The 57,250-nt window shown below is 40.9% G+C and carries 45 protein-coding genes; 40 read left to right on the top strand and 5 right to left on the bottom strand.

Annotation, left to right across the window (positions count from 1 at the left end; all coding sequences use genetic code 11):
* Positions 1–129: 129 nt before the first annotated feature.
* Entirely contained in the window at positions 130–1,077 is a 948-nt protein-coding gene (rluB, locus tag JMX48_RS11535) for a 23S rRNA pseudouridine(2605) synthase RluB (RefSeq protein WP_201537913.1), read from the bottom strand.
* A gap of 547 nt (positions 1,078–1,624) precedes the next feature.
* Between rluB and JMX48_RS11530 the strand changes: the two genes are divergently transcribed.
* From JMX48_RS11530 to JMX48_RS11425, 22 genes are all read left to right on the top strand, one after another.
* Positions 1,625–2,677: a polysaccharide biosynthesis/export family protein gene (locus JMX48_RS11530; RefSeq protein ID WP_227688001.1), complete on the top strand. Its 1,053-nt coding sequence runs from the start codon at positions 1,625–1,627 to the stop codon at positions 2,675–2,677.
* A 12-nt stretch (positions 2,678–2,689) separates the two neighbouring features.
* Positions 2,690–3,121 carry a low molecular weight protein-tyrosine-phosphatase gene (locus tag JMX48_RS11525; protein ID WP_201537909.1) on the top strand — a complete coding sequence of 144 codons (432 nt, stop codon included), beginning with the start codon at positions 2,690–2,692 and terminating at the stop codon, positions 3,119–3,121.
* Between the two features lie 45 nt (positions 3,122–3,166).
* Positions 3,167–5,422: a polysaccharide biosynthesis tyrosine autokinase gene (locus JMX48_RS11520; RefSeq protein WP_201537907.1), complete on the top strand. Its 2,256-nt coding sequence runs from the start codon at positions 3,167–3,169 to the stop codon at positions 5,420–5,422.
* Positions 5,423–5,484: 62 nt separating this feature from the next.
* Positions 5,485–7,494 (top strand): polysaccharide biosynthesis protein, encoded by a 2,010-nt coding sequence (locus JMX48_RS11515; RefSeq protein ID WP_201537905.1) that lies wholly within the window; start codon positions 5,485–5,487, stop codon positions 7,492–7,494.
* The gene (tviB, locus tag JMX48_RS11510; protein ID WP_201537903.1) at positions 7,494–8,771 is read left to right on the top strand and encodes a Vi polysaccharide biosynthesis UDP-N-acetylglucosamine C-6 dehydrogenase TviB; all 1,278 of its coding nucleotides are present in this window, start codon (positions 7,494–7,496) and stop codon (positions 8,769–8,771) included. The genes JMX48_RS11515 and tviB overlap by 1 nt, the downstream gene beginning before the upstream one ends.
* Positions 8,772–8,797: 26 nt before the next feature.
* Complete coding sequence (locus JMX48_RS11505) at positions 8,798–9,838, top strand: NAD-dependent epimerase/dehydratase family protein (protein ID WP_201537901.1); 1,041 nt, start codon at positions 8,798–8,800, stop codon at positions 9,836–9,838.
* A 7-nt stretch (positions 9,839–9,845) separates the two neighbouring features.
* Positions 9,846–10,904, top strand: a complete 1,059-nt coding sequence (gene rfbB / locus JMX48_RS11500) for a dTDP-glucose 4,6-dehydratase (RefSeq protein ID WP_201537899.1) — start codon at positions 9,846–9,848, stop codon at positions 10,902–10,904.
* On the top strand, positions 10,905–11,783 hold the full coding sequence (gene rfbA, locus JMX48_RS11495) for a glucose-1-phosphate thymidylyltransferase RfbA (RefSeq protein ID WP_201537897.1): 879 nt from the start codon (positions 10,905–10,907) through the stop codon (positions 11,781–11,783).
* On the top strand, positions 11,780–12,886 hold the full coding sequence (locus JMX48_RS11490) for a DegT/DnrJ/EryC1/StrS family aminotransferase (RefSeq protein WP_201537895.1): 1,107 nt from the start codon (positions 11,780–11,782) through the stop codon (positions 12,884–12,886). The genes rfbA and JMX48_RS11490 overlap by 4 nt, the downstream gene beginning before the upstream one ends.
* On the top strand, positions 12,883–13,587 hold the full coding sequence (locus tag JMX48_RS11485) for a WbqC family protein (RefSeq protein ID WP_201537893.1): 705 nt from the start codon (positions 12,883–12,885) through the stop codon (positions 13,585–13,587). Before JMX48_RS11490 ends, JMX48_RS11485 begins: the two co-directional genes overlap by 4 nt.
* A gap of 27 nt (positions 13,588–13,614) precedes the next feature.
* Complete coding sequence (locus JMX48_RS11480) at positions 13,615–14,607, top strand: hypothetical protein (RefSeq protein WP_201537891.1); 993 nt, start codon at positions 13,615–13,617, stop codon at positions 14,605–14,607.
* Positions 14,591–15,154, top strand: coding sequence for a GNAT family N-acetyltransferase (locus JMX48_RS11475; RefSeq protein WP_201537889.1), 564 nt, complete (start codon positions 14,591–14,593; stop codon positions 15,152–15,154). Before JMX48_RS11480 ends, JMX48_RS11475 begins: the two co-directional genes overlap by 17 nt.
* Before the next feature lie 4 nt (positions 15,155–15,158).
* The gene (locus JMX48_RS11470) at positions 15,159–16,670 is read left to right on the top strand and encodes an oligosaccharide flippase family protein (protein ID WP_201537887.1); all 1,512 of its coding nucleotides are present in this window, start codon (positions 15,159–15,161) and stop codon (positions 16,668–16,670) included.
* Positions 16,667–17,614, top strand: coding sequence for a glycosyltransferase family 2 protein (locus JMX48_RS11465; protein WP_227688000.1), 948 nt, complete (start codon positions 16,667–16,669; stop codon positions 17,612–17,614). Before JMX48_RS11470 ends, JMX48_RS11465 begins: the two co-directional genes overlap by 4 nt.
* Before the next feature lie 26 nt (positions 17,615–17,640).
* Positions 17,641–19,602 carry an asparagine synthase (glutamine-hydrolyzing) gene (asnB, locus tag JMX48_RS11460; RefSeq protein WP_201537885.1) on the top strand — a complete coding sequence of 654 codons (1,962 nt, stop codon included), beginning with the start codon at positions 17,641–17,643 and terminating at the stop codon, positions 19,600–19,602.
* Positions 19,592–20,731: a glycosyltransferase family 4 protein gene (locus tag JMX48_RS11455; RefSeq protein WP_201537883.1), complete on the top strand. Its 1,140-nt coding sequence runs from the start codon at positions 19,592–19,594 to the stop codon at positions 20,729–20,731. The genes asnB and JMX48_RS11455 overlap by 11 nt, the downstream gene beginning before the upstream one ends.
* Positions 20,732–21,429: 698 nt before the next feature.
* Positions 21,430–22,395 (top strand): hypothetical protein, encoded by a 966-nt coding sequence (locus tag JMX48_RS11450; RefSeq protein ID WP_227687999.1) that lies wholly within the window; start codon positions 21,430–21,432, stop codon positions 22,393–22,395.
* 28 nt (positions 22,396–22,423) lie between these two features.
* Complete coding sequence (locus JMX48_RS11445) at positions 22,424–23,542, top strand: glycosyltransferase family 4 protein (RefSeq protein WP_201537879.1); 1,119 nt, start codon at positions 22,424–22,426, stop codon at positions 23,540–23,542.
* 24 nt (positions 23,543–23,566) lie between these two features.
* Complete coding sequence (locus tag JMX48_RS11440) at positions 23,567–25,102, top strand: hybrid nucleoside-diphosphate sugar epimerase/sugar transferase (protein WP_201537877.1); 1,536 nt, start codon at positions 23,567–23,569, stop codon at positions 25,100–25,102.
* A gap of 26 nt (positions 25,103–25,128) precedes the next feature.
* Positions 25,129–26,580, top strand: coding sequence for a capsule assembly Wzi family protein (locus JMX48_RS11435; protein WP_201537874.1), 1,452 nt, complete (start codon positions 25,129–25,131; stop codon positions 26,578–26,580).
* Positions 26,581–26,810: 230 nt separating this feature from the next.
* The gene (gene folD, locus JMX48_RS11430; protein WP_201537872.1) at positions 26,811–27,698 is read left to right on the top strand and encodes a bifunctional methylenetetrahydrofolate dehydrogenase/methenyltetrahydrofolate cyclohydrolase FolD; all 888 of its coding nucleotides are present in this window, start codon (positions 26,811–26,813) and stop codon (positions 27,696–27,698) included.
* A gap of 271 nt (positions 27,699–27,969) precedes the next feature.
* Entirely contained in the window at positions 27,970–28,488 is a 519-nt protein-coding gene (locus tag JMX48_RS11425) for a phosphate-starvation-inducible protein PsiE (protein ID WP_201537870.1), read from the top strand.
* Positions 28,489–28,569: 81 nt separating this feature from the next.
* Here the strand turns inward: JMX48_RS11425 and corA are convergent, their stop codons facing one another.
* Positions 28,570–29,703 (bottom strand): magnesium/cobalt transporter CorA, encoded by a 1,134-nt coding sequence (gene corA, locus JMX48_RS11420; protein WP_413786367.1) that lies wholly within the window; start codon positions 29,701–29,703, stop codon positions 28,570–28,572.
* A gap of 138 nt (positions 29,704–29,841) precedes the next feature.
* Positions 29,842–30,231, bottom strand: a complete 390-nt coding sequence (locus JMX48_RS11415) for a DUF2237 family protein (RefSeq protein WP_201537866.1) — start codon at positions 30,229–30,231, stop codon at positions 29,842–29,844.
* A gap of 550 nt (positions 30,232–30,781) precedes the next feature.
* On the opposite strand from JMX48_RS11415, the gene JMX48_RS11410 reads away from it, so the two are divergent.
* From JMX48_RS11410 to JMX48_RS11350, 13 genes are all read left to right on the top strand, one after another.
* Entirely contained in the window at positions 30,782–32,089 is a 1,308-nt protein-coding gene (locus tag JMX48_RS11410) for an ATP phosphoribosyltransferase regulatory subunit (protein WP_201537864.1), read from the top strand.
* Positions 32,090–32,222: 133 nt separating this feature from the next.
* Positions 32,223–33,512 carry an adenylosuccinate synthase gene (locus JMX48_RS11405; protein WP_201537862.1) on the top strand — a complete coding sequence of 430 codons (1,290 nt, stop codon included), beginning with the start codon at positions 32,223–32,225 and terminating at the stop codon, positions 33,510–33,512.
* A 532-nt stretch (positions 33,513–34,044) separates the two neighbouring features.
* Positions 34,045–34,461: a lysozyme inhibitor LprI family protein gene (locus JMX48_RS11400; RefSeq protein ID WP_201537860.1), complete on the top strand. Its 417-nt coding sequence runs from the start codon at positions 34,045–34,047 to the stop codon at positions 34,459–34,461.
* Between the two features lie 270 nt (positions 34,462–34,731).
* Positions 34,732–35,163 (top strand): nucleoside-diphosphate kinase, encoded by a 432-nt coding sequence (gene ndk / locus JMX48_RS11395; protein ID WP_201537858.1) that lies wholly within the window; start codon positions 34,732–34,734, stop codon positions 35,161–35,163.
* Positions 35,164–35,514: 351 nt separating this feature from the next.
* Entirely contained in the window at positions 35,515–36,747 is a 1,233-nt protein-coding gene (rlmN, locus tag JMX48_RS11390) for a 23S rRNA (adenine(2503)-C(2))-methyltransferase RlmN (RefSeq protein ID WP_413786366.1), read from the top strand.
* A 212-nt stretch (positions 36,748–36,959) separates the two neighbouring features.
* A complete protein-coding gene (gene pilW / locus JMX48_RS11385) occupies positions 36,960–37,880 on the top strand; it encodes a type IV pilus biogenesis/stability protein PilW (protein ID WP_227687998.1) in 921 nt (306 codons plus the stop codon).
* Positions 37,877–38,686 carry a helix-turn-helix domain-containing protein gene (locus JMX48_RS11380; protein ID WP_201537856.1) on the top strand — a complete coding sequence of 270 codons (810 nt, stop codon included), beginning with the start codon at positions 37,877–37,879 and terminating at the stop codon, positions 38,684–38,686. Before pilW ends, JMX48_RS11380 begins: the two co-directional genes overlap by 4 nt.
* 199 nt (positions 38,687–38,885) lie before the next feature.
* Positions 38,886–40,001, top strand: coding sequence for a flavodoxin-dependent (E)-4-hydroxy-3-methylbut-2-enyl-diphosphate synthase (ispG, locus tag JMX48_RS11375; protein ID WP_201537854.1), 1,116 nt, complete (start codon positions 38,886–38,888; stop codon positions 39,999–40,001).
* Between the two features lie 136 nt (positions 40,002–40,137).
* Positions 40,138–41,439 (top strand): histidine--tRNA ligase, encoded by a 1,302-nt coding sequence (gene hisS, locus JMX48_RS11370; RefSeq protein ID WP_201537852.1) that lies wholly within the window; start codon positions 40,138–40,140, stop codon positions 41,437–41,439.
* Between the two features lie 100 nt (positions 41,440–41,539).
* Entirely contained in the window at positions 41,540–42,337 is a 798-nt protein-coding gene (locus JMX48_RS11365) for a YfgM family protein (RefSeq protein ID WP_201537849.1), read from the top strand.
* Between the two features lie 85 nt (positions 42,338–42,422).
* Complete coding sequence (gene bamB / locus JMX48_RS11360; RefSeq protein WP_201537847.1) at positions 42,423–43,631, top strand: outer membrane protein assembly factor BamB; 1,209 nt, start codon at positions 42,423–42,425, stop codon at positions 43,629–43,631.
* A gap of 441 nt (positions 43,632–44,072) precedes the next feature.
* A complete protein-coding gene (der, locus tag JMX48_RS11355; RefSeq protein WP_201537845.1) occupies positions 44,073–45,506 on the top strand; it encodes a ribosome biogenesis GTPase Der in 1,434 nt (477 codons plus the stop codon).
* A gap of 186 nt (positions 45,507–45,692) precedes the next feature.
* On the top strand, positions 45,693–47,630 hold the full coding sequence (locus JMX48_RS11350) for a sensor histidine kinase (RefSeq protein WP_201537843.1): 1,938 nt from the start codon (positions 45,693–45,695) through the stop codon (positions 47,628–47,630).
* A gap of 133 nt (positions 47,631–47,763) precedes the next feature.
* On the opposite strand, the gene JMX48_RS11345 is transcribed toward JMX48_RS11350, so the two are convergent.
* The gene (locus tag JMX48_RS11345) at positions 47,764–48,930 is read right to left on the bottom strand and encodes a D-alanyl-D-alanine carboxypeptidase family protein (protein ID WP_201537841.1); all 1,167 of its coding nucleotides are present in this window, start codon (positions 48,928–48,930) and stop codon (positions 47,764–47,766) included.
* A 580-nt stretch (positions 48,931–49,510) separates the two neighbouring features.
* Positions 49,511–49,945, bottom strand: a complete 435-nt coding sequence (locus tag JMX48_RS11340) for an MCR_0457 family protein (RefSeq protein WP_201537839.1) — start codon at positions 49,943–49,945, stop codon at positions 49,511–49,513.
* A gap of 548 nt (positions 49,946–50,493) precedes the next feature.
* Here JMX48_RS11340 and surE point away from each other — a divergent pair.
* The 5 genes from surE (at position 50,494) to moaA (ending at position 57,177) form a co-directional block, all read left to right on the top strand.
* Complete coding sequence (surE, locus tag JMX48_RS11335; protein ID WP_227687997.1) at positions 50,494–51,420, top strand: 5'/3'-nucleotidase SurE; 927 nt, start codon at positions 50,494–50,496, stop codon at positions 51,418–51,420.
* A 235-nt stretch (positions 51,421–51,655) separates the two neighbouring features.
* Positions 51,656–52,462, top strand: a complete 807-nt coding sequence (locus tag JMX48_RS11325; protein WP_201537837.1) for a peptidoglycan DD-metalloendopeptidase family protein — start codon at positions 51,656–51,658, stop codon at positions 52,460–52,462.
* A gap of 105 nt (positions 52,463–52,567) precedes the next feature.
* A complete protein-coding gene (locus JMX48_RS11320; protein ID WP_413786365.1) occupies positions 52,568–53,869 on the top strand; it encodes a lytic murein transglycosylase in 1,302 nt (433 codons plus the stop codon).
* A 656-nt stretch (positions 53,870–54,525) separates the two neighbouring features.
* Positions 54,526–55,821 carry a gephyrin-like molybdotransferase Glp gene (gene glp, locus JMX48_RS11315; protein WP_201537835.1) on the top strand — a complete coding sequence of 432 codons (1,296 nt, stop codon included), beginning with the start codon at positions 54,526–54,528 and terminating at the stop codon, positions 55,819–55,821.
* 255 nt (positions 55,822–56,076) lie between these two features.
* The gene (gene moaA, locus JMX48_RS11310) at positions 56,077–57,177 is read left to right on the top strand and encodes a GTP 3',8-cyclase MoaA (RefSeq protein WP_201537833.1); all 1,101 of its coding nucleotides are present in this window, start codon (positions 56,077–56,079) and stop codon (positions 57,175–57,177) included.
* The last annotated feature ends 73 nt before the right edge of the window (positions 57,178–57,250 follow it).

Here is a 57,250-nt window from a genome sequence, read left to right as displayed (position 1 = left end):
AGTGAAGCAGAAAGAAAACGTTAAACCTAACCAATAGTTAATATTGATTAGGTTTGAGTAAGATTTTTGGAACGGCAGCTTTTTTATGTTTTACCTTAAATCTATAAAGGGGCTTAAGGTAAATATAGGTTAACGTTTGTCATTACGGTCACGAGTATTACGTGTGCCACGACTGGCAGGGCTACCGCTACTTTTAGGTTTTGCGCTGTTGCTGCGACTATCGCTACTACGGCTTTCGCTACTACGGTTATCAGTCGTGCGACGCGCTTTTAGCGGTTTGTTTTTGATACGTTCTTGCTTTTCTTTGGCAGCACCGTGCAGACCAGTACCATAACGTGGACGTAAGCTCACCAAATCTGTCAACGTGTTGATGTCTTTTTTATCCAGCTCTAAGAAGCGACCAGTACGCAACTCTTTCGGTAGTGCAATCGTACCGTAGCGCGTACGAAGTAGACGGCTTACTTTCAGACCTTGTGACTCAAATAAACGACGCACTTCACGATTACGGCCTTCTTTTAGCTGGACGTGATACCACTTATTGACGCCTTCACCGCCGCCATCTTTGATGTCTTCAAACTGTGCCATGCCATCTTCTAGCATAACACCAGAAGTCAACGCACGGGCGATATCAGGTGTTACTTCACCCAATACGCGCACTGCATATTCACGCGTGACTTCACCAGATGGGTGCATCAAGCGATGGGCCATCTCACCATCATTAGTAAATAACAGCAGACCAGTTGAATTAATATCCAGACGTCCGACCATTACCCAGCGATCATGAGTCAGTTTTGGTAAGCGCTCAAAGACCGTTGGACGACCTTCTGGATCTTTCGCAGAGCAAACTTCACCTTCAGGCTTGTAGTAAGCCAATACGCGGCGACGCTTTTCATTTTCAGCCGTATATTTGATTTGACGACCATCAACTCGAATCTCATCACCTTGGCTCACGCGATCACCAATCGTTGCTGGGCCATTATTGACAGAAACGCGACCTGATTTAATCACTTCTTCCATCTGACGACGTGAACCAAGCCCCATGCGGGCGAGGGCTTTCTGTAATTTTTCATCTTTCATAGTCATATCCTTGAGTCGGTGGGTTTACATTTCTCAATGTATAAAATGTTAGCAACGTAATTTGCAGCCGCTATTCTACGCTATTTGTGAGCGCTATAGTTAATTCAGGATAAAAAAAGTCGCTTACAATTAGGGTAATGTTAAAAATTCTATTCGCTTATTGGTTATAGGATACAGGTAGTATTTTTGAAAAGTTTATCGGTATAGATTATTTTTTTTATAATGTGAATGAACGATAGGCTGTTCTTAATCGTCAAATCGTCTATCATTTGAATGATGACTAAAGATATTAGTGTATTAAGTTTAAGTATTTGTTTATAAAAACAAAAAATTTTATTTTCCATGACTTTTAATTATTATCAAGTAATAATTATTTAATAAAGTATTGTTTATGTTATTATGAAGTACTAACTTTTGTGTAAAATTTAACGACTTGATATTTTTCTTGTTTGTTAAAAATGAAGTAATACGTTCTATGGTCAGTTATAAAGGGTTTTGTATGCGATATCAGTCATCTGCATGGCTAGGAACAATATGTCTATTGTTCATGAGTGTATTATCAGGCTGCGCGAGTATTAATTCTGGACTTCAAGCGGGTGATTTGCCACCTAGTGGTGCTTTTGTGGCCGAAAATGGCATCACCTTTAATGTTCAGCCATTAAACATCGCTACATTACCAGTCAAAAAAGCCACAGTGCTCGACAGTGACTTATATAATTTAGTTAAAGCATCAGGACGGGTAGATTATCGTATTTCTGAAGGCGATATTTTAAGTATCGTACTGACGGGCTATCCAAATATCACACCCTCTGCAGGTGCTAGTGATACCAATCCATATACATCGGGCTTTCCAGTTGATCAACAAGGTTTTATTCAGTTCCCTTTGATAGGTCGTATCAAAGCCAGTGGTATGAGTGTGCCGCAGTTCACAGCTACTTTGCAAAGTAAGTTACAGAGATATCTAAAATACTCAGACCCGCAGGTTAAAATTGTCAACTATCGGGGTAGTAAATTCTTTGTAGATGGTGAAGTCAAAAAGTCTGGTGAATTCAGCATTGCTGATGTGCCAGTATCTGTGTATAGCGCAATCTCTATGGCAGGCGGTGCTACTGAAGATGGCGACTCTAATAGCATCGTATTAAATCGTCAAGGTAAAAACTATAACCTAGGATTGCAGTCATTACGCCAAATGGGACTGTCTGCCAACCAAATCTATCTACAAGACGGCGACTCTGTCCATGTTAATAGTCAAAGCCGTAATAAAGTGTACGTATTGGGTGAGTTTGGTCGGATTGCGCCAATTGCTATTCCTGAACAAGGTCTTAGCTTAGCGCACGTGCTGGGTGAGTCAAGTGGGTTAGACTCCAATACAGCCAATGCGGCTAAGGTATATATTGTGCGTGATAACCCACAGTATCAATACACCAATATTTACTACGTCGACATGCAAACCATTACCAGTCTAGCATTGGCTAATCGCTTTGAGATGCAAGCGAATGATATTTTATATGTTGATCCAACAGGCTTGACGCGTTGGAACCGTGTAATCAGTTCGTTGTTACCATCAACATCTGCAATCACCACAATTTCAGGGTTATAGGTACGAGTGATTATGGCGTTTGATAATATTTTGGTCGTTTGTGTGGGCAATATCTGCCGTAGTCCAATGGCTGAAACGCTATTAAAGCATCGTTTTCCGAATAAGACGATTGATTCTGCAGGTGTTGGCGCTTTAGTTGGTCATCCTGCAGACCCAGCGGTGCTAGAGATTATGTCAAAGCAGCAGATGGATATTCATAACCATGTTGCCAAACAAGTTGATGAAGATTTGACAAAAAAAGCAGATCTCATTTTCACCATGTCAGATGGGCAGACCAAATGGATTGAAGAGCGCTGGCCATTTTGTCGCGGCAAAACTTTCAAGCTTGGTCATTGGATTGATAAGGATATTGCTGATCCTTATAAGCAAGATATAAGTGCGTTTGAAACGGCCTATCAAGATATCGTTGATAGCATTGAGCAGTGGGCTAATAAGCTTAGCTAAGCAGCGATTATTAAATGATTAACCTTAAGTGATGAACTTACCATTATGAATACAGATTCAAAGAATGTATCAAGCTCTGCCTCCAAAGATGATAACGACGAAATTGATCTAATGGCGTTGCTATTTACTATTTTTCGTGGCTGGAAAATCATTGTCTTCTTTGCTGTATTGGGCTTGTTGATAGGAATACTATATAGCCGTTATATCAACCCCACCTATAAGTCAGATGCGCTGATACAGATTGAGGAAAACTCTCAAGGCATCGCTGCACTTGGTGAGAGTATCTCAGAGCTTGTCGGCTCAGAAGTTAGTAAGGCTGAGACAGAAGCAGAGCTAATTCGTTCGCGTATGATATTAGAACCAGTTGTTAATTTATTACATCTGCGCATTCGTCTTTCTGATCCCAATGTGGGATACATCGATAAAATAGAAAATGACAGCACTAATACCCAGCTTAATAATCCTGAAGGGGTATCATTAAATACTAAAGATGGCCAAGTACGAATCAGTCAATTTAACGTGTCGCAGGCCTATCTAAACCAGACTTTTACATTGACGAAATCTGCTACGGGGTTTGTATTAACTAACGGTTTTGATGAATTTAAAGGTCAGATTGGTCAACCGCATAAGTTCAAAGGCGTAGATGGTCAAATCCATATTACTGTGACTGAGCTACCAACTGAAAACTATCCGATCAATATTAGCAAGCAGTCAATAAAGGCCGCCACAGACGCTATTAATACTGCTCTATCAGTTGCAGAGAGAGGTCAAAAGACAGGTATTATCGAGATGTCCATGACTGGTAACAATCAACAGCAAGTGACGTCAATATTAAATCAGATTGTCTTATCTTATGTGGATCAAAACCAATCTCGTGGTTCTGAAGAAACCACTAGAACTCTTAATTTTATGGAAACACAGATTCCAGCATTAAAGAAAAGGCTAGAAGACTCTGAAGCCGTATTTAATGAGTTCCGTAAAAAGTACGGCACCATCGATGTAAGTAAAGAAGCAGAGTTATTACTGGGTGAAAACTCTCAAATCGATGCACAGCTTAATGAGCTTAAACTCAAAAAAGCAGATCTGACGACTTTTTATACTGAAGAGCATCCGCTGGTCATTCAAATCAATGAGCAACTTGCCGTACTTAATAGTAGAAAACAAGAGATAGACGATACCATTGCTGGCTTACCTGAAATCCAACGAGAGTTTTTGAAGTTATCGGAAGATACGGCGATCAACAGAGAGATCTATTTAACACTGCTTAAAAACTACGAACAATTAAAAATCGTCAAAGCAGGACAAATAGGCTTTGCACGTATTATCGATTTGCCTATTAGTACTTTCAATGCGATAGCGCCAAAGAAGCTACTGATTATGACGCTAGCATTGTTTCTAGGGACGATGTTAGGCACCATGCTGGTTCTACTGAAAAGCCTACTTAGAAATGTGGTGAAGGATCCTGAGCGCTTGGAGGTCAAAACAGGCGTTCCTGTCATTGCGACCATTCCACGTTCGCCCTTACTATCAAGATTAAGTAAAAATAAAAAAGCGACCGATCGAATGCTGGCACATGTTGATCACAGTAGTTTGAGTTATGAAGCGATCAAAAGCCTCAGAACAAACCTGATATTCGGAATGCCGCAAGAAGGTTTAGTAGTCCACTCTGCCAAGGTGATATTAATCACTGGAGAAAGTCCAGGCGTTGGCAAGTCTTTTATTTCTGCTAATCTGTCAGAGGTATTCGCCCAGTTAAATAAAAAGATACTAGTCATCGATGCAGATATGAGACTGGGTGAGATGCATAAGATGTTCAATATGAGTCAAGATAATGGCCTAGCTGATTATTTGTCACAGGATAACAATCGATTGCTCCCAGTTGATGGTATCCAAGAAGGTGCGGTATCTAATTTAGATATTGCCAACTTTATTCATCCTACGGCTATGGATCATATTGATTTTATACCGCGAGGCAAACATCCGCACAATCCTGCATCGTTACTACTAAATGATAATTTTGGTCAGCTAATGGTGGAGCTAAAGTCTCAGTACGACTATATTATTATCGACTCACCGCCAGTACTGGCAGCTTCAGACGCCATAGTATTAGGTCAGTATGCAGACAAAGTGCTGATGGTGACGAGATATGATGATTCAATAGAAGGACAGTTGGTTTATGCTATCAAGCAGATGAATAAAGCGAATATACAAGTAGATGGCATCATTCTTAATGATGTACAGCAAGGTTTGATGAGCAAATACAGTTATCACTATAGTTATGCCTATGGTAATAAAAATTGATGAATCTGTTAGCCATAAGATATATCCCTAATTATTAATATCCAAAAAAATAGTTGCTTGCTATGTCTAAAAAATCATCAGTAGTCATTGAACAAGATAAAATTGGGTTTTTAAAGTTCAGTCGCTTTACTGAGGGTAGTGCTAAAGTGTTACTTAGCCTACCACGAAGTATTAAGCGCAGTATATTAGTCTTGGCTGATTTTACTATGTCAGCGGTTTGTCTGTTTTTTGCCATAGCAGCTCGATATGGTTATATAGACAATCATGTTGGTTGGCTGGTACTCACTATCAGTTCGTTGATTCCAGTACTGTGTTTATATGCTATTGGATTTTACGATGGGGTTGCGCGAGGGTTTTTTGATGCAATGATGAGTAGCGTATTACAGCTGTTTTTTGTACTCATTCTCATTGCCCAAACTGTACTGTATTTCAAGCTACTACCAGATGTACCACGTGCGGTACCTATTATATATTTATTTCTATTTTTTATATGGCTATGGAACAGTCGATTAACTATCAGAGAGCTATTAGCAAGATGGCAGGGTCAACGCCTTCCTCATAACAATATTGACTATGATAATATTGTCATATATGGCGCAGGCGAAGCGGGTAAAGAGCTTTTAGAAGGTCTGCGAAACTCTCATAAGTATAATGTAGTAGCCTACGTCGATGACGATATACAGCTTACTGGTGCTTATCTATTGGGCAAAAAAATCTATCCCGCGCATAGATTGATAGACTTGGTAGATGAGCTTGATATCGCGCAGGTTTTTATAGCTATTCCATCCATTAGTCGTGCTCGTAAGAGACAAATTATTAATGAGTTATCTGATATTTCTATAAAAATAAAAGAGCTACCGAGCTTAGAAGAGATTGCTCATGAAAAAGTCACGGTTAGCAGTATGCGTAAGGTCGATATCTTAGATGTACTAGATCGTCAAACCGTTGAACCCGACGCAGCGCTACTACAAAAGAATATCGCTGGCAAGGCGGTGTTAGTCACTGGCGCAGGTGGTTCTATCGGTAGTGAGCTATGTCGACAAATCGTAAAAAATAGACCTAAACATCTAGTATTGTATGAGCTATCTGAGTATGCGCTGTATAGTATTCATCAGGAGCTCATCGCCAAAGTCGCCAGCAAAGATATTTACAAAGGTATCGAGATCATTGCGGTGATCGGCAATGTCACCAATCAAGCCAATTTAATGCGGATACTTAAGCGTTATCAGATTCAGACGGTATATCACGCCGCAGCTTATAAGCATGTCCCTATCGTTGAGCACAACCCGTTTGAAGGGGTTATCAATAATAGCAAAGGCACTTACCACTGTGCGCGTGCAGCTATCGAGGCCAAGGTTGAGACCTTCGTACTGATCTCAACCGATAAGGCAGTGAGACCTACCAATGTGATGGGCGCCTCCAAGCGTTTAGCAGAGCTGGTCTGTCAAGGTTTAAGCCAAGATAGCAATAACCAGCATACTTGTATCAGTATGGTGCGTTTCGGTAATGTGCTGGGGTCATCAGGCTCAGTTGTGCCGCTATTCACTAAGCAGATCGAACAAGGTCATACCATTACCGTTACTCATCCAGATGTGACGCGTTACTTTATGACCATCCCAGAGGCAGCCAACTTGGTCATTCAAGCGGGGGCGATGGCAACTGGTGGCGAAGTGTTTGTATTAGATATGGGTGCTCCGGTCAAGATTGTTGATTTGGCCAAACGTATGGTACATCTAAGCGGATTTGAGGTAAAAGACAACGCTCATCCGCATGGCGATATCGAGATTGTCTTTACTGGACTGCGGCCAGGTGAAAAGCTCTATGAAGAGCTGATCATCGGCGAAGATAATGTCGAAGCCACTCATCATCCTTTGATTATGCAAGCACTAGAACACAGTTTCCCACTAGATGATATTGAAGCGACGTTAGATGAACTGGCACATAGAGCACAGTCTTATGATGTTGAATGGCTTAAGCAAAGATTTAAATATTTTGTAGCGGGTTATCAAGAGGGTACGCCTGCTGAGACACTGCCTAATAATGAAACTAAAACTATTGAAAAGGTTAGTTAATGATAAATATCAACAATATAAAAATAGCTGTTATTGGACTTGGTTATGTGGGTTTACCATTAGCCGTTGAGTTTGGTAAGCAGCACACGGTAGTTGGCTTCGATACCAATGCCAATCGTATCACAGCACTAAATGCCGGTATCGATCATACTTTGGAAGTCAGTGATGCAGAACTGGCACAAGCGACACATTTGAGCTATAGCTCGGACATTGAAGCATTAAAAGACTGTAATTTCTTTATCGTGACTGTACCCACACCTATCGATGCTTATAAACAGCCTGATCTTACGCCACTGATTAGCGCTTCAAAAGCCATTGGCGGTTTGCTGAAACAAAATGACATCGTGGTCTATGAATCGACGGTATATCCGGGTGCCACAGAAGAAGTCTGTATTCCTATACTAGAAAAAACCTCTGGGCTAGTGTTTAATAAAGATTTTTATGCAGGTTATAGTCCAGAGCGTATCAACCCAGGCGACAAAGAGCACCGAGTCACCAATATTTTGAAAGTGACGTCAGGCTCTACACCAGAGGTCGCAGACTTCGTTGATGAAGTTTATAACTTAATCATCACGGCAGGGACACACAAAGCGGCTTCCATCAAAGTAGCAGAAGCTGCCAAGGTTATCGAAAATACGCAACGAGATGTCAATATCGCTTTAATCAATGAGTTAGCCGTCATCTTTAATAAGATGAATATAGATACTGAGGCGGTATTAGAGGCAGCAGGCACGAAGTGGAACTTCTTACCGTTTCGGCCTGGACTAGTAGGCGGTCACTGTATCGGTGTCGATCCTTATTATTTGACGCACAAAGCGCAAGCGATAGGCTATAACCCAGAGATCATACTCGCTGGTCGTCGTTTGAACGATAGCATGGGTGAGTATGTGGTCACGCAGCTGGTCAAGAATATGATTAAAAAGCGAATCCAAGTTGAAGGTGCCAAAGTTTTGATATTGGGATTGAGCTTTAAAGAAAACTGTCCTGATGTGCGTAATACCAAGGTCATCGATATCGTCCATGAGCTACAAGAGTATAATATCGACGTCGATGTCTATGATCCTTGGGTAGCTGCTAAAGAAGCTGAGCGAGAGTATGACATCACACCTATCTCTCAACCTACGTCAAACCAATATGATGCTATCATTTTAGCGGTTGCTCATAGCGAGTTCGTCGATATGGGCGTAGATCATATTAGAAGCTTGGGTAAAGACAAGCATGTACTCTATGATTTAAAGTACGTCTTTGATAAAGAAGCCACTGATATTCGTTTATAAAATTTTTAAGCAATAAGGAAAAACTCATGACAGCGACAGCTTACGAAAACGTCAAAGAACGATTAGTAAAAGAACCAAAAACATGGCTCATCACCGGGGTCGCAGGATTCATAGGTTCAAACTTGCTTGAGACCTTGCTATTGCTTGATCAAAAAGTAGTCGGTTTAGATAACTTCGCGACTGGCTTTCAGCATAATTTAGATGAAGTGCAAGGACTCGTCAGTGAAGAACAATGGCAAGGATTTACATTCATAAAAGGTGATATCCGTCAATTGGCTGACTGCGAGGCTGCCTGTACAGGTATAGATTATGTACTGCATCAAGCAGCATTAGGCTCAGTACCACGCTCTATCGCTGACCCTATCAATACCAACGATACCAACATCTCAGGCTACCTAAACATGCTGGTGGCGGCTCGTGATGCCAAGGTAACTAGCTTTACTTACGCGGCAAGTAGCTCAACTTATGGTGATCACCCTGCCTTACCAAAAGTCGAAGAGAATATTGGTAATCCTTTATCGCCCTATGCCGTCACTAAGTATGTGAATGAACTATATGCTGATGTATTTGCTCGTACTTATGGCTTTAACACTATCGGTCTACGCTACTTCAATATCTTTGGCAAACGTCAAACGCCAGATGGTGCCTATGCAGCGGTAATACCAAAGTGGACGGCTGCTATGATCTCAAATGATGAAGTGTTTATAAATGGTGATGGTGATACCAGTCGCGATTTCAATTTCATTGAAAATGCTGTACAAGCGAATATCTTAGCCGCTACTGCTACCGAGAAATTTAAAAACCAAGTTTATAACGTGGCGGTCGGTGGTCGTACGACACTTAATACTTTATTTACTGCATTAAAAGATAACTTGGCAGTTAATGGCGTAAATTATACACAAGATCCTGTATATCGTGACTTTAGAGAAGGAGATGTGCGGCATAGTCAGGCGGATGTCAGTAAGATTCAGGACGCATTAGGCTATGCGCCAGAGTTCGATATTATTCAAGGTATTGAGAAAGCAATGCCTTGGTATGTTGCCTCCTTGGCTTTAAATAATAAGTAGACCTTTTATGAATATATTAGTGACTGGTGGTGCAGGTTTTATTGGCTCTGCAGTGATACGCCATATTATAAAAAGTACTGATCATCAAGTGCTAAATATAGACAAACTAACCTATGCAGGGAATTTAGAATCTTTAGCCGATATTGATCAAAGTGCTAACTATAGTTTTGCGCAGATTGATATTTGCGATGCTGAATCCTTAAAAAAAGCTTTTGATAGCTTTAAGCCTAACTTGGTCATGCATTTAGCCGCAGAGTCGCATGTTGATCGTTCTATTGATGGGCCAGCAGAGTTTATCACGACTAATATTGTCGGCACGTATACTTTGCTAGAAGCTACACGCCAATATTGGCAAACGCTTGCAGAGGCTGGAAAAGCCAACTTTAAGTTTCATCATATCTCAACTGATGAGGTTTATGGCGACCTGCAAGGGACGACAGACTTATTCACTGAGTCAACGCCTTATGCACCAAGCTCCCCATATTCAGCGTCTAAAGCCAGCTCAGATCATCTAGTAAGAGCTTGGCAGCGCACTTATGGCTTGCCAACGCTTATTACTAATTGTTCTAACAATTACGGTCCCTATCACTTTCCTGAGAAGCTCATTCCACTAGTGATACTTAACGCTTTAGATGGCAAAGCATTACCTATCTATGGTAAAGGTGATCAGATACGTGATTGGCTCTATGTAGAGGATCATGCTCGGGCGTTATATAAAGTAGTTACCGAAGGTGCTGTAGGCGAAACCTACAATATCGGCGGTCATAATGAGAAACAAAACATCGAAGTGGTCAAAACCATTTGTCAGATTTTAGATAAGTTGCAACCACAAGCCAACGGTCAGCCTTACGAGTCATTGATTAGCTTTGTCAAAGATCGTCCTGGTCATGATTTGCGTTATGCGATTGATGCGAGCAAGATCGATAATGAGCTAAGCTGGACGCCTGAAGAGAGCTTTGAGAGTGGTATTCGCAAGACAGTCATATGGTATTTGGATAATTTAGAGTGGTGTCGTCGAGTACAAGACGGTAGCTATCAACGTGAACGTTTAGGAGCAAAGGTATAAATGAACACTAAAGGTATTATCTTAGCAGGCGGTTCAGGCACACGTCTATATCCAATCACTAAAGGCGTCTCTAAACAGCTATTGCCTATCTACGACAAACCAATGATCTATTATCCTTTATCGGTACTGATGTTGGCGGGTATTCGTGAAGTACTTATTATTAGTACGCCTGATGATATTGACGGCTTTAAACGTCTACTAGGTGATGGTAGTGAGCTAGGCATCACTATCAGCTACGCGGTACAACCAAGCCCTGACGGTCTCGCGCAAGCCTTTATCTTAGGTGAAGATTTCATTGGCGATAGCAATGTCTGCTTAGTACTGGGTGACAACATATTCTATGGTCAAGGCTTCACGCCACTACTACGTCAAGCAGTCAATCGTCAAAAGGGCGCTACGGTATTCGGTTATCAGGTGAAAGATCCAGAGCGTTTTGGTGTCGTGGCATTCGATGAAAACAAGCGTGCTGTGTCAATAGAAGAAAAACCGACAAAGCCAAAATCTAATTATGCAGTGACGGGTTTATACTTTTATGATAATGACGTTATAGAGATCGCTAAACAAGTAAAACCTTCTGATCGCGGTGAGCTTGAGATTACCACTGTCAACCAGATGTATATGGAGCGTGGCGATCTAAATGTGGAGCTGCTCGGACGTGGTTTTGCTTGGCTCGATACGGGTACGCATGAGAGCTTATTAGAAGCAGCACAGTTTGTAGAGACTATCGAAAAGCGTCAGGGTTATAAAGTAGCTTGCCTAGAAGAGATTGCGCTTAACAATGGCTGGCTAACTAAACAGCAGGTATTAGTAGCTGGTCAAAGTATGAGCAAGAATGCTTACGGTCAGTACCTTATTTCTTTAGTGGAAGAAAATGTATGAGTAAACCTATCTACGTTACTCAATCGGTACTGCCTGAGCTAAGTGAATTTATACCTTATCTAGAGAAGATTTGGGAAAGTGGCGTATTAACTAATGGTGGTCCATTACACCAGCAGTTGGAACAGGAGTTATGTGAATATCTTGGAGTTGACTATATCTCGTTGTTTAACAATGGCACTATTGCGCTAGTAGTTGCTTTACAGGCTTTGGGTTTGAAGTCGGGAGAGGTGATCACTACACCGTATACTTTTTTAGCCACTGCTCATGCTATAGCTTGGAATAACCTAACACCTGTATTTGTAGACATTGATCCTATTACTTCAAATATTGATCCCAAAGAGGTAGAAAAAGCGATTACAGAGAATACTGTCGCTATCCTACCTGTGCATTGTTATGGCATTGCTTGTGATGTTGAAGCATTACAAAATATAGCGAACAAACATGATCTTAAGCTAGTTTATGACGCAGCGCATGCCTTTGGCGTTAGGTATAATGATCAGAGTCTCTTGAACTACGGGGACTTAAGCACGGTCAGCTTTCACGCTACCAAAGTATTCAATACATTTGAAGGTGGCGCGATTATTTGTCATAGTGCTGAGATGAAGCAGCGTATCGATCAACTAAAGAACTTTGGAATTATAGATGAGACAACAGTAAATGATATTTCCCTCAATGGCAAGTTAAGCGAAGTACATGCAGCTCTTGGATTACTACAATTAAAATCTATTGATAAAATACTAGAAGCTCGCATGCAAGTAGATCAAAGCTATCGTAATGCGCTTGCTAATATAAAGGGTATTCAGTGTATTCAACGCGACAATTTAGATAAAGATAACTATGCTTATTTCCCTATTATTATTTCTGATGATTACCCTTTAACTCGTAATCAGCTGTTTGAAAAACTAAAAGCGCATAATATATTCTCTCGTAAGTATTTCTATCCATTGATGACTGATCTAAATATTTATAAGCAATATAAATCAGATACTCCAAATGCGAAGTTATTGTCTGAGCAAGTACTGTGCTTACCTATGTACCCAGCTTTAGAAAGTGATGTGATAGAGACAATTATAAAAATAATTAAAAATGGAAGCAAAAAATGAAATTGGCAATAATGCAGCCTTATTTTATGCCGTATATTGGCTATTTTCAGCTTATTAATACTGTAGATAAGTTTATATTTTACGATGATGTAACTTTTATAAAACAAGGTTGGATTAATCGTAATCAGATTTTAATCAATAATAAAGCAAATATGTTTAGTGTGCCTTTAGCCAATGCTAGCTCTCATACTTTAATTAAAGATGTCCTAATAAGTGAAAATAGATACGAGAAGTGGAAAAAGTCTTTTTTAAGCTCTATTATGTATAATTATAAAAAATCTAAAAATTATGAACAAGTTAGACTATTAATTGAGAGTATATTATCTGAGCCACCTAGCAGTATTTCTGATTTTGCTATCAAAAGCATAGTCGAAGTTTCAAAATATCTAGATATAATGACAGATTTTGAGATTTGTAGCGACCAGCATTCAAATACTCATTTATTTGGACAAAATAGAGTGCTTGATATTTGTAAAGCTGAGAATGCTGATACTTATATAAATCCAATAGGTGGTATGACACTATATTCTGAAAGTGAGTTTTTAGAAAACGAAATAAAACTATACTTTATCAAAACAGACGCCTTCGTTTATAAGCAGTTCTCAAATGAGTTTGTACCATTTTTGTCTATCATAGATATCCTCATGTTTAATGATAAAGAAGACGTATCAAAGATGCTCAGCAATTTTGAGTTAATCTAATGATACAAAGAAATGTAGGATTACGATATGTTAGATGATCAGCAGGAAATCGGTGGGTACTTTGAATTTAGCTTGCCAAATTTAAAGCAGTTTCCTTACCCACAAGCGTTGAAGTATATTTCAGCACGTTCAGCCTTTCTCGATCTGTTAGATCAGAATAGTATTAAGAAAGTATGGATGCCAAAATTTATTTGTGACTCTATGATTGAGCCATTGTTAATATTAGATATTGATATCCGATATTATGATTTAGACGAAAATTTTTATCCTAAAATCCCTAGTTATTTAGAGAGTGATGCTTATCTTGTTTACGTCAATTATTTTGGTCTATGTACTACTGTTCAGAAAAAGCTACTTAGTATTTATCCTAGCAACCAGATAATTTTTGACCATTCACAAGCTTTTTTTGTTAAACCTTTTGACTGTTTTGCTACTATTTATTCACTCAGAAAATTCTTACCTGTTGCTGAGGGAGGTCTGTTGATTAGCAAATCGTTAATCAATGCTAATCATTCAGTTAGAGATTTAGAATCAATGATTCAGCAGTATCATCATTGCTTTGTTAGACGCTTATCAAATGGATCTAGGGCTTACGAGATATTTAAAAATAATGAAGTATTGTTAAATAACTGTATCCCGAAAAATATTTCGGGAATTACTGAAGAGATAATAAATTGTGTTGACTACGCAAGTACTCAATCACAACGGTTAGATAATTTTAAGTTCTTACATACAGAGTTAGTTAGCATAAATAAGCTAGAAATAGATATCGATAGTATAGAGTCACCATTGACTTATCCATTGCTATTGGAAGGCAATATTTCTAAAGAGCTAATTGAAGGTAGCGTTTATACGCCTACTTATTGGTTTGATAGCTTACAAAGATTAGACGTTGATAGTTTTGAATATAAATTCATTTCTAACACCACTCACATAGTTTGCGATCAAAGATATTCTTGTGAACACATGCAGTTTCAAGTAGATAAAATTATGGATATATATTGTGAATATAAAAGGTAAGGTAGTTACATTGCGAGCTATAGAAATGAAAGATTTAGATCTTTTAGCAGAATGGGCAAATTCTTCCGAAATTTGGCGTAATTTAGTCGGGTGGCATTTCCCATACTCTAGAGAAAGTACCGAATTGTATATTAAAAGTATAGATAATAATAACATGCAATATCAAAACTTTGGCATAGAAGTTAAAGATATTGGGTTAATTGGTACAACAAACTTAGTAGACATTGATTGGAAGAATAAACACGCATCTAATGGAATTATGCTTGGTAACATAGAGACTAGAGGAAAAGGATATGCCTTAGATGCCGTAATGGCTATCATGGAGTATGCATTTAAAGAGCTAGGCTTAAACCGTTTAGATGCAGAAATGATAGATTATAATAACAGATCTATTGATTTTTATACCGAAAAATGTGGATGGAAAGCTGAAGGTACAAGATCTGAGTGGATTTATAGAAACGGGCAATATCATGATAAAGTTTTGTGCGGTATTACCCATGAACAATATGATGCCCATATAGCAAAAACAAACTATTGGAATAAATAGCTAAGTGATAATACCTTCTTTACGAACTAATGTTTTAGCTAGCTATGCCAGCCAAATTTATTTAATAGTTATTAGCATTGCTATTTTGCCCATTTATATAAAATATATGGGTGCTGAGGCTTATGGATTAGTTGGCTTTTTTTCGATGCTTCAAGGATTATTTAATTTACTCGATTTCGGTCTTACACCTACTATCAGTCGTCAAACCGCTCAGTATAATGCAGGCAAGGACACTGCCTTGAGCTTTAGAAGATTATTCAGAGCTTTAAATCTAATATTTGTTATGATTGCTATTATTGGTGGTGGTGCACTATTCTTATTAGATGGTTACATTGCTACCCATTGGCTAAAAATAGAGATGCTAGACATTCAAGACGTATTATTTTGTCTTGAAGTTATGGCTATATGTGTAGCACTACGTTGGATGACAGGTCTATACCGTGGCGTAATATCAGGATTTGAGCAAATTGTTTGGCTAAGTGTTGCAAATAGTATAATCGCTACCTTAAGATTTCTAGGTGTGCTGCTATACATGTATTACTTTGGTTTTACTATTAAAAACTTTTTTGTTTTCCAGTTAGCTATAGCTTTGTTGGAATTTATCTTGCTAACAGCTAAGAGCTACTGGCTATTACCTAAAATTACTGTTACAGATATCATTGGCTGGTCTATTAAGCCAGTTAAACCCCTATTAGGATTCGCTTTAACTATTGCAGTAACTTCTTCGATTTGGGTGCTCTTCACTCAGTTAGATAAGTTTGTATTGTCAGGCATCTTGCCATTAGCAGACTATGGCTATTTTACTTTAGCGGTCTTAGTAGCAGGAGGCATACTTCAGCTAAGTGCTCCTATCAGCGCTCCTATCATGCCACGTATGGCAAGATTAGAAGCTGAGCAACAACACGAACAGATGCTACAGGTTTATTTAAATGCTACCCAGTTCATTTCTGTAGTGGTAGTTACTGCAGGTATAGTACTAGCTGGTGTTGCGCGATCAGTACTATATGCTTGGACAGGTGATTCTAACATCGCAGCACAAGCAGCACCAGTACTACAATTATATGCGCTAGGTAATGCTCTATTAGCACTTGCAGCTTTTCCATACTACTTACAGTTTGCTAAAGGCAATTTAAGATATCATTTCATCGGCAATATTGTCAGCGTTTTATTATTAGTGCCTGTTATTATCTTAGCAGCAACACACTATGGCGCTGTTGGCGCAGGATGGGTCTGGTTCTCAGCTCAATTAATTTATTTATTATTTTGGGTGAGTTATGTGCATAAAAGAATTGAACCTAGCATCAATGCATTATGGTTTAAAACCTTTTTACCTAGCATGATTGCTGTTTCATTATTTATGCTATTAGTAACTAAATGGATAGGATATTCGGGTGATCGATTGATCATATTATTTCAAATCATATTAGTAAGTACTATTAGTATGATCATTGCATTATTTAGCTCTACTAGAGTTCTCAATATGATAAAAGCAAAGCTTGTAAAGAGGTCAATATGATTTTTCAAGATGATGATATTCAGGTTTCAGTATGTATTGTTACTTATAACCAAGAAAAATATATCGCTGAATGTCTAGAGAGTATAGTAACCCAACAAACTAATTTTAAATTTGAGATTATTGTTGGGGAAGATTGTTCTACTGATAATACTCGTACGATAGTTCAGGAATATGTAGAAAGATATCCTGAGTTGATCATACCATTGTTTTATGAAAACAATGTGGGTGTGGTAGAAAATGTTAAACAGGTTTATAAAAAAGCTAGAGGAAAATATATCGCGCATCTAGATGGAGATGACTACGCATTAGACAATAAGCTGCAAACTCAATTTGATGCACTAGAGAATAATTTAGACTGTACAGTATGTACTCATAACATGGAAATCGCTGACTTAAATAATAGTATATTTAAATATAGCTTCAGTAAACCTAGAAAGAGTATAAATAGTTTGATAGATCTATATGATACTCTTCCCTTTTTTGCACATTCATCTAAAATGTTTGTTAATGATATTTGTGACAAATATTGGGATAATTTTAATGAAAAAACTACAGATATAGAAATACACGTAGAGCAGGCGAAAAAAGGAAATATTTTTCATTTGAATGAAGTGTTTGGAGGTTACAGACAACTCGTTGGTGTGTCATTAAAAGATGGGAAAGTTAATACACTTTTGCCAGATGCAACTAAGAGAATATTTGATAAAGCACTTCTTGACAGTGATGATCAAATCATTAAGAAGAGTTACGCAAAGGCTTTATTTAATTATGCTTATCAATCTGCTGTAATGGGAGATAAAGAAGGACTGGTTGAATATATCAATAAATCAGTTTCCGTAGATATCTTTTCAAAAAAACAATTCATTTTTTATAAGATGTCATCTATTCCCTCAACAGTAATAAAAGTATGTAGATTGAGAGCGTATTTAATTACTCTCCAATAAATATCTTAAACTTAGGTTAGAAAATTATGTGTGGACTAGTAGGTTTTTTCCAAGGAAATGTATTTTCCTCTGAATCTCAAACTAAAGTCATTATAAAGCAAATGACTGATTCAATAGTACACCGTGGTCCTGATTCAGATGGACTTTGGTATCAGCTCGATGACCAGATTGCTTTAGGCCATAGAAGACTTGCAATATTGGACTTATCTGAAGCGGGTCATCAACCGATGCTCTCCGATGACGAGAGATACGTTATCGTTTTCAATGGTGAAATCTATAACCATTTAGATATACGTGTTGAGATAGAAAGTTTAGAACCAGCTATAAGCTGGAAAGGTCATTCTGATACTGAAACATTATTAAAAGCAATTCAGATTTTTGGTTGGGATATAGCATTACAAAAGCTAATAGGTATGTTTGCAATCGCACTATGGGATGATCAAGAAAAGCAGCTTTTACTAGCTAGAGATCGTTTTGGTGAAAAGCCATTGTATTATGGCTGGCAGAATGACAGCTTTTTATTTGGCTCAGAGCTAAAAGCTATCACACAGCACAGTGCTTTTGAAAAGCAAATCGAGAAAGGTGCAGTTCCTATATTGATGAAGCATGGTTATATAGCTGCGCCATATTCAATATGGAGAGGGATATATAAACTACCAGCTGCTCACTACTTAAAGATAGAGAAGAATAATCCCAATCCAAAGCCAGTATGTTACTGGTCTTTCAACAATATAGTTGAGCAATCGCAAAAAGACAAGCTGTCTATTACAGATGACAAAGCTATCGAAGATCTAGAAGAACTACTAACCACCAGTATTAAGAGACAAATGCTAGCTGATGTGCCTTTAGGAGCATTACTCTCTGGTGGTATTGACTCATCATTAGTAGTAGCGCTTATGCAAAAGGTATCAAGTCAACCAGTTAAAACATTTAGTATCGGTTTTGATGATCCTAAATTTGATGAATCTAAGCATGCTGAAGCAGTAGCCAAGCATTTGGGCACAGATCATACTACTTTAATCATGACACCCGATGATATGTTAGAGCTTGTACCTGAAATAGCTAAAATTTACGATGAGCCTTTCGCTGACAGCTCTCAACTCCCTACAACCATTGTATGTCGTTTAGCTAAACAGCACGTGACAGTGGCTCTAAGCGGTGATGCTGGTGACGAAATATTTGGCGGTTATAACCGGTATTTCCTTGCGACCAAAGTTTGGAGCGTGTATCGAGCATTTCCTGCACCTTTTAGAAAGTATATGTTAAAGTCTGTCTTTCTATTAAAGCCAGATCAGTGGGATAAGATGTTTGGTAGTCTGTTTAGAAAGAAGGGCATTGTATTTTTTGGTGACAAGCTATACAAGTTGGCGCAACGCCTCGAAGGTGTCAATAGTTTTGATGATTTATACTTAAGCTTGATCACTGAAAAACATCACTTATCTAAAGTGCTAAATAAAGATTTAGATGATGATCTAATTTATTTATTAAATGATAAAAAAAGCTGGCCCAGCACTGCTAGTAAAGTTGAAAAGATGATGGCGTTAGATACGCTTACTTATCTTACAGATGATATCTTAACTAAAGTAGATCGAGCAGCTATGTCCACATCTCTCGAATTAAGAGCGCCTTTTTTGAGTCATCCCATTGCAGAATATGCATGGAAACTACCTTTGAACAAAAAAATAAGAGAGGGCAAGGGTAAATGGATCTTACGTGAGATTCTTTATCAGTATGTCCCTCAAGAGCTAATAGATAGACCTAAGCAGGGCTTTGGTATACCTATTGATGACTGGCTCAGAGGACCCCTAAAAGAATGGGCTGAAGATCTATTGCTTAATCCTGAGATATTGACGCACAATATTTTTGATAATACTGAATTACAGCTGTATTGGCAAGAACATGTAGACGGTCGTCGACAATTAGGTTCTAGTTTATGGTCCATTCTAATGTTCCAAGCTTGGTATAAAGAGAATTTTTATGGCACTTAAACCAAAAAAAGTTATGCATATCATTATTGGTTTAGGAGTAGGTGGTGCAGAACTGATGCTCAAACGGCTTTTAATTCATAGTAAAAACAGTGATGAAGTAGTTCATGAAGTCGTATCGCTTACTGACTTAGGCCTTATTGGGCAAGACTTAAAGTCTGCTGGATTTAATGTACATACTTTAAATATGAAGTCTGCATTTGATTTACCTATAACATATTTAAAGCTGAGAAAGGTTTTAAAAAACTTTAATCCAGACGTAGTTCAGACTTGGATGTATCATGCAGATTTTATGGGAGGTTTAGCAGCTAGATCATTAGGGATTAAAAATGTTGTTTGGGGTATTAGAACAACTGATGTTTCACAAAATAATGCTAAAGTTACAGTTGGTTTAAGTAAAGTTTGTGCGAGACTTTCCTACACTATTCCCCGCACCATTATCTGTGCTGCTGATGTCTCAAAAGAATATCATGCATCCATGGGATATGATAAAGATAAAATGATTGTCATCCCTAATGGCTTTGATATTGATTCTTTATATGCTACACACGAAGATACAGAATGTCTCCGCAAGCTAATGAACTTATCTAAAGACGATATTGTGGTTGGAAGCGTAGGAAGATTCAGTACAGAAAAGAATCAAAGACTTTTTATAGATGCTGCAAATATCTTGATAAAAAAAAATCCGCACCTAAAGTTTATCATGGTGGGTAGAGATAATGATTTAAAAAATGAAGATTTAGTGGCTTGGATAAAAGCTCAGGGTATAATGAATAACTTTCGGCTTTTAGGGCAAAGAGATGATGTTGCAACTTGTCTATCATTAATGAATGTTTTCTGTCTGCACTCAAAAACAGAAGGTTTTCCCAATGTGTTAGCTGAAGCTATGGCTATGGAGATACCATGTGTGGCCACTGACGTTGGAGATGCTAAACATATCATGGGTGATTTTGGTACTTTGGTAGCAAAAAATGATAAAAATGGATTGGCTCAAGCTATAAAAGATATCGTGAACACCTTATCTTTAGATAACTTAAAGAAAAATGAAGAGAATAACTCTAGGCAGTATATTATAGATAACTTTAGTATGGACACCGTCTATGCAAAATATTTATGTGTTTGGAATAACTAAAGGAATATGGATAGAGCTAATTTAGCTTTTTATGACTTTTATCAGATTTCACTGATGCTATAGTCAATGCACTATAAAAAAATACAATTCTACTGGGATAAGTTTTGCGTCGCCTCTGTCTGCGCAGGCACAGCAAGCAAGAAAAATCTATCTCAGTACCGCGTGATAATGTTTGTACTTATTTTATTTAGGATTAACTATGTTGTCTTATATTAAGCTATTTTAATAGAAAAATCAGTAGTAAGCATAAATGTAGGTGATGTTAAGTATTTGATACGTGGAATCCGTTATAGATAAATTTATCTACAGTTTTATTTTCTGAGAAAGTTAATTGAATTGTTAATAATAAAAAAATATTTAGAAAATGAAAAATTGAGTACGAGAGTTATTTAGAAAATATAGTATAAAAGAATGTCTATCAAATTTTGAGAAGTTATGCATCCAAAAAAAGTAGTCACTTCATAGTAGGCTAAATATTGTTTAACTGTGGAGATAAATAAGTGTCAGATTTGAATTGGATTTACGAATATGGTTTCATAGGAACAAGAGTTTTTGATCTACCTAGCCTGTTCATATGCTTGGTATTTATACTAATATTGGGACAAAAATACAAGGTTTCCTATAATTGTCAAGCTATACTAGGGCTCCATTGCTTACTGCCATTTTTCCTGAATGATGTTTTTTTTGATGCTCACTATATGCCAGATCAATTTGGCTATTGGTATGGTGTAAACGCAATAAGAAGTGGAGAAGTAAGTTTAATTGAAGCATTATTCGACCCTGGGAATACATTACAAGCGAGTGCCTTACTTTCCATATTACCTTTCCCAGCTCCCGTTTCTATTATAAGTTTAGGATTTTATAATACTTTTATTTATCTAATTTTGTTTTTTATATTACATGCAAAGAATATTTTTACAAAGTTTTCATTATGGTTTTACTTATTATTTCCTAGTTTAGCACTTTACACGGGCCTAAGTCTTAGAGAGACACTAATATTATTTTTTATGGTTTTAGCCATTGTATATGCTAGAGAATCTAAGATATTTAGAAGTATAATTTGTATAGTGCCATTATATTTAATTAAATTTCAAAACTTTTATATTGTTGGTCCAGTAGTACTGCTCTACTTCATATTTAATGTTGCTAAGAAAGGCATGAGTTTGATTAAAGCATTAATCATTAGTGTGATTGGTTTCTTATCATTATTAGCTGCAGCTCCTATTGCCTTACCTTTAGTTAATAAATTTAGAGTATCTATGTTTGTTGAAGATGGTGGAAATCCAAATGATATTGAGCTTATCTCAGGAGTTAGCGACTTCGTATTTCAAGGTCTAACTTCAGGTTTCTATTTCCTATCTAAGCCATTACCTTGGGAAGCAGCTAGCGCATTGCAATTTATACAATCATTTGAAAACTTATTTGTGTTAGGTATCTTGTTTTTAATCACTCGACAAGCTTGGAGAAAAAGTCCAGATAGGCTTGCATTCTGGTTATTGTTTATGGGGTTGGCCATGTCAGTATATGGATTGGTAGTAGCAAACTATGGTACAGCGGTACGTTATCGTTACGCCTTTGTAGTAATGTATGTTCTATTTGTCTGTGCTGACTGTAAGGTTGAAAAGCTATTCCCAAATAAAAGAATATTGTTTTACAGGAAGTGAGTCCAGACGAATTTAATAGGGACAAAAATTGAAAATATTATATATAGTGAATGAGCCTTGGTTTTTCTTATCTCATCGTCTGCCTATCGCATTAGCTGCTCAAATGCAAGGTTACACAATACATGTCGCAACAAGAGACGGCGCAGCCGTTCAAGAGATTATAGGAAATGGTTTTATTCATCATGAGCTATCATTGTCGCGCAATGGTAGTAGCGTACTCAGTGAGCTAACCAGTTTGTTAGATATTTGGAAGCTCATAAACAAGGTCAAGCCTGATGTTTTGCACCTAGTGACTATCAAACCTGTTTTATATGGTGGTATTGCCTCTCGTTTTACATCGGTTAAAAATGTAGTGGCTGCGGTATCAGGCTTAGGAACTTTGTTTTTAGCCGAGGGTGCTAAAGCAGAAGTAAAAAGAAAAGTCGGTATAGGTTTATATCGTCTTGCTTTACGTTCTAATAATACTACCGTTATTTTACAAAATCCTGATGACAAGCAGTTACTATTAGACCTAAAAGCTGTAAAAGCTGAACAAACCAACCTCATACGTGGCTCAGGCATAGACCTATCCACCTTCCAAGCCTTTCCGGAAAACCTAACTGATACTCCTGTAGTAACCTTTGCAGCACGTTTACTGTTTGATAAAGGATTAGCAGAGTATGTGGATGCTATTAAGCTATTGAATAAAAAAGGTGTGATCGCTCATTATCAAATAGTGGGAGATTTAGACTTAGGTAATAATACTAGTGCTACAGAGCAAAATATCGAAGAATGGAAGCGTATTCCTAATTTAGTAGTCTTAGGATATCAGAAGGATATGTCTACTGTATTTAGAAGCTCTAATATAGTGGTGTTACCTTCTTATCGTGAAGGGTTACCCAAAGTTTTGATTGAGGCTGCCGCATGTGGTAGAGCTGTGATTACTACAGATGTACCTGGTTGCCGTGATGCTATAGAGGAGAATAAGACGGGATTATTAGTTCCAGTTAAAAACTCACAGGCATTAGCTGATGCTATAGAAAAGCTAATTAAAGATTCTAAGCTTCGAGTAGAAATGGGTATCGCTGGACGTAAGCTAGCAGAGAGAGAGTTTGCGATTGAAAAAGTAATAGAGCAACATCTGTCTATTTATCAGCAAATAAATTAAAAATTTGATTTAGGATATCTATCCATGAGTAATAAACATAGATTACTTCTCACTGGTGCAACTGGATTTGTTGGCAGTGCCATACAGCAGTGTATTGTAGCAGATGGAAACTATGATTTAACGGTTGCAGTGCGTAACATTAATGAGCAGTCAAAGGCTGTACATATTGTTAAAGTTGACGACTTAACATTTAACACTGACTGGAGCGAGGCACTGAAAGGTGTCGATATAGTCATTCATGCAGCGGCTCGTGTGCATGTAATGGATGATACATCTGCTGATCCTCTTGCTGAATTTCGTAAAGTCAATGTAGAAGGGACTTTGAACTTAGCTCGACAAGCTGTTGAAGCAGGAATAAAGCGTTTTATATTTATCAGCTCAATTAAAGTAAATGGCGGAGGGACAGAGCTTGGGAAGCCCTATACCAAGAATTCTAAGCCTAATCCTATCGATCCTTATGGTATTTCTAAATACGAAGCTGAGCAAGGTTTATTGAAACTTGCTCAAACAACCTCATTAGAGGTTGTTATTATTCGTCCTACCCTAGTATATGGTGAAAATGTAAAGGGCAACTTTCATTCTCTAATGAAATGGACTCATAAGGGTACTCCTCTACCGATAGGTGGTATCAAGCAAAACTTACGTAGTTTAATATCAGTAGATAACTTGGTTGACTTCATTGTGACTTGTATCGAGCATAAAGATGCCAAAAACGAAGTCTTTCTGATATCTGACGACGATGATATCTCTACAGCTGGTCTATTAGAAGAGATATCAAAAGGTCTAGGCGTCAAAAACAAATCGGTAAATATACCCCCTAAATTTATTAACACGGCAGCGAGTGCACTTGGGAAGTCAGGTGTCGCTCAAAGACTAACAGGCTCATTGCAAGTAGATATTAGTAAGGCTAAAAATTTGTTAGGCTGGCATCCTAAATACTCTAGTAGTGAGTCGATTCAGAAGGCTGCCAAATTTTATAAATCAAACTTAATAGTTTCTACATCTATGACTTTACAGAGACCTTTGGATATCATCTTTTCAGCATCAGGCCTAATAGTAGCATCACCGTTATTAATTGGTGCAACCGCTATTGGTTATTTGGACACAGGCTCGCCTTTATTTATTCAAGAACGGGTGGGTAAAGAGCAGAAACCATTTAAATTGATTAAGTTTCGGACTATGAAGGTGAGCACAGAGTCTGTTGCTAGTCACCTTGTTGACAATACTTCGATAACGAGACTAGGTAAAGTGCTGCGTAAAACTAAGCTTGATGAGCTACCACAACTTATCAATGTATTAAAAGGTGAGATGAGTTTAGTGGGGCCGAGACCCAATCTTTTTAATCAGAATGATCTTATCGAAGCTAGAGAAGGTATGGGTGTCTATGATGTATTGCCTGGCATCACTGGCCTAGCTCAGTTAAGCGGTGTTGATATGTCAACACCTGAACGCTTGGCAAAAAAAGATAAAGAAATGATTGATAGCATGAACTATAAAAACTACTTCTCTTACATTATTGGGACTGCTTTAGGTAAAGGTAGTGGCGATGCAGTTAAATAGAATTTAATCATTGGAAGTAGTCTATTATGTATAAGAAGTTAAACGTTCTACTGGTTTTTGGGGTGCTATCAACGGCATCTATATATGCATCCGCACAAAACCTCTATATGAACGACTTACGTTTAAAAGCCGATATTGATTGGCTCAATACCCAGGGCGTTACTCACATTAGTACCAGTACTTGGCCATTGACAGCCAATGAGATTAAACGTGGGCTCGCGTCTGCCAATGCGCAGACATCAGCACAGCAGCAAGTATTACAGTCGATTCAAACTAAGCTCAAGCAAAACCGTGACTCTCTTGTCAAGGCATCTGGTGGGTTATACCTACAGACTAATAGAGAACAGCTACCGCAAACGTTTGCAGACGATCAACTTGCTGGGCAACAAGCCACGGTAGGCGTATCGCTTAGCGAAGCACAGTGGGAGTTTAACTTACAGGCCAATTTAAAGAACGACGAGCTGATCGATGATAGCTCCGATGTTAGTTTTGATGGAACCTATTTGGCTGGTAATGCTGCCAATCAGTGGCTCATAGCGGGTAAGATACCAACATGGTGGGGACCGGGAAACGACGGCAGCCTGATTCGAGGTGATGCCAGTTTATCCGTCGCAGGTATTACCATGCAACGTGATGAGCAAAGCGCGCCTACATTGAAGTATTTATCTTGGGTAGGTCCTTGGCAGTATCAGCTATTTGCGGGCCAGCTGGATGACTATGAAGCCATACCAGACGCCAAGCTGTTTGGTGCACGTCTTACTGCTAGCCCGTGGCCTTGGTTAGAAGTGGGTGCTTCTCGTACTTTCATGTGGGGTGGAGACGGTCGACCACAGAGCTTTAGCTCCTTTGGTGATGCGATATTAGGAACAAGAGATAATGATGCTACTGGTGGTAATACTGACGATGATCCTGCCAATCAGTTGGGTGGTTTCGATGCACGCCTGAGTCTAGCGCCGTTAATCAACGTCCCTGTTGGCATTTATGCTCAATACGTGGGCGAAGATGAGGCGGGTGGTCTACCAGCTAAGAACATGTATCTCGCTGGTGCCGATTATGCTGGTGATATGTATGGTAAACCCTATCAGCTTTATACTGAGTATGCGGATACTCGAAGCAGTGGTGAAGTCAAAGGGGTATCTTATGACCATTTCTTATATACTGATGGCTATTACCAGCAAGGTTATCCGCTTGGCCACTCGCTAGGCGGCGATGCTGAAAGTATCTCGGTGGGTGGCAAACTGTGGCTGGACAATCGCAATTTTATTAATACAAAGCTGCAGTATGCCAAAGTAAACCAATCAGATGAAGCTATCAATCAAGCGTTTCCAACGTCTGATACACTAAAGGTGATTGATGTGGCATGGGAGCACCAGCTACAGCCTTTGACTAAGATAAGTACTAGGGTTTGGGCAGTAGATTCTGATACACGGTCAAGTGATATCGGTGCAGGTGTGGGGATTGAGCTACAGACTTATTAAATAGTTGCTTAGTCAGTTTACGACAGCCTTTGAATACATAACATAAAATCGGTCTATTATTATTTAATAGACCGATTTTTATGGTCATATTCTTAGGATGCTAGGATTTTGTAGCGTACACAGGTACAATATTACTCTAAGTCAAAGGTTGACGAAGCACAAGGCAGGCACGCAAGTATTGGCGAGCGCTGTCTTTATTTTTTTATACTGCCCCCTCTATTGGAGTTATTATGTCTATCGCGTCTACTGCCCAAGAGTCCGCCATCGTTTTGGACGGCAAAGCCCTTGCCAAACAAATAGAACAGCAACTACGCACGCGCGTGGATGCGATCAAGGATAAAACTGGACGTACACCAAGCTTAGCGACGATATTGGTCGGTGAAGATCCAGCGTCAGCCACTTATGTGCGTATGAAAGGTAATGCCTGTAAGCGGGTTGGTATGGACTCTATACGAGTCGAGATGCCAACTGAGACCACGACTGAACAGCTGATGGCAAAGATTGATGAGCTAAATAATAACCCTGATGTTCATGGTATTTTGCTACAACATCCAGTACCTGCGCATATTGATGAGCGTGCCTGCTTTGAGCAGATTGACTTGGCAAAAGACGTCGATGGCGTGACTTGTTTGGGTTTTGGTCGTATGGCCATGCAGCAGTCAGCTTATGGCTCATGTACACCGCAAGGCATCATGCATTTATTAGCGCATTACGATATTGAGTTGTCAGGCAAAGAAGCCGTGGTAGTAGGGCGCAGTGCCATTTTGGGCAAGCCAATGGCGATGATGTTATTGAATGCCAACTGTACCGTAACTATTTGCCATTCAAGAACTCAGGACTTAGCCGCCCATATTAAGCGCGCAGATATCGTCGTTGGTGCGGTAGGCGTGCCTGAGCTGATTAAAGCGGAGTGGATCAAAGCTGGAGCCGTGGTTATTGATGCCGGTTTCCACCCAACGGATAACGGTGGTGTGGGTGATATCGAAATGCAAGGTGTGGAAAATATCGCCAGTGCTTATACACCCGTACCGGGCGGCGTCGGTCCAATGACCATTAACACACTCATTCGCCAAACGGTCGATGCCGCTGAAAAATCAGCAGGTTTGGCTATTAGATAAGCGACGAGTCATACTAGGGCGTGCCCTCATTTTAAAAAGGGTCATAAAAATGAGATAAATTACAGTCAAACGAGGAAAATAGCGCAAATAATATCGAGATATTAATCAGCTATTTGACAATGTTTGGCAAAATTTAACCATTTTTAGCCCATTTAGATACAATCGTTTGAATTGAGTACACGCCCTAGTGCTAATTGCCAATGTATAAGAGGGTCTGAGGTAACACAGACTCAGGCCAAATCAACCACCTCTCAGTTGATAGGACCTAAACATGGCTAAAAAAAACGTCGGTATTCATAAGCGATTACAAGGTATTGGTAGAGAGTTTGTCGATATCTGTCATTACGTGATCTTGTTTTTAATCAGTTTGGTGGTGATTTGGACCGCAGGTAAAGAGTTTGTATACATCGTCCAAAAAGGCACAGCGGATCTAAAAGATATTTTGATGTTATTTATTTATCTTGAGCTGCTGGCGATGATAGGTATTTATTTTAAGACCCATCGTTTGCCCGTACAGTTTTTGATATTTATTGCTATAACGGCGTTGTCACGACACTTGGTCGTTGACGTGCAAGCGGTTTCGGACTATTTTCATCTGTGGCTATTAGCGACGATTTCTGTGGCTATTATGCTATTAAGTGCTGCTATCGTGGTACTGACATGGACGGCAAAGACATTTGGGCGACCAGAGGACAATCTTGATCAGCAATATGCCAACCTAGCAGCCAAAGCGATGTTACCTGACAATGCACAAGTGCCGGACAGTGATACCAAGCACCGCCGAGAATGACAATTAATTAACCGCATAAAAAAAGGCTACCTATTGGTGGCCTTTTTTTATGCGGTTAATGTTGCAGTACAACTATTTAGATCATAACCACTTCAATCTTTTAAAGTTGTGATAGAGATAGCCACACAATGAACCAATAAATATCATAATAATGAAATACGAATACTTCCAATGCAGCTCAGGCATAAAGTCAAAGTTCATCCCATAGATACCTGCTATAGCTGTTGGAACGGCCAAAATACCCGCCCAAGCGGCAAGCTTACGTACCACTTCGTTCTGCCCCATATTGACCATCGCCATATAGGTATTCATCACCACACTAAGCATTTCATTCAGACCATTAATAGCATCTAAAGAATGCAAAAGATGGTCATTGACGTCGCGGAAATAAGGTTTTGCTGCTTGAGAGAATCCGGAGACCAACTCGCTCTTTTTATGATTGATAAAAAAGCTACAGATGTCTTGCACAGGCAAGATGATGGCACGCATATGTACCAGTTGCGACTTGAGTTCATAGAGGTTTTTTAAGGTGCTTTTATCGAACTCATAGGTAAACACATAACGTTCTTGTTCACGCAAATAACGACCCAAACGATCCGTAATTGGCATGTAATTATCCACGATAAAATCGAGAATGGCATGCAGCACAAAGATAGGGCCCATCCGTAGCTTTTCGGGACGGCGATGACAGTGCTCACGAACGGGCGCATAGGAATTTGAGGGGCCATTACGAATCGTAATCAGGTAATTTTTACCCATAAATATCGCCGTAGTGCCATAGCGAATGATATTGCCCTCAAGCTTGGCGGTACGTAGCACCACAAACACCATATCGTTGTCGTAGTTTTCAACTTTGGCGCGTTGATGGTCGGCAAAGGCATCTTCAATCGCCAGCTCATGCAACCCAAAGGCTTCTTTGACTTTGACCATGGTTTGTAGGCTTGGGTCATAAAGACCCAACCAAATAAACTGTCCATTATTACTCAGGGCGCGACTGACATCAGTGAGCGCAACTTGATCGAGCTGCTCACCTGTTTTACGTGAATAGGCGTAGCAGTTAACCACTTCTTCGGCACTGGATAAATCAATATCTTCATAACGCTCAGAGTCTGGATCGTAGACGGTCATAGTCTCGATGGTGTCCTGAGTCGTCGCATCCACATCACCATAAATGTAGCTGTCGTGATTATCGAGATATAGATGCTTATCACTCATATGAGCGTAAATATGACTGAGGTTAGAGTCAGGTGCAATACGCGCTGTTTTTTTAATCAACAGGTCGTTATTGTTTTCCATACACCCTCCCTTAATAAAGTAAAAAGCCTGTAAGAATCAGTCCGCATAATGGTTTTATTAAAGCGCGTAGCTTTTCAAGGTGTCGATATCGACCAAGCTCAATAAACTTTCATGACACGCTTCAAGTTTTATTTGCGGTGCAATATCAAAGTCTAGCGCCTCGACCCAGCGTAGGGCGCAGATACACCAATAATCACCGGGTTTGAGACCAGCGAAATTATACTCAGGCAGCGGCGTGATAAGATCATTACCACGACTGGCGGAGAAGTTTAAAAACTCACTGGTCATTTTGGCACAGACGGTATGCTGGCCGACATCGTGATTGCCAGTATGACAAAAGCCGTTACGATAATAGCCCGTAAGCGGATCAAAGCAGCAGCTGGCAAGTGCCGTACCTAAGACGTTAGATTGATTGATGGCTGGGTTTGGGTGGTAATCAGATGACATAAGGCTTCCGAGATAAAAATATAGAGTAGTGTACCATGAGTCTGTGTCGATGGCCTTGTTGTAACTGCGTTCATCACTTACTTTTTATTATAAACAATGAGCGCGGCATTGTTGATTGAACCACCATTTATACAATGCAATTGTGACCGTCAACCGTCATAGCGCTAACGCCGATGACAAGACATTAGATAATGATTGTGGCTAATTGTCACTAGGCGAACCCAAACTGCTATGCTAAACTAAACCTTAAAGTGCCCTAATGATTTATAAAAGTGCCTTGATGATTTAAAGGTGCTTTAATGATTTATTAGCTTATCGCCGTTTGTTAGCGCATAAATATACTCGTCTTATCATTCTAAATTATAATTATTACTCACCCTTTTGCGGTTACCTAATTGTTTATAGCCCGTTTGTTTATAAATAATTGGGTCAATGATGTTGCGCGTTAAAAATAAAAAACGCGCCATATTCATGCAATTGTAAATATTATCTTTAAGTACCGTATCAGTACCGCGTTTTTGGTAAACGATACGCCAAACAAGGATTTATTGTGTCTGTCAGTTCTGATTCCGCAACACCTATCCAGTCAAATGCTATCAACAAAGCGGCGACTCAGCCTGATGAAAACAGTGCTGTATCCAATCAAATGCCGTTTTTTAGCAATTTTGCTAGCGACGTTGCCAACAGTTGGCTATTGCCTGATGGGGTGGTAGATGTACTGTTTGAAGATGCTCATAAGCAAGAAGTGCTTAGATATCAGCTGACGCAGCAGCTCATCACTCATGGTTATCAGCTGGTCAATCCACCGATGATTGAGTTCACAGAATCGTTGTTGAGTGATGCCTCAGAAGATTTGAAGCGTCAAACCTTTAAGATCATCGATCAGCTAACAGGCCGATTGATGGGTTTGCGTGCCGATATTACCCCGCAGATTTTGCGGATAGATGCGCATCACGGTGGTACGGGCATTGCTCGTTATTGCTATGCAGGCGATGTGATTCACACATTACCCTCAGGGCTGTTTGGCTCACGGACACCGCTGCAATTGGGTGCTGAGATATTTGGTTGCGCCTCACTTGCGGCAGATATCGAGCTGATAGATGTATTGTTTGCGATGGTCAGTAGTCTCAACATGAGTGCCGCGCTGCACATCGATTTGGGTCATGTGGCGATATTCAAGCGCCTAGCAGAATTGGCAGAATTGGCAGACAGTGATACTGAGCATTTGATGCATTTATATGCCAATAAAAATCTACCAGAGCTAAAACGTCTCTGCCAGACATTGCCGATGGGTAATGATTTTTATGCATTGGCACGTTTTGGTCATGATATCGCCAATCTATCGGCCAAGCTGTCAGCGACTGCTCAAAAAGATGCACAGGTTACGGCTGCTATTGATGAATTACAACGACTAAAAGCACATTTACAAGAACAGTGGCAATGTCCTGTCAGTATCGATGTGACGGAGCTATCAGGCTATCATTATCACACAGGCATCGTGTTCAATGGTTATATCAATAACGAGACACAGCCACTGGTACGCGGCGGTCGTTTCGATGGTATGCAAAGCAGCAATCCATTAACGGGGCATCAGCCGCGTCAAGCAACTGGTTTTAGTATGGATGTTAGTCGCCTGCTTGCTCATACTCAGCTTGATGTGCCAACCATCGTATTGGTGGATTATGAGGCATTGAGTACGTTAGATCAGAATCAAAAGCACACACTATTGCAACAAGTTGAAAGCCTACGTCAGCAGGGCTATCGCGTCACTGTGCCGTTAAATGCAGAAGACCGTCCAGCAGATATCACGCATCATTTACATGTTGTAGATAATCAGTGGCAGCTACAAACTATTTAAGCATTAAGCATTAAGCATTAATTTGTAAAATTATTATTACTTTTTGGCGTTATTAAAATTATTGCAATGAACGTTATCGTGGTTTTTAAACCGTTATTGCACACACCTCAATACATAAAGGTAGGGATTGATCATGGGTAAGAATGTCGTAGTTTTGGGTAGCCAATGGGGCGATGAAGGTAAGGGTAAAATCGTTGATTTACTGACCGAAAAAGCCTCAGCAGTCGCGCGCTTTCAAGGCGGTCATAATGCGGGTCACACGTTGGTTGTCGATGGCAAAACCACCGTCTTGCATTTGATTCCATCCGGTATCTTACGTGAAGGCGTCACCTGTTTTATCGGTAATGGCGTGGTGTTAGCACCTGACGCATTATTAAAAGAGATGAAAGAGTTAGAAGACAATAACGTGCCAGTTCGCGAGCGTCTACGTATCTCTCCTAACTGCCCACTTATCATGCCATATCATGTCGCCCTTGACCAAGCGCGTGAAGCCAAGCGTGGTACTGGCAAAATCGGTACGACGGGTCGTGGTATCGGTCCTGCATACGAAGACAAAGTGGCTCGTCGTGCGATTAAGCTTGCCGATTTATTCCGTAATGATTTAGAAGAAAAACTGCGCAATTTAATCGAATATCATAACTTCCAATTGACGCAATATTATAAAGTTGACGCGATTGATTTTGATGAGACCTTCAAGCTTTGCCAAGAGTGGCGCGAAGAAATCAGAGGCATGGTTACCGATGTAACCGAAGAGCTTAATCAGTTGCGTTTGGCTGGCAAAAACCTCATGTTCGAAGGCGCACAAGGTACGTTACTTGATATCGACCACGGTACGTATCCGTTTGTGACCAGCTCAAGCGTGACAGCGGGTGGCGTATCTACTGGTACTGGTATTGGTCCACTCTACTTAGATTACGTACTGGGTATCACCAAAGCCTATACCACACGTGTGGGTAGCGGCCCATTCCCAACCGAATTGTTCGATGATGTTGGCGCACATTTAGCCAAAGTTGGTCATGAGTTTGGTGCAACAACGGGTCGTGCTCGCCGCTGTGGTTGGTTTGATGCCGAAGCATTACGCCGTGCTGTCGTACTGAATTCTCTGTCTGGTATCTGTCTCACCAAACTTGATGTATTGGATGGTTTAGAAGAGTTACTAATCGGTGTGGGTTATAATTTACCTGAGACTGAGTGTGCAGGCGCGCATGATGCTGAATTCTATGAGTCAGTAACGCCAAAGTATGAAACGCTGCAAGGCTGGAGCGAATCAACGGTTGGTGTGACCAATTATGATGATCTGCCAGAAAATGCCAAAATATATATCAAACGTATCGAAGATTTGATTGGTTGCCCTGTTGATATCATCTCGACCGGTCCTGACCGTGAAGAGACCATCGTATTGCGCGATCCGTATGATGCTTAATTAATAACACATTTATTGAGCACGAAAAACCTCCATTGACTTAACTGTCATGGAGGTTTTTTGATGAAAGTTTTCTAAGATTGTTATAAACTATTATTTAGTTTCTAATTATATTGAATTAAGCTATCATTATCTTTGTAAGATGCCACTTAGGGCGTGTTTGATCCTTCAACCATGGCACTGACAGAAACTATTTTTTGGGCGATTCGACGTTAAAAATCGTAAGTTTAGTCATTCTAAGCGTCTATTTTTAACAATGAAGCGGCAAAAAAGAGTTCTGTCCTCACTGCGAGCATAGCTCTTGTCTTGCGGACGGGCAAAGCAGTACTTTGCTTACTCCGTCCTCAGGGCTGATGCTAAAATTACCCCATACTGCGTTACAAGTCTCGCTAAGGTATCAACATTATCGTCGACTTGCTCCTTGTCTGGCGCTATTTTAGCCATCAGCAGTGCCTATTTGTGAATACTCAAACACGCCCTAATATGGCGAAAGGGAATTTTAATAATAGCCAAATAACAAAAGGGACGTGTTATGAACATTCATATTGTTAAAAGTACTGTGAGCAAAACATCTTTAGCATTATTAGCATCCGCCGCCTTTATGTTTCCTATGATGTCTTGGGGCGCTCAAAATTGCGATAAGCCGGTCAATGATTTCGACGGTTTATATTGCTTGAATAAAGTGTATTTAGAGGCGGATAAAGAGCTTAATAATTCTTATGCAAAACTGGTTAAGCAATTAAACACTCAGCAAAAAGCCAAACTGAAGCGCGGGCAACTTGCTTGGATTCGGGCGCGCAATGACGATTGCAGTTATCATGATGGAGATGATTTTTATGTCAATCTCGCCTGCACCAATCGCGTGACGACAGAGCGAGTCAACTTTTTAACGGAGCGTGTCCGTGAGTGTAGCGCGGGCAGTTGTCGAGACAGCCGCTTAGGTGAGTAATATAGTCGATGCCCTATAAAAAGAATACAGTGCTCCTAAGATAAATTTACTTCTAAGCAAGATTCAATCATAAATTAATCCTATCATTTATAGTCTTAATCATTATAATAGGCAGCAATCCTATGTTGGCATTTATGGTTGGTGCTCATGTTTTCACATTGGCAAACCATGAGTTGTTCAATTCAGCCTCAGTCAACATTGTGGCCACAGATAAAACAAAGCATTTACGATTACATTTCTTATCGAATTTATTTTTATTAGGAGCCTTTCATGGCTAACGAACGTACTTTATCTATCATCAAGCCTGACGCAGTTGCTGGCAACCATATCGGCGCTATCTATGACCGTTTTGAGCAAGCGGGTCTAAAAATCGTTGCTGCAAAAATGCTACAACTTGATGATGAAAAAGCAGGCGGTTTTTACGCTGAGCACGCTGAGCGTCCATTTTATAATGATCTAAAATCTTTCATGATGTCAGGTCCAGTATTGGTATCAGTACTAGAAGGCGAGAACGCTATCGCTAAACATCGTGAAATCATGGGCGCAACCAACCCAAAAGACGCAGACAAAGGCACTATCCGTGCTGACTTTGCGAGCAGCATCGATGAAAACGCGGTTCATGGTTCAGATTCAGCTGAATCAGCCAAACGTGAAATCAGCTACTTCTTCAGCGATGATGAAGTTTGTGCACGTACGCGTTAATGGCGGCAATTATTGATATCCGCTAGTTTTTACCGTAGTGATTATTAATAATTATTTTCGTAAGACGGCTTATATCTCATGGGTATAAGCCGTTTTAACGCTTATAATAGCGGCATTGTTGATTGAAATTGTCGATCATCTCCCTCATTATCGTATGTAGTCAGCGTTATCAATCCCTTATCAGCATGCTTTTATCCGATTTTTTACCCGCTATTAGGTAAATAGATCGATAGATAAAACGGGCGCTCATAACGGATTGCTCATGCAACGCGTATTGCTTATGCATCATATACAGCAACGTTTATATAAATAATTGCATCGCTTATCTAAGCTTATGCAAAAAGGTTACCTATTATGTCAACTGTACAAGCTCCGACCCAGCACATACCCGCAAAGATGACGGGCAGCATCAAGCTAGTGGATGAAGCGCAAGCGAAAACCAATCTATTGGGAATGACGCAAGCGCAACTTGCCGATTATTTTAAGAGTATTGGCGAAAAGCCTTTTCGCTCAACGCAAGTAATCAAGTGGATATATCAGCACGGCGTGACGGACTTTGAGCAAATGACCAATTTAAGCAAATCATTGCGTGATAAATTGTCACTCAATGCTTGCGTTGTTCCACCAAAAGTTATTCATCGTCAGTATAGCGATGATGGCACGCGTAAATGGGTGTTTGAAGTGACTGGCGGCTCATTAGTTGAGACCGTTTTGATTCCAGCGGATGACAGCAAAATTAATGGCCGCAAAACGCTATGCGTGTCTTCACAAGTAGGTTGCGCGCTTGACTGTAGCTTTTGTAGTACGGGCAAGCAAGGGTTTGAACGCGATTTAAGCGCCGCTGAGATTATCGGTCAGCTTTGGGTTGCCAATGCTTCTTATATGACGGATGAAAACGAAAGCTTAGAAAACGTTGACCACAGTTTATGGGAAAACAACGTGACAAACGTCGTCATGATGGGCATGGGTGAGCCACTGTTAAACTATAAGCCAGTGGTGGGTTCAATGGAGCTGATGTTAAGCGATCATGCTTATGGCTTATCCAAGCGTCGTGTGACTTTATCGACCTCAGGCGTCGTGCCCAAAATGTATCAGTTGTCGCAAGACCTTGACGTGGCATTGGCCATTTCACTGCATGCTCCCAATGATGAGTTACGCAATGAGTTGGTGCCAATCAATAAAAAGTATCCATTAAATGAGCTTATCGCTGCTGCAAAGAACTACGTTTTTGATGTCAATCCACGTCACAAAAAACACGTAACAATAGAGTACGTGATGCTCGATGGTGTTAATGACAGCAATGAACATGCAAAGCAACTAGTTACCTTATTAGAAGGTTTGCCAAGCAAAATCAATCTCATCCCATTCAATCCGTTCCCGCATGCGCCGTATGATAAATCAAGCAATAACCGCATTCATGCGTTTAGCAATATCTTAAGTGAAGCTGGTTTTGTGTGTACCATTCGCCAAACTCGTGGCGATGACATTGATGCTGCTTGCGGTCAATTGGTTGGACAAGTGGCTGATCGTACCAGACGCTCAGCAGCGTGGCAGCAAAGTATCAAAGATCGCGAAAGTGTTTAGGGTGATTATTGTGCGAAACACTAGAAATTTGCTGAATATTGATATTTAGTTGTCTTTTATCTATCGCAATGGTAATAAAAATGTAGCAATAACGACCAGTATTGATGGGCATAGCAATTAATCACAACTAAATTGTACTTATGGGGGCTAAATCTATTAAACTGATGCCTCGAGGATCGAACGCATTGAATCACAGTTTTATGATGGCGGCCATGATGACTTCTAGAAATTTTTGTCAGTTCAGATATCAAAAACTATTTTCTCAAGATGGCAATCAATTGAAGACAGCGACGCCTCAAGTAGCGACGCCGAAGCTTATGATACTGGCAACGATGGTGGCAGGATTGCTGCTGACTGGCTGCCAAAGCACTCCAGCCAATACGCCTTATCAAACGTCCACGCGAACCAATGATAATCGTAACTTAGATAAGCAAGAAATTGCCCGCGTGCGTACCTCACTTGCCGCGCAATATATCCGAAAAAACGATCTTGATACCGCACAGCGCCAGCTCGAAAAAGCCTTTGCTGCTAATAGCCGTTATGCGCCAGCCTATGATATGATGGGCGTTTTGTTGCAGCAAGAAGGCAGCAGTATCAATCTTCAAAAAGCCGATGAGTATTTTAAAAAAGCCATCATGCTGGACAAAGATTTTGAGCAAGCGAACAATAACTACGGCGTTTATTTATCACAAATGAAGCGCTATCGCGAAGCAGCTGAACAGTTTGAGATTGCAGGCGCTGCATTAGGGTACGAAGGCCGTATTGGTGCGTTAGAAAACTTAGGGCGTACTTATCTGCAATTGGGTGACCGTAGTGCTGCCGCTAAAGCATTTTTGCGGGCGCTTGAGGGCAATCGCAATAGTATTATCGCGCATATCGAATTGGTGGATTTATTGCTCGAGCAAAAGCGTATTCCGCAGGCTCAACGGCTATACGATGAGACGCTAGTACTGGTGCAAGGGCAGGGTATAAGTCCGCGTCTGCTATTACAAGGTATCAAACTTGCCGCTGTACAGAACAATATAACAACGCGCCAGCAATTGGCACAGCAACTTTTATCCGCTTATCCATTAAGTGATGAAGCAAAACAACTTAAGACTTGGCTTAACAATCCAGAGGCACCATGGAAATGACCAACCCATCATCAAACATTCAATCTAACGCTCAGGGATCATTTGGTGCCATGTTGCAGCAAGCCCGCAAAAACAAGCAAGTCAGTTTAGACGATGCGGCCGCTGAGTTGTTTATTTTAAAGCGTCATTTGCAAGCGCTAGAGAATGAAGACTTTGCTGAATTACCGCAAGCGGCGTTTGCTCGTGGCTTTGCCATTAATTACGCCAAATACTTGGGTTTAGACTCAGTAAAAATCGCCAATAGCTTTGACGTCGCCTATCCTAATGAACTCAAAGCTAAATCAGCTAATAATATGGACACACCACTGCGTCCAATGGGTACGTTACAGCGTGATACCCACAATCGTATTCGCTTCAATCCATTACTGATTATCGCCGTTATTGGTGTCATTATTTTAGCGGTATTTTTATTCCGTATGGTAAGCAGCGCAAGCAAAGAAAATACCGAACAACCGCTATCGACCGTTGAAGATGTATCAGCCATAGAGCAAGCTCAGGGTGCTGCTATGAATGATGCTAGCGATATTGGCTCGTCTGGCTCTGCATTGAACTTGGGCGGTGCTGCTAGTAGCGCGTCTTTAGATGTCAAATTGACTGACGCCGCCACTGTCAATATCACGGACGCTTCTGGTAGCAGTCTCATGAGTGGTGCGCAGACGTCTGGAGATTATCAATTATCAGGTGCAACACCGTTCACTGTACAAATTGATAATGTTGACAATGTCAGCTTAATGCTTAACCAAAAAGCAGTAGCTTTAGAGAGTTATACCACTGATAACAAAGCCAGCTTTGAGCTAGCACCTTAATTTTTAAGGCGGTTATGGATCGTTTTTAAAAACGACGGCCGATTTTTAAAGTGACTGTTTATGCTTATCGTAAATTATAATTATTATTTAAAGTGATTGTTTATAATTATTACAAATTACAGTTATCATAAATTAGAGTGGTCGTAAATTACAGTTATCATAAATGTGTTTTTTCTCGTATCAATTGAAGGGTTTGTCTATGTCAACGTCAGCGCCTATTAACCGTCGTCTTACCAAAAAAATCTATGTCGGTGATGTCGCGATTGGTGGCGATGCGCCGATTAGTGTGCAAAGTATGACCAATACCGATACCTGCGATGTGGCAGCGACTGTCGCACAAATTGAGCGCTGCGTTGAAGCGGGTGCTGATCTGATGCGTGTATCGACGCCCACCATGGATACGGTTAAAGCTTTTGGTGAAATTCGTAAACTGGTCAGCGTCCCTTTGATCGCTGATGTGCATTTTGATCATAAAATTGCCTTAGCCGTTGCGGCAGCAGGGGCGGACTGTTTGCGTATCAATCCAGGCAATATCGGTAGTGACGCTAAAGTACGTGAAGTGGTCGCTTGTGCTAAATATTACAATATTCCTATTCGTATTGGTGTCAATGCAGGGTCTTTAGAAAAAGACATTCAGCGTAAATACACTGAGCCAACTGGCGAAGCGATGCTTGAGTCAGCAATGCGCCACATCGATATATTAGAACGCCTTAATTTTGATCAGTATAAAGTGTCGGTCAAAGCCAGTAATGTGTTTTTGACATTGGATGCTTATCGCCTAATCTCAGCGCAGATTGATAATCCACTCCATTTAGGGGTTACCGAAGCGGGTGTCTATCGTACGGGTGCTGTCAAATCTGCTATCGCCCTCGGTGGTTTACTATTAGACGGTATCGGCGACACCATTCGCATTTCACTTGCCGCAGAGCCTGAAGAAGAAATCAAAATTGGTTATGATATTTTAAAATCTTTGAATATTCGTTCCAACGGCGTCAATTTTATTGCTTGTCCAAGCTGTTCACGCCAAGAGTTTGATGTAATTAGAGTGATGACAGCGCTTGAATCACGTCTAGAAGATATCCGCGAACCGATGAATCTGTCAGTGATTGGCTGCAAAGTAAACGGTCCAGGAGAGGCGAAAGAAGCTGATATCGGTATCGTTGGCGCTGCCCCTAAGTCATTGGTATATCGGATGGGTGAAAAAAGCCATTTAATTGATACCGATAATTTGGTCGATGAGATAGAAAGCATGGTACGTGCTCATGCAGAAGATTTGGCCAAAAAACGTGAGAATGAGATTATTCGGGTAAAATAAGCTGAAATATCATCTAGCGTGTGGCTGTAAGCGATACAGCGCTGACTTAAGACCCGCCTGAAAACAATGCTCGATTATGAGCAAAAACAATAATAATAGAGACATTTGTTAGAAATTTTAAGGATACGACCGTACCATGATTAAAGCGATTAAAGGATTCAATGATATTTTGCCGGAACAGGCTGCAAAATGGCTGCATTTAGAGGCGATATTGGCGGATGTGATGGGCAGATACGGCTATGAGCATATTCGTTTGCCACTGGTTGAACAAACCGATTTGTTCGCGCGTGCCATTGGTGGGTCAACGGACATCGTTGAAAAAGAGATGTACAGTTTTTTTGATAAATCTGAACCACCCACACCATTGGCATTACGTCCTGAAGGTACGGCAGGAGCCGTGCGCGCAGTGATTGAGCACAATCTATTACGTGGCGACACCCCCAAATTATGGTATATCGGTCCGATGTTTCGCTATGAGCGTCCGCAAAAAGGGCGCTATCGCCAGTTCCATCAATTGGGTGTCGAAAGTTTCGGTAGCGCGCTACCTGATGCCGATGCTGAATTGATTGCGATGACACATCTTCTGTGGCAAGAGTTGGGCCTAAAAGATGAGATGCGCTTGCAACTCAATAGTTTGGGTGAGCTTGATGAGCGTCACGCTTATCGCGAAGCACTAGTGGCGTATTTAACGGACAAGAAAGACTTGCTCGATGATGATAGCAAACGCCGCTTAACGACCAATCCACTACGTATTTTAGACAGTAAAGAGGCGAGCACACAAAAGATATTGGTAGACGCGCCAAAGCTTGCTGACTTCTTGGGTGCAGAGAGTATGGCGCATTTTGAGCAAGTTCAAGCCTATTTGACCACGCTTGGCATCAGTTTTGAGATCAATCCACATTTAGTACGTGGGCTCGATTATTATAATAAAACCGTCTTTGAATGGGTCACTGATAAACTTGGTAGCCAAGCGGCTGTTTGTGCGGGTGGTCGCTACGATGGTCTGATTGGACAGCTAAAATCTGTCGACGGGCGCGATGATAAAGCAGAGAAAAAACCAGTAAAGTCTGAGCCTGCTATTGGTTTTGGTATGGGGCTTGAGCGTTTGTTATTGCTCATGGAAGCCGTCGCACCGATTGCCAATGTACCTGCTTGTGATGTCTTCGTGGTCGCTCATCCTGAGGTTTATACTGCTGGTATTGGTTATGCGCAGCGCTTACGTTATAGTCGCCCAGACATACGAGTTAAAATGGCGAGTGCCACGAGCCTAAAAGCACAAATGAAAAAAGCGGATAAGTCAGGCGCGGCATTGACTGTCATTATCGCGCAGCAAGAGCTTGATGATAATACCATTAGCATTAAAGACATGCAGACGGGTGAGCAGCAGACAGTTGCGCAAGATTGGTTATTGAATAAAGACAACTTTGCTCGCAACTGATTATCACAATGAATTGCACGAACAACAATATCTGCCAATATATCATCGGTTTTGACTTTAATAGCAGCAATTAAATAACAATTTTATCAGGTAAATATATATGGCTCTGACACCTAATTCGCCAAATACAGACAATTCAATGCAAGCGTTAAAGCAATACGGCAGCTACATTGTCACTGCGATTTTATTGGCGTTAGCCGCTTATTTTGGTTGGACCTATTGGCAAAAAAACCATGCGCGGGTAGATACCGTTGCAGCAGATCATTATGCAGATATCCAGCGGTTGAATGAAGAAGTCAGTTTGGCCTCGCAAAACCCAGATTTAGAGGCAGAAGCGAAAAAAGCGCTTACGCAGAATCGTACACAGATGAATAAAGATATCGATGCACTAGTAAGCAAACACGGTGATTCAGTTTATGCTTGGCAGGCCTTGATGATTAAAGCGCGTCAGCAAATTGATAACGATGAGTTTGCGGAGGCAAGTGAGACGCTTAAGAAAGCGCTGACAATCGATTTAGGCGATGCAGGTTTACAGGCAATCACACGTCTGCGATATGCGACCACCTTATTAGCTGCAGGCAATGCAGATGCTGCATTAGCAGAAGCGAACAACGATATGCCAAGCTCGTTTGAACCCAGCCAGCAAGAATTGCTAGGGGATATTTATTTGGCGCAAGGCAATAAAGATTCAGCGATTAAGTCGTACAGTAATGCTTGGGAGCTGTTACGTAGCCGTCAAGAAACGCGAGCAGTATTGGCGTTAAAGATGGAAAGTTTGGGTCTTGTGCCTGAGCGTATCGATGAACAAGCAAGTCTTATTCAAGAGTCAACTGCGCCTAAACAGCCAGTAGTACAAGAAGGTTCTGCAGAAAATCCTGCTGTCGAGGTTGCCCAGTAATTGTATAGTAATAAGCGCTATTGACTAATAATGGCTTTAGCGTTTTACCTAATTATTAATAATTTATTTGTAGTGAGAACCTATAATGACTCAATCTATTCGCTTTGGCAAAATAGTAAAAGCTAAAACCATCAAAACGACGGTCATGCATGTGGCTGTACTGGCAGTAATGAGCACTGCGGTGATTGGGTGTAATCGCGGTATCAAACCAGTGGTTAATGAGCCGGTAAAGCTGGTACAGATCGCGGCGCCTGTTAGTGTACTGCAACCTGTCTTTAGCACTGACGTTGGTAATAAAAAAGCCAGTAAAAAGGATCCGCTAGATTTGCAAGTGGGCTATGCCAATGGACAAATCGTAACGGCATCGCGCGGTGGTGATTTAACAGGCTTTAATAGTGCGGGTGAACGTTTATGGTCAATCAATGTCGATGATCAAATCACAGGCGGTGTCGCTTTAGATGCATTAAGCCAAACAGCGATTGTCAGTACTCGTAATGGTCAGATAATGGCATTTGATAGTAGTACTGGAGCCAAACGTTGGCAGCAGCAGCTGTCAGGGTCGGTTTTGACGCCCGCGCTTATTACCAATAATCGTGTGATTCTATCGGCAAGCGATGGCTTTTTGCACGGTTTATCATTACAAACCGGTCAATCTGTATGGCAGTTCGCCACACAAGTGCCAGCAATCAGTGTGCGCGGTAGTGCTGCGCCAACGTTATTAGACAGTAAAACCGCACTATTAGCGACTGCCGATGGGCGTTTGCATGCAGTGACAGCTGATAGTGGTTTACCGCAGTGGTCAAGACGCATTGGCGTAGGTACTGGTAGTAGCGAAGTTGAGCGCATGAGCGATGTGGATGGCATGCCTATCGTGGATAACAACCAGCTATTTGCGATCAGTTATAGTGGTCAGTTGATAGGTATTGATTTGGCCTCTCGTCAAGTGATGTTTGTCAAAGAGCTTGCCAGTCTAAAGTCGCTTGCCGTAAATAACCAGCAAGTCATTGCCACAAGCTTAGATGGTAAAGTGGTTGCTTATGATCGCACTAGTGGTGAGGTGTTGTGGGAAAGTGAAGAGCTGGCTTATCGTCATTTGACCAATCCTGTGATGATTGGTAATTATATTGCAGTGGGTGATTTGGATGGTGTCGTACACTTATTTGACCCTGCTAGTGGTAAAATCGTCAGCCGTATACAGACCAAAGGGGCTTTGAGTAGCTTACAAGCACAAGGCAGCCGCTTAATAACCCAAAGTAACTCAGGTCAAGTGGCTATCTGGCAGTTGGCGCGCTAATTTTCTTATTAACTTGCCACTGCTTACAGAATAGCTAGTCAAATAATAAGTTAATTGGTATATTTCAAAACCATCATTAAGCAAACTCGTTGATGATGGTTTTATGGGATGTAAGAGTAAACGCTGCTCGGTCAGCGTTTACTGCTTTGTGTAAATTGCTTGTGTAAATACAGGCTTTCGCGTAACCTATGCGACCGATATGCCTTAGGCATTATCCATATATACTGTTTATATATAATTTAGTCAGCCTACATACTATTTGCTAATCGCAATGCTATTTATTAATTGTAGTACTATGCATTAATCATAATATAGTCGGCTATCATTTTCTCTATTGTTTTATCATTCATTTTAATTCGCGGTTAAGTGCAGCCTATGCTCTCCTTTTTTTATAAGAGTATCTGTACCGTCCGTCATTGTGCCTTTCACTGAGAGTACCCCATGAGTATCAAGCCTGTGGTCGCCTTAATTGGTCGTCCAAACGTCGGTAAATCCACCTTATTTAATCAGTTCACAAAAAGTCGGCAGGCATTGGTTGCTGATTTATCAGGACTGACTCGTGACCGTCAATACGGTGATGCTACCTATGAAGACAAATCTTTCATCGTGGTAGACACGGGTGGTATTGGTGAGGCAGATGATGGCAGCGGTAATATTGATGATTATATGTCTGAGCAGTCGCATACTGCGATTCACGAAGCAGATATTATTGTATTCGTCGTTGACGCTCGTGCTGGTATGATTGGTGCGGATGCCGAAATTGGTAAGTTTTTGCATACCCTTGGCAAACCAGTCTATGTCGTTGCCAACAAAGTCGATGGTGCCCATGACGCAGCGCCTGCTGAGTTTTACGCGTTAGGACTGGGTGAGCCGTATCCAATGGCTGCCAGTCATGGTCGCGGTGTGGGAAATCTGCTAGAAGTATTGACTGCTGATATGCCCGAGCAAGAAAATATTGTAGAGCCGAGAGGGTTGAAACTTGCCATTATCGGTCGTCCAAACGTTGGCAAATCGACACTGGTCAATCGTCTATTGGGTGAAGACCGAGTCGTGGTTTTCGATATGCCTGGCACCACGCGTGACAGTATCTACATCCCATATCAGCGCGAAGGCAAAGACTATGTATTAATCGATACCGCTGGCGTACGTCGTCGTGGCAAAATCGATGAGAAAGTAGAAAAATTCTCTGTTATTAAAACCTTGCAGGCAATCGAAGATTCTAACGTGACCGTTATTGTAATTGATGCTCACGAGGGTATTGTAGACCAAGATTTGCATATGATTGGCTATGCACTTGATGCAGGTCGTGCCTTGGTGGTTGCGATTAATAAATGGGATGGCCTGACGCAAGATCAAAGAGATTACATCAAGATCGAGATGGATCGCCGCTTCAACTTCATACCTTATGTAAAAGTACATTTGATATCAGCGTTACATGGTACTGGCGTCGGTAATTTATATCCCTCTATCTTGCGTGCTTATAAATCTTCCATGTTTGAGGTGTCAACCAATCGTTTGACTCAGATTTTACAAGATGCCGTTACTGCCAATCCACCACCGACGGTAGCTGGTCGCCGTATTAAGTTGCGCTACGCACATATTGGTGGTCACAATCCACCTGTGATCGTTATTCACGGTAACCAAACCAGTGCATTACCTAAGAGCTATCAGCGCTATCTTGAAAATCAGTTCCGTCAAGTATTCAAGCTTGAAGGCACGCCGCTCAATGTCATCTTTAAACAGAATGACAACCCTTATGCTAATAAGAGTGATACGCCAACCAAAGCGAAGGCGCAACAGTTACGTCAACGCGAGCGTAATAGAACACAGAAATTTACCACTAAAGACAAAGATAAAAAACCTCGCAATCGCTAGGTCAGCTGATGCATTATTTACTTTATCGTGCGACAGAGCACGGTAAAGTAAGCTTAATACTGCGCTAGTAGGATCTCTGTTTTAACCATCATAAAGAGTGACCTATAAATACTAAAATGTTTCACTTATCACATCCTCAAAATACCTGTAATATAAATAAAAGTTGTCTTGACTCAGTTGAGTGATATGAACAACCCTCCCTCTCAAACCATATCTACGCTTATCTGGCGATCTATCATACAGGCCATAATGGTGTCTGTGCTGGTAGGCTTTTTATTGTCTTCAATTTATGATTTATTACATCACTATAAAGAGAAACGCCAGCATATTCAGCAGATAGCGTTGCTATTAACGACCAGTGCATCGACAGCAGAGGGCGCTGATATTGTGGCTGAACAAGTGCGGTTTTTGTTAGAGAGCGATCCAAACATTCAAAGCATTTCCTTTTATTCAACACCTCAGCCTATTAGGGATGTCAATCGACCAAGAGATGATTGGAAGAAGGCTTTATTTGCCGATACAGTCAGCTTTAACTATCCTGTAATCAGCAATTATATTGCAATGGATAGCGAGCGGAATCAATCAAACGCTAATCAACAATCGGCCGCAACGTTATCAGAGGGTATGCGAGGATCGTCAGCTACTGATGCAACCATTAAAAACAGTGCCTTAGTAGGGTATATTAATATTACTTTAGATGTACATGCACTGCGTTTATATTGGCTCCAAGGTAACCTACTATCATGGTTGATTACCATGATAATTACGGCTCTTTGGGGGCTGTATATCTTGCGTAAGCTTAATCGGCCTGTTAGAGATATAGAGGCTTTAACTGATGTATGTAACATCGTTCTAAAAACTCCTGATCTCAAGCAATTGCCAATCATCTCTCAGCAGTACGACTTTCAAGAATTGATGCAGATTAAGCAGACGTTCATTGCTTTGTTTAATCGTTTGCAGAAAGCCCAACAAGAGTATGAATCGTTTACTCTCTTTGAGCAGCAATTGCATAAAAAAGATCTCTCTCTTGATGTGCAACTGCATAATTTTCAAAGTATGATAACCCATGAGTTAAAAACTTCGCTAAATGCTATCGTAGGTGGCTTACAGTTATTGGATTATGAAACGCTCAACATAGAGCAAAGAGACGCTGTTCAAATTATTCGTAATGGTAGTGATAAATTGGTGTCGTCGCTTGACCATATTATTCAATTGAATCAAATCCAAAAAGGTCAGATGGTTGTCAATTCTAGTGAGTTTAACCCGCTACATTTGATGGCAGAGCTTTTGACAGAGTTTGAACCTATCGCTCAGAAAAAAGGGTTGGATTTAATCAGTCGCATTCATCATATAGACTATAAGCTTGAAGGGGATGCAGAAAAAATCCAGCAAATACTATCGATACTGCTCAGCAACGCGATTAAATTTACGCCCGCTGGACAAGTAATAATTACCTCACAATTGACTCATTTTGATAAAAGTAATCGCTGGCAGGTCAGTGTCAAAGATACGGGCATTGGTATCGATAGTAACTATATTGATGATATTTTTAATCCGTTTTTTCAAGTGGATTCATCAAAAACTCGTCAGTACGAAGGATGGGGTGTGGGTTTACCAGTCGTTAAGCAAATGGCTCAGCTCATGGGCGCTACTATAGAGGTCGATAGCACGCTAGGATTAGGTACTCAGTTTATATTGACGATAGCAATGCCCAATCAACACCAGTCTCGGCATCAGAATTTATTGGCGACGCTGACGATTATTTATTATTACTATCACGAAACGGGGTCTTTAGCGCATGAGCTGGAGCAGTTGGGCGCTACTGTCATCTACTGCCAGCATGAACAGCTTGTTATCGATAACATGAGTATCAAAAAAATTGACATGGTAATGTTTGCAGAAGATATCGTGCCAAGCAACGCTGAATCTTTAGCCAAGTGTATTCGTCAATCTGAAAGTGAGCACCGTGCTTTATTGGTATATTGGTATCCAGAGCATCAAATGCATTATATAGACAGTTTTGAGCACCGTCTAAAAGCGGCTGGTATCGATTATTGTCATAGTACTAGTTACGAGGATAAGGCGTTGAGCGATTTGCTCAAGCACTGGTTGGTATGGACATAGGACATGCCTTAGTCTGGACATAAAAAAGACGCCCCATATTGAGGCGTCTTTTTTATTAAGTGATTTTTTTATCAAGTGGTTTTCTGATTCAGTAATACGTCGTCAGAGTCGTGATCTATAGATAAAGCGTCTATTAGAAAAGATTCTTTGCCCAGCGTACTACATGCTGCCAAGCGCGGCTCATAAAACCTGACTGCTCGATGTCACTAGTCGCTACAATAGGAACTGAGGCCACTGCTTTACCGTCAATGACCGCCATCATTTTGCCAATTTCTTGACCTTTTTTGATAGGTGCTTCTAAGCTTTCAGGAATGTCGACAACGGTGGTGATTTTATTTTTTTGCGTTTTACTGGTCAAAATCTGTAAATTGTTACCAGTGGTTAGTTCTACTTCTGCCGTTTTCCCAAACCATACGGGTATCTTGCTCACGAACTGTCCAGCAGGTGCTTTTGTCACAGTGGTGAAATGGCCAAAGCCCCAATTGAGGAGCTCACGTGACTGATCGGCGCGTGCTTGCTGGCTTTTCGTACCCATAATCACAGAAATTAGACGCATACCATTACGGTTGCTTGAGGCAACCAAGCAATAGCCAGCTGCATCCGTATGTCCTGTTTTTAGACCATCAACTGTGGAATCAGTGGCAAGTAGCGCATTACGGTTTCCTTGAGTAATACCGTTATAGCTAAATTCTTTTTCTGAGTAAATGCCATAATAATCGCCGCTATTTTTAATAATAGCACGTGCCAGTTTGGCTAAATCGATAGCAGATGCTTCATGACCGTCATCAGGCATACCAGTGGCGTTGACGAAATTGGTATTTTTCATACCGATTTTTTCTGCTTGCTCATTCATCAAAATGGCAAACGAATCTTCGCTACCAGCAATATGTTCCGCCATTGCTTTTGAAGCATCATTACCAGATTGAATGATAATGCCGCGCAGCATATCAATGACACTAGCCGTCTTATTGACGGGAACATACATACAGGATTGTTCGCTACTGCCACGGCACCAAGCGTTCTGACTCATCAGCACTTGTTCGTCTTCTTTCAGATCGCCTGACTTTAGGCGTTGCTCAATGATGTAACTGGTCATCATTTTAGTCAGGGACGCTGGTGGAAGAGCGGTATTGGCATTTTTTTGTGCTAAGATTTCGCCTGTATTATAGTCCATTAGTACATAGGCAGTATTATCCATCTCAGGAGGCTGTATCGCGGCGCTCGCCATCACGGCACTCATAGAAACACTCACACCAACTACCAGCTGTACTAACTGTTTTTTCACACGCTTTACTGTCATAGATTGTTACACCGCATCATGAAACCAAATGTATCTATCGCTTGTACGCAGCACTAACTCTTATCCATTATTCTGAGCAAGATGTATCAAACACCTTGTATGAAAATAACGTATGAATGAGAGCAATGACGACTAAACGACAGACATAAAATTAAGGCCTTATCTTAGCAAAATGCCAACCGATGGGGAATCGATAAATATAAAAAAAAGGACTTGATTAAAAAGAAAGCCTGATGATTATCAAGCGTTTGCTTATATTATTAGGGTTTTATGATATCTTGACGGCAACAAAGTAGACTGCCATAAAAAAGCTTGCTGCATCATCCGTTTTTAAACGGAATGGCAGCAAGCTTTTTAAGCTTTTTAAGCTTATAAACTTAGCAAATAAGCTTATAATCCCAGTTTTTATAAAACACAATCAGCATCTCAACACAAATAAAGCCGTCATTTTTTTGTCGTTAATGATAGCAGGCTTTATCCGCTCAACATTGACGCTGACTCTTGTTGCGCTTCATCATTGGAGAGTAGATAAAAAGTCAATTAACGCACTTTGATGAGATTGACTCATAAAATTCTACTATCAATACTCAGCATCTGCCAAATCTTCGCACAGGGCTTTGTTGTCCTGTTTTGAGAAACTCATCGTCCAGTTACGAATGCCTTGTAGTATCTGACGATAATCTTGCTGAGTTGATAGATATTGGATAGCGGCTTTTGGATCTTCTAAAGACGGCATCAATTCATGAAGCTGTACGTTATAAGATTTATAAAAACGCTGTTTTTGTTTGCCAGCGAGCATTGACGGGCATATCTCTGATAACACTTGCATAACCGCAATTTCATGTTTGGTTACGTTGATACCAGACATGTCTAGAGGAATGGTTGTCGCAGGATTATTCGCCGCGAAAGATGCTTGAGAAAGCATGGCAATAGACGTTATCAGTCCTGCAAGACCAACTTTTGAGGCGGTCTTTGCTATCACAGAAGCTATAGATAATATCGATTGATTTTTCATTCAGTATCACACTCGCTTATCTTTGTTTAATGGTCATATGTTAATGGGTAAAAAAATAAAAGTCACATAAAATATTGACTTATGTGTAGATGTCTTGTGAGCCAAACCTATGTTTTAGCAACATATCAGCATCATATGCTCATAAGTTACGTCAGCATAAACGTATAAGTTTATATTGTTGTACGTTGTTGTCTAATGTAAAGTGAGAACTTGTCGTTTCACTTTTACAGATTCGCTGTAGATAAAGATAACGCCTTTAATAAAATAATACATCATATAAATTATGAGCAAACACTGGGTTCGTATCAGCTTACTATTAGGGTATAATCGGCCAGATTCATAGCCTTTTTATATCAGTTTAAGATCAATTTAAGTCTATTTTATGATGTCTGTATCGTCGTCTTTTTCACTGTTTATACTGGCGTTATTTGGCCAGTCAAACGTCCATGAAAAATGATGGCTGTTATTGACGAGGCTAATTATACCAAGTTTAAAATGATAAAGTTAACAAGTAGACAGACGGTTAAACAGACATATATTGAGCACAAATGAGATTTTTAATTAGTAATGATGATGGCGTGTATGCTCCGGGATTATTGGCACTGTATCAAGCTTTGTCTACTATCGCAGAGGTAGTGGTGGTTGCGCCAAATGATGAGCAAAGTGGCTGCGCTAGTGCCTTGAGTATCTCAACGCCATTATATACGCACCAATTGGCTTCTGGCTTTATTGCTGTCAATGGCTCACCTGCTGATTGTGTTTATTTAGCATTAAATGAGCTATATCGCCATACGCACTTCGACTGTGTGATTACGGGTATTAATTCAGGTGCCAATCTGGGTCAAGACGTTTTATTTTCGGGCACTTTTGGCGCAGCGTTGACAGCAGAGCTTTTTGGCATACCCGCTATTGCGACCTCGCTAGTGGGCGGCGGTGCCAAGGGTGATGGGCAAGAGCAGGCAAGTCATTATCGAATGGCGGCAGATGAGATTGTCAAATTATTAATAGAAACGCCAATATTAGATGCCTGCAAAAATTTGCCCTATCACGTATTAAACGTTAACATTCCTGATGTTGATAGTGCTGACGATATCAAAGGTCGAAAAATAACGTCTTTAGGACACAGACAGATTGCACGTCCTGTGCACCATATCATTGATCCACGGGGACGAGAGGCATACTGGTTATCCTTACGTAAACGCCCGTATGAATTGCCCGACAGTAATGAAAATGGCTCACTATTAGCGCAAGATGGGTTAGATTGTGAAGCGTTATCTCAGCAAGCAGTCTCTCAAGAAACGGTCTCTCAAAAAATAGTGCCTCAAGAAACGGTCTACGAAAAAGGTGTTCAGCCACTTGCCGTACAGTTGACAGATCACCAAGCGGTGGCAGCGGGTTATATTAGTCTATCACCAGTAAGGCTACATCATACGCCAGCCGCCACAATAGAGACGCTTTCGGCGTTATTGTTATAAGTTAACGACAGTAGAGATGAGTTCCACTGTTAGTAGTAGCTAGTAGCAGAGGGTGAGTAGTAGCACAAGATTATTTAGTAGCAAAAGATTATTATGAACAGAAGATGCGGGGAAGTATGGTCTATCAAGCTATTTGTGATGGTGCTTATCCCATATTAAATGATATAAAATTTAGCAAAATGCTTGTGGGTAGCACAAGGAGTTTGTGAGTCACATAAAGAATAGGAAACCTTGTATGAAGAAGCTTATCGCTGGATCGCGCTTTGTAACAGTGGCATTGATTGGCACTATGACAGTAGCAACGTTAACGATGGTGGGCTGTGCCACAAAGCCTACTTATCAGACCGCCAACCAAGTTGGTCCTAAGATTATCACCAACGCCCAAGGCGTTCCTAACTATCATCGTGTACAGCGTGGCGATACGGTCAGCCAAATCTCTGAGCGTTATCGTCTCAATTACCGTCAAATTGGCGCGCTCAATGGCTTAGACAGTAAATATACAATCTATAGCGGTCAATGGCTGAAGCTGTGGGAAGGTCAAGGCACGCCCGCCAATAATAACCGCTACAACGCGTCTACACCGACAGTGTCACAGCCAACCTATACGACTCCTGTGACGAGTACGCCCAATAATAGCTCACAGTCCCCTGTATACGAAGTAACGGCCAACGCAACCTCAGGCTATGAATATCCGACTCGCAATCAAGTAACTCGCAATTTCGATGCAGCAGCGGGCAATATGGGTATGTGGTTTGCTGGTAATGTTGGTGATCCAGTGCTTGCCAGTCAGTCTGGAACGGTGCTTTACTCAGGCAATGGTCTACCAGAATATGGCAACCTTATTATGATTCGTCATAGCGATAACTATATTACCGCCTATGCTCATAATAGCCAGTTACTCGTCAAAGAAGGTGACACCGTACAAGGTGGTCAGCGTATCGCAAATATGGGTAGCAGTGGCCAGACCAATCAAGTAGGTTTGGAATTCCAAGTGCGCTTAAATGGCAATCCTATCGACCCACGTGCGGTATTGGGGCGTTAAGTTTGACGCGATTCTTTTGATTGATTTAGGCCACAATTCAATCATTTTATTTGAGTCACTATAATATCTGAGCCACTTTACTTATTCATACCTGAGATTTTTATAATGTTAAAAAAACAATATATCGCCCTTTTTCCTGCCTTAGTGATGGTCGGGTGTACGAGCCAACAGGCAATGCAAAAACAGAGCAAACCGGTTCGTCAAGGCAATGTTGAGATCACGCAGACTCAAACCATTCAAGTAAAGCCAACGCCGCGCCCAGTTGTCAAGCCGCAGCCTGTTGCCAAGCCAAGTTATAATAGCTTTTCTGATTGGAAGTCAGACTTTTCTATGCGTGCAATTTCGTCAGGCCATGATGCTGCGACGGTTCGTCGTTTGCTTGATTTGGCTTACTTAAATCAGCAAGTTATTTCGCTCGACTCAGGACAGCCAGAGTTTTCTAAAATGCCATGGGAGTATGTGGATTCTGCTGTATCAGACGGTCGAGTAGGCACTGGTAAGCGTAAGTTTGCCGAGCAACGCGCATTTTTATCGCAGTTAGAGTCACAGTATGGCGTCAATGCAGAGATTGTCGCGGCGATATGGGGTATGGAGTCGTCATATGGCGCTGTGACTGGGAATAGCAGTTTGCCAAGCTCTCTTGCAAGCCTTGCTTATGATGGTCGTCGTCAAGAATTTGCTGAAACTCAGCTATTATCGCTTGCGACGTTATTGCAACGTGGAGATGTGTCTTGGTCAGAGCTTGATGGCTCTTGGGCAGGCGGGATGGGACAGACCCAGTTTATCCCTGAAACTTGGCTCAAACAGGGCGTGGACGGCGATGGCAATGGTCACCGCAACCCTTGGGCCACAGGCGACGCTTTGGCATCTACTGCCAATTATCTGAGCAATTCAGGGTGGGTTCGTGGTCTAGCGCCATTTTATGAAGTAACGCTTCCTGCCTCATTTGATTATTCAGTGGTGGGTAGCAAGCAACCAGCGGCTAGATGGGCGGCTATGGGTGTCGATACGATAGCCGATGTATACTTGGATGCGAACACTCAGATGGAGCTGTGGTTGCCTGCTGGAAAAGATGGCCCAGTGCTACTACTCAGTCCAAACTTTGATGTCATTAAAGTCTATAACAACTCTTCTAGTTATGCGTTGGGTGTCAGTTTGTTGGGCAAAGCACTTGCTGGACAAGGTGGTTTGCAAAAATCATGGCCGCGCTATGAGCGTCCATTATCGACGTCTCAAGTACGCAATTTACAGCAGCGTTTGACCAGCTCGGGTTATGATACTAAAGGCGCTGACGGCGTCGTTGGTACTAACACCCGTATGGCATTCCAACGCTGGCAAGGAGATAACGGTCAGACTCCAGATGGCTTTATCACTCAGCGTAGTGCGTCTTCTTTAGCATCATGGTGAAGTCGATTGTTGACGCTGTTTTTTAGTATCCACTGGTTTTGATAGGGCTGTTTTAGTCGGAGGTTTTAACTGGTATTATTAAAGTTATGACCTTATAAGTACAACAAAAAAGCACCTTAACAAGGTGCTTTTTTGCTTTATTCTATGACTGCTTTTTAAGAGATTTATCGAAATGGTGAAAACTATAATGATCGAAAAGTTAAATCGATACATCAGATACTGCTGGTATAAATCTTCCTCGCTTGCTGTGCCTAAGCAGACAGAGGCTTCAAAAAATTCATCCCAGCAGTACTGTAGCTAATCTATTATTCTTTGACTATACACTATTGCAGAAATTACACTATTGCAATTAGCGTAAACTGACTACAGTTAAAGCAGAGATTAATAAATAGTATTGGTACAAGCAATTTAGGGCGTGTCCTCATTCTAAAAAAGGTAATAAAAATGAGATAAATTACCGTCAAACGAGGAAAATAGCGCAAATAATATCGAGATATCAATCAGCTATTTGACAATGTTTGGCAAAATTTAACCATTTTTAGCCCATTTAGATACAATCGTTTGAATTGAGGACACGCCCTAGTCTGCGAATGATTAATGCTAGACAAGATTTTTTTAAATACGAATAATAATAACGACTAACAGGGTGTTGCCTTATGATTACCATGGAAGAATTGCAGGCTGCGATAACGGATCGTGTAGACAGCTATAATAAGAACGACTTTCCGCTACAAAAAAGAGCGATTAATACCTGCGATCTATTAAAAAGCCGTCATCAGATACTGGCTCAAGATATTGCCTCAGCGTTTGATGTGCCAAGACAAAATGTATCGGCGATGGATGGATACGCGATTACTCAAGGTAGCGAGCTATCAAGTGATAGTATTATCGAAATCATTGGCGAGTCACAGGCGGGTAGTGCTTATACTGGCAAGCTGATAGCGGGTCAGGGCGTTCGCATTTTTACGGGTGCAGTGGTACCAGACAGTTGTGACACGGTCATCATGCAAGAAAACACGAACTTTGCTGAAATAAAGAGTACCATTGATAAGTCACAACCTTACACCATAACGCTAGCACAAACGGCGCAGATCGATAGCAATATACGCAGACAAGGTGAAGAAGTTGAGTCGGGTGAAGCCGTTTTATCAATAGGTAAGCGCATCAATCCTACTGATATTAGCTTATTGGCAAACTTGGGTGTCAGTCAAGTCAGCGTATTTCAGCCACTTACGGTAGGCATATTGGCCACAGGGGATGAACTGGTTGCCATTGGTGATGAGCTGACAAGCTTGGCGCAAATATATAATTCTAATACACCAACCCTTAAGAGTTTACTGGCTGATCTACCCATCAGTATTCGTGATTATGGCATCATTCCTGATAATTTAGAGCAGACGACTGCCGCAGTCAATGAAGCCATGCAAGACTGTGATGTGCTGATTTCAACGGCTGGCGTGTCGGTTGGTGACTATGATTTTTTGACCACTGTGATTGAGACGTTAGGACAGATTAACCACTATAAAGTGGCGATGAAACCAGGCAAGCCATTTGTGTTTGGCGAATTGAGTAAAGACATTGATAAGCCAGTACTGTATTTTGGTCTACCGGGCAATCCTTTGTCCACGGTAGTCGGCGCTTTACAGTTTGTGATACCAGCCTTGTGGCAGATGTCAGGCGCGCCTTTAGCAGAACAGCCTATGCAGCTGAAAATCAAAGCAACACTCACTAATGACGTCAGGAAGTCAGTCGGTCGCAAAGACTTTCAGCGGGGATTTTTATCACAAAACGAAATAGGCAGTTACCAAGTCGAGTGCTTCTCAGGCCAGCAATCACATAGAATAAAACAACTTAGCCGCGCCAACTGTTTTGTTGTTTTAGATAAAGACAGTGGTAATGTTTCAGCAAACAGTATCGTTACTGTGCAGCCTTTCCCTTGGCTATATACTTAAGTTATATAGCCAGCTGAAAATAAAACAGTTATATGAGCTTAAATGCGCTATTGGTATAAATTTTCCTTGCTTGACTGTAATTTATCTCATTTTAAGCCTCACAATCTAAATAATGACACGCCCTAATTCCATATCAGATGGCTATAGAAAAATTGAAGAAAAATTAAAGAAAAAATGAAAACCAATCTTATAACGATAGGCTAAACGCGAATCATAAAGTAAGGCTTATAGTAAGCAATAGTGGTGGCAATAAATATGAGTGATACTAAATTTGAAATAGACCGTGTGCAACTGTACTCGCCTACCTCAGCGCCTGCTATATTCGAGGATAACATACCGTCATCTGTAGCGGCGCCTACAGAACAAGCAAGCGAACATTATCAGCCTTTGACTGACGGCTTTGCCCGTCGTCTGACTTATCTGCGTCTGTCCATTACCGATTTTTGTAATTTTCGCTGCGAATACTGTTTGCCTAATGGCTACCAAGGCAAGCGCCCTGATGATGAGCTAAGCATTCCTGAAATTGCCACGTTGATACGCGGCTTTGCGCAAGTAGGCACCAAAAAGGTCAGAATCACAGGGGGTGAGCCCTCTATTCGCCGTGATGTTGTTGAGATTATTGAAACCATCAAACAAACCAACGGCATCGAAACCGTTGCCATGACTAGCAATGGCTATAAGCTGGGCAAGCATTTAGCTGGTTGGCAAGCGGCTGGATTGGACCAGCTTAACATTAGCATGGATAGTTTTGATGCTGAGACCTTTCACAAAATGACGGGTTTTAATACTTTGCCGCAATTGCTCATTGACATGGATACATTGCTTGCGACTACCGATATTAAGCTTAAGATAAATAGTATCCTGATGGCAGAAACGGCCTTTGAAAACTTGTTGCAAGCGATTGACTACGTCAAAGACAGAGCCGTCACTTATCGTTTTATCGAATTTATGCAGACCAGCGACAATAGTGACTTGTTTTTTGCTCAGCATGCTCAGTCTGATGTTATCATCGATTATCTACTAGAACAGGGTTGGCAGCCACATGAACGAGGCAGCTCTGACGGTCCAGCAGTAGAGTATAGTCATGAAAACTATGTAGGTCGCATCGGTATGATTGCACCATATGCCGCACACTTCTGTGATACGTGTAACCGTTTGCGGGTCAGCAGTCAGGGCAAGGTGCATTTGTGCTTATTTGATCAAGGTAATTATGATATTCGACCACATCTACAGCAAAATAATGTCGCAGGGTTGGTCAATACCTTACATAGTTTCATGCCGATCAAACCTGAGCATCATCACTTACACGACTCTAATAGTGGCATCATGCACAATCTATCGATTATTGGTGGCTAGCATCTAGCATCTAGCATCTAGCATCTAGCATCTAGCATCTAGCATCTAGCATCTAGCATCTAGCATCTAGCAT

The sequence above is a fragment of the Psychrobacter immobilis genome, from assembly GCF_904846225.1.
In the GTDB taxonomy this organism is placed as follows: domain Bacteria; phylum Pseudomonadota; class Gammaproteobacteria; order Pseudomonadales; family Moraxellaceae; genus Psychrobacter; species Psychrobacter immobilis_F.
The sequence above is the reverse complement of the archived record's forward strand: the minus strand, read 5'-3'. Positions and strand labels throughout refer to the sequence as shown.

What these genes read in the sequence shown, in the direction of transcription:
- JMX48_RS11365 (WP_201537849.1), top strand. Translation starts at nt 41,540, where the DNA reads ATGGCTCTGACACCTAATTCGCCAAATACAGACAATTCAATGCAAGCG.
- moaA (WP_201537833.1), top strand. Translation starts at nt 56,077, where the DNA reads ATGAGTGATACTAAATTTGAAATAGACCGTGTGCAACTGTACTCGCCT.
- JMX48_RS11350 (WP_201537843.1), top strand. Translation starts at nt 45,693, where the DNA reads ATGAACAACCCTCCCTCTCAAACCATATCTACGCTTATCTGGCGATCT.
- ndk (WP_201537858.1), top strand. Translation starts at nt 34,732, where the DNA reads ATGGCTAACGAACGTACTTTATCTATCATCAAGCCTGACGCAGTTGCT.
- JMX48_RS11425 (WP_201537870.1), top strand. Translation starts at nt 27,970, where the DNA reads ATGGCTAAAAAAAACGTCGGTATTCATAAGCGATTACAAGGTATTGGT.
- JMX48_RS11525 (WP_201537909.1), top strand. Translation starts at nt 2,690, where the DNA reads ATGGCGTTTGATAATATTTTGGTCGTTTGTGTGGGCAATATCTGCCGT.
- surE (WP_227687997.1), top strand. Translation starts at nt 50,494, where the DNA reads ATGAGATTTTTAATTAGTAATGATGATGGCGTGTATGCTCCGGGATTA.
- JMX48_RS11320 (WP_413786365.1), top strand. Translation starts at nt 52,568, where the DNA reads ATGTTAAAAAAACAATATATCGCCCTTTTTCCTGCCTTAGTGATGGTC.
- JMX48_RS11345 (WP_201537841.1), bottom strand. Translation starts at nt 48,930, where the DNA reads ATGACAGTAAAGCGTGTGAAAAAACAGTTAGTACAGCTGGTAGTTGGT.
- tviB (WP_201537903.1), top strand. Translation starts at nt 7,494, where the DNA reads ATGATAAATATCAACAATATAAAAATAGCTGTTATTGGACTTGGTTAT.
- rfbB (WP_201537899.1), top strand. Translation starts at nt 9,846, where the DNA reads ATGAATATATTAGTGACTGGTGGTGCAGGTTTTATTGGCTCTGCAGTG.
- JMX48_RS11480 (WP_201537891.1), top strand. Translation starts at nt 13,615, where the DNA reads ATGTTAGATGATCAGCAGGAAATCGGTGGGTACTTTGAATTTAGCTTG.
- glp (WP_201537835.1), top strand. Translation starts at nt 54,526, where the DNA reads ATGATTACCATGGAAGAATTGCAGGCTGCGATAACGGATCGTGTAGAC.
- JMX48_RS11405 (WP_201537862.1), top strand. Translation starts at nt 32,223, where the DNA reads ATGGGTAAGAATGTCGTAGTTTTGGGTAGCCAATGGGGCGATGAAGGT.
- bamB (WP_201537847.1), top strand. Translation starts at nt 42,423, where the DNA reads ATGACTCAATCTATTCGCTTTGGCAAAATAGTAAAAGCTAAAACCATC.
- ispG (WP_201537854.1), top strand. Translation starts at nt 38,886, where the DNA reads ATGTCAACGTCAGCGCCTATTAACCGTCGTCTTACCAAAAAAATCTAT.
- JMX48_RS11505 (WP_201537901.1), top strand. Translation starts at nt 8,798, where the DNA reads ATGACAGCGACAGCTTACGAAAACGTCAAAGAACGATTAGTAAAAGAA.
- rfbA (WP_201537897.1), top strand. Translation starts at nt 10,905, where the DNA reads ATGAACACTAAAGGTATTATCTTAGCAGGCGGTTCAGGCACACGTCTA.
- der (WP_201537845.1), top strand. Translation starts at nt 44,073, where the DNA reads ATGAGTATCAAGCCTGTGGTCGCCTTAATTGGTCGTCCAAACGTCGGT.
- JMX48_RS11450 (WP_227687999.1), top strand. Translation starts at nt 21,430, where the DNA reads ATGCCAGATCAATTTGGCTATTGGTATGGTGTAAACGCAATAAGAAGT.
- folD (WP_201537872.1), top strand. Translation starts at nt 26,811, where the DNA reads ATGTCTATCGCGTCTACTGCCCAAGAGTCCGCCATCGTTTTGGACGGC.
- JMX48_RS11380 (WP_201537856.1), top strand. Translation starts at nt 37,877, where the DNA reads ATGACCAACCCATCATCAAACATTCAATCTAACGCTCAGGGATCATTT.
- hisS (WP_201537852.1), top strand. Translation starts at nt 40,138, where the DNA reads ATGATTAAAGCGATTAAAGGATTCAATGATATTTTGCCGGAACAGGCT.
- pilW (WP_227687998.1), top strand. Translation starts at nt 36,960, where the DNA reads ATGATGACTTCTAGAAATTTTTGTCAGTTCAGATATCAAAAACTATTT.
- JMX48_RS11455 (WP_201537883.1), top strand. Translation starts at nt 19,592, where the DNA reads ATGGCACTTAAACCAAAAAAAGTTATGCATATCATTATTGGTTTAGGA.
- JMX48_RS11515 (WP_201537905.1), top strand. Translation starts at nt 5,485, where the DNA reads ATGTCTAAAAAATCATCAGTAGTCATTGAACAAGATAAAATTGGGTTT.
- JMX48_RS11520 (WP_201537907.1), top strand. Translation starts at nt 3,167, where the DNA reads ATGAATACAGATTCAAAGAATGTATCAAGCTCTGCCTCCAAAGATGAT.
- JMX48_RS11440 (WP_201537877.1), top strand. Translation starts at nt 23,567, where the DNA reads ATGAGTAATAAACATAGATTACTTCTCACTGGTGCAACTGGATTTGTT.
- JMX48_RS11415 (WP_201537866.1), bottom strand. Translation starts at nt 30,231, where the DNA reads ATGTCATCTGATTACCACCCAAACCCAGCCATCAATCAATCTAACGTC.
- asnB (WP_201537885.1), top strand. Translation starts at nt 17,641, where the DNA reads ATGTGTGGACTAGTAGGTTTTTTCCAAGGAAATGTATTTTCCTCTGAA.
- JMX48_RS11400 (WP_201537860.1), top strand. Translation starts at nt 34,045, where the DNA reads ATGAACATTCATATTGTTAAAAGTACTGTGAGCAAAACATCTTTAGCA.
- JMX48_RS11490 (WP_201537895.1), top strand. Translation starts at nt 11,780, where the DNA reads ATGAGTAAACCTATCTACGTTACTCAATCGGTACTGCCTGAGCTAAGT.
- JMX48_RS11340 (WP_201537839.1), bottom strand. Translation starts at nt 49,945, where the DNA reads ATGAAAAATCAATCGATATTATCTATAGCTTCTGTGATAGCAAAGACC.
- JMX48_RS11465 (WP_227688000.1), top strand. Translation starts at nt 16,667, where the DNA reads ATGATTTTTCAAGATGATGATATTCAGGTTTCAGTATGTATTGTTACT.
- rluB (WP_201537913.1), bottom strand. Translation starts at nt 1,077, where the DNA reads ATGAAAGATGAAAAATTACAGAAAGCCCTCGCCCGCATGGGGCTTGGT.
- JMX48_RS11485 (WP_201537893.1), top strand. Translation starts at nt 12,883, where the DNA reads ATGAAATTGGCAATAATGCAGCCTTATTTTATGCCGTATATTGGCTAT.
- JMX48_RS11530 (WP_227688001.1), top strand. Translation starts at nt 1,625, where the DNA reads ATGAGTGTATTATCAGGCTGCGCGAGTATTAATTCTGGACTTCAAGCG.
- corA (WP_413786367.1), bottom strand. Translation starts at nt 29,703, where the DNA reads ATGAGTGATAAGCATCTATATCTCGATAATCACGACAGCTACATTTAT.
- JMX48_RS11435 (WP_201537874.1), top strand. Translation starts at nt 25,129, where the DNA reads ATGTATAAGAAGTTAAACGTTCTACTGGTTTTTGGGGTGCTATCAACG.
- JMX48_RS11325 (WP_201537837.1), top strand. Translation starts at nt 51,656, where the DNA reads ATGAAGAAGCTTATCGCTGGATCGCGCTTTGTAACAGTGGCATTGATT.